The sequence below is a fragment of the Paenibacillus silagei genome (assembly GCF_017874735.1).
GTDB lineage: Bacteria > Bacillota > Bacilli > Paenibacillales > Paenibacillaceae > Paenibacillus_AQ > Paenibacillus_AQ silagei.
Map to the genome: position 1 here is coordinate 1 of NZ_JAGGLV010000015.1, position 57,671 is coordinate 57,671.

At 45.8% G+C, this 57,671-nt stretch carries 49 protein-coding genes, 4 tRNA genes and 1 pseudogene (1 of these 54 running past the window's edge); 42 read left to right on the forward strand and 12 right to left on the reverse strand.

The window, feature by feature from the left end:
* Window positions 1-111 (forward strand): zinc ribbon domain-containing protein (locus J2Z70_RS20670; RefSeq protein WP_209876620.1); only part of this gene is annotated, 111 nt, incomplete at its 5' end.
* A 480-nt stretch (window positions 112-591) separates the two neighbouring features.
* Window positions 592-1,395, forward strand: coding sequence for a hypothetical protein (locus tag J2Z70_RS20675; protein ID WP_209876367.1), 804 nt, complete (start codon window positions 592-594; stop codon window positions 1,393-1,395).
* A gap of 33 nt (window positions 1,396-1,428) precedes the next feature.
* On the opposite strand, the gene pyk is transcribed toward J2Z70_RS20675, so the two are convergent.
* Complete coding sequence (gene pyk, locus J2Z70_RS20680; RefSeq protein ID WP_209876369.1) at window positions 1,429-2,859, reverse strand: pyruvate kinase; 1,431 nt, start codon at window positions 2,857-2,859, stop codon at window positions 1,429-1,431.
* A 139-nt stretch (window positions 2,860-2,998) separates the two neighbouring features.
* On the opposite strand from pyk, the gene J2Z70_RS20685 reads away from it, so the two are divergent.
* From J2Z70_RS20685 to J2Z70_RS20715, 8 genes and pseudogenes are all read left to right on the forward strand, one after another.
* Entirely contained in the window at window positions 2,999-3,877 is an 879-nt protein-coding gene (locus J2Z70_RS20685; protein ID WP_209876371.1) for a LysR family transcriptional regulator, read from the forward strand.
* A gap of 568 nt (window positions 3,878-4,445) precedes the next feature.
* The gene (locus J2Z70_RS20690) at window positions 4,446-5,108 is read left to right on the forward strand and encodes a Type 1 glutamine amidotransferase-like domain-containing protein (protein ID WP_209876373.1); all 663 of its coding nucleotides are present in this window, start codon (window positions 4,446-4,448) and stop codon (window positions 5,106-5,108) included.
* 127 nt (window positions 5,109-5,235) lie between these two features.
* Entirely contained in the window at window positions 5,236-5,784 is a 549-nt protein-coding gene (locus J2Z70_RS20695) for a glutathione peroxidase (RefSeq protein WP_209876376.1), read from the forward strand.
* A gap of 47 nt (window positions 5,785-5,831) precedes the next feature.
* Window positions 5,832-5,990, forward strand: a pseudogene (locus J2Z70_RS33380) (RidA family protein); the annotation flags it as partial.
* A gap of 25 nt (window positions 5,991-6,015) precedes the next feature.
* The gene (locus tag J2Z70_RS20700) at window positions 6,016-7,008 is read left to right on the forward strand and encodes an HD domain-containing protein (protein ID WP_209876378.1); all 993 of its coding nucleotides are present in this window, start codon (window positions 6,016-6,018) and stop codon (window positions 7,006-7,008) included.
* Between the two features lie 3 nt (window positions 7,009-7,011).
* Complete coding sequence (locus J2Z70_RS20705) at window positions 7,012-7,206, forward strand: hypothetical protein (RefSeq protein ID WP_245368400.1); 195 nt, start codon at window positions 7,012-7,014, stop codon at window positions 7,204-7,206.
* Window positions 7,207-7,381: 175 nt separating this feature from the next.
* Window positions 7,382-7,852, forward strand: coding sequence for a GNAT family N-acetyltransferase (locus tag J2Z70_RS20710; RefSeq protein WP_209876380.1), 471 nt, complete (start codon window positions 7,382-7,384; stop codon window positions 7,850-7,852).
* Window positions 7,849-8,397: an HAD-IIIA family hydrolase gene (locus J2Z70_RS20715; protein WP_209876382.1), complete on the forward strand. Its 549-nt coding sequence runs from the start codon at window positions 7,849-7,851 to the stop codon at window positions 8,395-8,397. Before J2Z70_RS20710 ends, J2Z70_RS20715 begins: the two co-directional genes overlap by 4 nt.
* 33 nt (window positions 8,398-8,430) lie before the next feature.
* Here J2Z70_RS20715 and J2Z70_RS20720 read toward each other — a convergent pair whose 3' ends face one another.
* Window positions 8,431-9,348, reverse strand: a complete 918-nt coding sequence (locus tag J2Z70_RS20720; protein ID WP_209876384.1) for a stalk domain-containing protein — start codon at window positions 9,346-9,348, stop codon at window positions 8,431-8,433.
* A gap of 157 nt (window positions 9,349-9,505) precedes the next feature.
* Here J2Z70_RS20720 and J2Z70_RS20725 point away from each other — a divergent pair, with 157 nt between their 5' ends.
* On the forward strand, window positions 9,506-10,174 hold the full coding sequence (locus J2Z70_RS20725; protein ID WP_209876386.1) for a hypothetical protein: 669 nt from the start codon (window positions 9,506-9,508) through the stop codon (window positions 10,172-10,174).
* A 7-nt stretch (window positions 10,175-10,181) separates the two neighbouring features.
* Here the strand turns inward: J2Z70_RS20725 and J2Z70_RS20730 are convergent, their stop codons facing one another.
* The 3 genes from J2Z70_RS20730 to J2Z70_RS20740 form a co-directional block, all read right to left on the reverse strand.
* A complete protein-coding gene (locus tag J2Z70_RS20730) occupies window positions 10,182-10,889 on the reverse strand; it encodes a hypothetical protein (RefSeq protein WP_209876387.1) in 708 nt (235 codons plus the stop codon).
* 994 nt (window positions 10,890-11,883) lie between these two features.
* On the reverse strand, window positions 11,884-12,117 hold the full coding sequence (locus J2Z70_RS20735; protein ID WP_209876390.1) for a helix-turn-helix domain-containing protein: 234 nt from the start codon (window positions 12,115-12,117) through the stop codon (window positions 11,884-11,886).
* 68 nt (window positions 12,118-12,185) lie between these two features.
* Window positions 12,186-12,542: a hypothetical protein gene (locus J2Z70_RS20740; protein ID WP_209876391.1), complete on the reverse strand. Its 357-nt coding sequence runs from the start codon at window positions 12,540-12,542 to the stop codon at window positions 12,186-12,188.
* 338 nt (window positions 12,543-12,880) lie between these two features.
* Here J2Z70_RS20740 and J2Z70_RS20745 point away from each other — a divergent pair, with 338 nt between their 5' ends.
* Window positions 12,881-13,987, forward strand: coding sequence for a GGDEF domain-containing protein (locus tag J2Z70_RS20745; RefSeq protein ID WP_209876393.1), 1,107 nt, complete (start codon window positions 12,881-12,883; stop codon window positions 13,985-13,987).
* A 1-nt stretch (window position 13,988) separates the two neighbouring features.
* On the opposite strand, the gene J2Z70_RS20750 is transcribed toward J2Z70_RS20745, so the two are convergent.
* Window positions 13,989-14,561 carry a CGNR zinc finger domain-containing protein gene (locus J2Z70_RS20750; RefSeq protein ID WP_209876396.1) on the reverse strand — a complete coding sequence of 191 codons (573 nt, stop codon included), beginning with the start codon at window positions 14,559-14,561 and terminating at the stop codon, window positions 13,989-13,991.
* A 172-nt stretch (window positions 14,562-14,733) separates the two neighbouring features.
* On the opposite strand from J2Z70_RS20750, the gene J2Z70_RS20755 reads away from it, so the two are divergent.
* Complete coding sequence (locus J2Z70_RS20755) at window positions 14,734-15,228, forward strand: DinB family protein (protein ID WP_209876398.1); 495 nt, start codon at window positions 14,734-14,736, stop codon at window positions 15,226-15,228.
* A 110-nt stretch (window positions 15,229-15,338) separates the two neighbouring features.
* Entirely contained in the window at window positions 15,339-15,509 is a 171-nt protein-coding gene (locus tag J2Z70_RS20760; protein WP_209876399.1) for a hypothetical protein, read from the forward strand.
* A gap of 87 nt (window positions 15,510-15,596) precedes the next feature.
* On the opposite strand, the gene cmpA is transcribed toward J2Z70_RS20760, so the two are convergent.
* Window positions 15,597-15,734: a cortex morphogenetic protein CmpA gene (gene cmpA, locus J2Z70_RS20765; protein WP_143803736.1), complete on the reverse strand. Its 138-nt coding sequence runs from the start codon at window positions 15,732-15,734 to the stop codon at window positions 15,597-15,599.
* Between the two features lie 119 nt (window positions 15,735-15,853).
* Window positions 15,854-16,213, reverse strand: coding sequence for a hypothetical protein (locus J2Z70_RS20770; protein ID WP_036697237.1), 360 nt, complete (start codon window positions 16,211-16,213; stop codon window positions 15,854-15,856).
* A 119-nt stretch (window positions 16,214-16,332) separates the two neighbouring features.
* Here J2Z70_RS20770 and J2Z70_RS20775 point away from each other — a divergent pair, with 119 nt between their 5' ends.
* Complete coding sequence (locus tag J2Z70_RS20775) at window positions 16,333-16,818, forward strand: SprT family protein (RefSeq protein WP_051477864.1); 486 nt, start codon at window positions 16,333-16,335, stop codon at window positions 16,816-16,818.
* On the opposite strand, the gene J2Z70_RS20780 is transcribed toward J2Z70_RS20775, so the two are convergent.
* Together J2Z70_RS20780 and J2Z70_RS20785 are read right to left on the reverse strand one after the other, a co-directional pair.
* A complete protein-coding gene (locus tag J2Z70_RS20780; protein ID WP_209876401.1) occupies window positions 16,815-17,456 on the reverse strand; it encodes a pentapeptide repeat-containing protein in 642 nt (213 codons plus the stop codon). The genes J2Z70_RS20775 and J2Z70_RS20780 overlap by 4 nt on opposite strands.
* Window positions 17,457-17,488: 32 nt before the next feature.
* Window positions 17,489-17,917 carry an Lrp/AsnC family transcriptional regulator gene (locus tag J2Z70_RS20785; RefSeq protein WP_209876403.1) on the reverse strand — a complete coding sequence of 143 codons (429 nt, stop codon included), beginning with the start codon at window positions 17,915-17,917 and terminating at the stop codon, window positions 17,489-17,491.
* 138 nt (window positions 17,918-18,055) lie between these two features.
* Here J2Z70_RS20785 and J2Z70_RS20790 point away from each other — a divergent pair, with 138 nt between their 5' ends.
* From J2Z70_RS20790 to J2Z70_RS20800, 3 genes are all read left to right on the forward strand, one after another.
* Window positions 18,056-18,808 (forward strand): MBL fold metallo-hydrolase, encoded by a 753-nt coding sequence (locus J2Z70_RS20790; protein ID WP_209876623.1) that lies wholly within the window; start codon window positions 18,056-18,058, stop codon window positions 18,806-18,808.
* 125 nt (window positions 18,809-18,933) lie between these two features.
* Window positions 18,934-19,009: transfer RNA gene (locus J2Z70_RS20795), tRNA-Asn, on the forward strand.
* 6 nt (window positions 19,010-19,015) lie between these two features.
* Window positions 19,016-19,104, forward strand: a tRNA-Ser gene (locus tag J2Z70_RS20800).
* A 55-nt stretch (window positions 19,105-19,159) separates the two neighbouring features.
* Here the strand turns inward: J2Z70_RS20800 and J2Z70_RS20805 are convergent.
* Window positions 19,160-19,447 carry a hypothetical protein gene (locus J2Z70_RS20805; RefSeq protein WP_209876405.1) on the reverse strand — a complete coding sequence of 96 codons (288 nt, stop codon included), beginning with the start codon at window positions 19,445-19,447 and terminating at the stop codon, window positions 19,160-19,162.
* Window positions 19,448-19,838: 391 nt separating this feature from the next.
* Between J2Z70_RS20805 and J2Z70_RS20810 the strand changes: the two genes are divergently transcribed.
* Genes J2Z70_RS20810 through J2Z70_RS20820 form a run of 3 tightly spaced genes read left to right on the forward strand, consistent with a single transcriptional unit; the run spans window position 19,839 to window position 22,905 of the window.
* Window positions 19,839-20,843 (forward strand): Gfo/Idh/MocA family protein, encoded by a 1,005-nt coding sequence (locus J2Z70_RS20810; RefSeq protein ID WP_209876407.1) that lies wholly within the window; start codon window positions 19,839-19,841, stop codon window positions 20,841-20,843.
* 42 nt (window positions 20,844-20,885) lie between these two features.
* Window positions 20,886-21,809, forward strand: a complete 924-nt coding sequence (locus J2Z70_RS20815; protein WP_209876409.1) for a helix-turn-helix domain-containing protein — start codon at window positions 20,886-20,888, stop codon at window positions 21,807-21,809.
* 13 nt (window positions 21,810-21,822) lie between these two features.
* On the forward strand, window positions 21,823-22,905 hold the full coding sequence (locus J2Z70_RS20820) for a Gfo/Idh/MocA family protein (protein ID WP_209876625.1): 1,083 nt from the start codon (window positions 21,823-21,825) through the stop codon (window positions 22,903-22,905).
* Between the two features lie 202 nt (window positions 22,906-23,107).
* Here J2Z70_RS20820 and J2Z70_RS20825 read toward each other — a convergent pair whose 3' ends face one another.
* Complete coding sequence (locus J2Z70_RS20825) at window positions 23,108-23,938, reverse strand: type II CAAX endopeptidase family protein (protein WP_209876411.1); 831 nt, start codon at window positions 23,936-23,938, stop codon at window positions 23,108-23,110.
* 547 nt (window positions 23,939-24,485) lie between these two features.
* Here J2Z70_RS20825 and J2Z70_RS20830 point away from each other — a divergent pair.
* From J2Z70_RS20830 to J2Z70_RS20930, 21 genes are all read left to right on the forward strand, one after another.
* Window positions 24,486-25,391, forward strand: coding sequence for a branched-chain amino acid ABC transporter permease (locus J2Z70_RS20830; RefSeq protein WP_209876413.1), 906 nt, complete (start codon window positions 24,486-24,488; stop codon window positions 25,389-25,391).
* A gap of 12 nt (window positions 25,392-25,403) precedes the next feature.
* Window positions 25,404-26,372 carry a branched-chain amino acid ABC transporter permease gene (locus tag J2Z70_RS20835; protein WP_342593038.1) on the forward strand — a complete coding sequence of 323 codons (969 nt, stop codon included), beginning with the start codon at window positions 25,404-25,406 and terminating at the stop codon, window positions 26,370-26,372.
* On the forward strand, window positions 26,341-27,123 hold the full coding sequence (locus J2Z70_RS20840; RefSeq protein ID WP_036723347.1) for an ABC transporter ATP-binding protein: 783 nt from the start codon (window positions 26,341-26,343) through the stop codon (window positions 27,121-27,123). The genes J2Z70_RS20835 and J2Z70_RS20840 overlap by 32 nt, the downstream gene beginning before the upstream one ends.
* 4 nt (window positions 27,124-27,127) lie before the next feature.
* Window positions 27,128-27,829, forward strand: a complete 702-nt coding sequence (locus tag J2Z70_RS20845; RefSeq protein ID WP_036723349.1) for an ABC transporter ATP-binding protein — start codon at window positions 27,128-27,130, stop codon at window positions 27,827-27,829.
* Between the two features lie 74 nt (window positions 27,830-27,903).
* Window positions 27,904-29,100 carry an ABC transporter substrate-binding protein gene (locus J2Z70_RS20850; protein WP_036723351.1) on the forward strand — a complete coding sequence of 399 codons (1,197 nt, stop codon included), beginning with the start codon at window positions 27,904-27,906 and terminating at the stop codon, window positions 29,098-29,100.
* A 240-nt stretch (window positions 29,101-29,340) separates the two neighbouring features.
* Window positions 29,341-30,474, forward strand: coding sequence for an alanine dehydrogenase (gene ald, locus J2Z70_RS20855; RefSeq protein ID WP_209876415.1), 1,134 nt, complete (start codon window positions 29,341-29,343; stop codon window positions 30,472-30,474).
* 142 nt (window positions 30,475-30,616) lie between these two features.
* Window positions 30,617-30,691: transfer RNA gene (locus J2Z70_RS20860), tRNA-Glu, on the forward strand.
* 117 nt (window positions 30,692-30,808) lie between these two features.
* A tRNA-Leu gene (locus J2Z70_RS20865) sits at window positions 30,809-30,891 on the forward strand.
* 533 nt (window positions 30,892-31,424) lie between these two features.
* Window positions 31,425-32,375, forward strand: coding sequence for a helix-turn-helix transcriptional regulator (locus tag J2Z70_RS20870; RefSeq protein WP_209876417.1), 951 nt, complete (start codon window positions 31,425-31,427; stop codon window positions 32,373-32,375).
* A 37-nt stretch (window positions 32,376-32,412) separates the two neighbouring features.
* Window positions 32,413-33,516 (forward strand): hypothetical protein, encoded by a 1,104-nt coding sequence (locus tag J2Z70_RS20875; RefSeq protein ID WP_209876419.1) that lies wholly within the window; start codon window positions 32,413-32,415, stop codon window positions 33,514-33,516.
* Between the two features lie 88 nt (window positions 33,517-33,604).
* Complete coding sequence (locus tag J2Z70_RS20880; protein WP_209876421.1) at window positions 33,605-36,514, forward strand: PD-(D/E)XK nuclease family protein; 2,910 nt, start codon at window positions 33,605-33,607, stop codon at window positions 36,512-36,514.
* The gene (locus tag J2Z70_RS20885) at window positions 36,507-39,746 is read left to right on the forward strand and encodes a UvrD-helicase domain-containing protein (protein WP_209876423.1); all 3,240 of its coding nucleotides are present in this window, start codon (window positions 36,507-36,509) and stop codon (window positions 39,744-39,746) included. The genes J2Z70_RS20880 and J2Z70_RS20885 overlap by 8 nt, the downstream gene beginning before the upstream one ends.
* A 166-nt stretch (window positions 39,747-39,912) precedes the next feature.
* A complete protein-coding gene (gene brxF / locus J2Z70_RS20890; protein WP_209876425.1) occupies window positions 39,913-40,371 on the forward strand; it encodes a BREX-3 system P-loop-containing protein BrxF in 459 nt (152 codons plus the stop codon).
* Between the two features lie 28 nt (window positions 40,372-40,399).
* A complete protein-coding gene (locus J2Z70_RS20895; RefSeq protein WP_209876427.1) occupies window positions 40,400-44,080 on the forward strand; it encodes a DUF6079 family protein in 3,681 nt (1,226 codons plus the stop codon).
* On the forward strand, window positions 44,073-46,964 hold the full coding sequence (locus tag J2Z70_RS20900) for a DNA methyltransferase (RefSeq protein ID WP_209876429.1): 2,892 nt from the start codon (window positions 44,073-44,075) through the stop codon (window positions 46,962-46,964). The genes J2Z70_RS20895 and J2Z70_RS20900 overlap by 8 nt, the downstream gene beginning before the upstream one ends.
* Before the next feature lie 14 nt (window positions 46,965-46,978).
* On the forward strand, window positions 46,979-48,859 hold the full coding sequence (pglZ, locus tag J2Z70_RS20905; RefSeq protein WP_209876431.1) for a BREX-3 system phosphatase PglZ: 1,881 nt from the start codon (window positions 46,979-46,981) through the stop codon (window positions 48,857-48,859).
* Between the two features lie 12 nt (window positions 48,860-48,871).
* Window positions 48,872-49,582: a hypothetical protein gene (locus tag J2Z70_RS20910; RefSeq protein ID WP_209876432.1), complete on the forward strand. Its 711-nt coding sequence runs from the start codon at window positions 48,872-48,874 to the stop codon at window positions 49,580-49,582.
* A 50-nt stretch (window positions 49,583-49,632) separates the two neighbouring features.
* The gene (locus J2Z70_RS20915) at window positions 49,633-52,842 is read left to right on the forward strand and encodes a DEAD/DEAH box helicase (RefSeq protein WP_209876433.1); all 3,210 of its coding nucleotides are present in this window, start codon (window positions 49,633-49,635) and stop codon (window positions 52,840-52,842) included.
* 147 nt (window positions 52,843-52,989) lie between these two features.
* On the forward strand, window positions 52,990-54,186 hold the full coding sequence (locus tag J2Z70_RS20920; RefSeq protein ID WP_209876435.1) for an exonuclease SbcCD subunit D: 1,197 nt from the start codon (window positions 52,990-52,992) through the stop codon (window positions 54,184-54,186).
* Entirely contained in the window at window positions 54,143-57,235 is a 3,093-nt protein-coding gene (locus J2Z70_RS20925) for an AAA family ATPase (protein ID WP_209876437.1), read from the forward strand. Before J2Z70_RS20920 ends, J2Z70_RS20925 begins: the two co-directional genes overlap by 44 nt.
* A 275-nt stretch (window positions 57,236-57,510) precedes the next feature.
* Window positions 57,511-57,671 carry the 5' end (the start) of a hypothetical protein gene (locus J2Z70_RS20930; protein WP_209876439.1) on the forward strand. Its footprint extends 1,390 nt past the window's final position, so 161 of the gene's 1,551 nt are visible here — the first part of the coding sequence; the start codon lies at window positions 57,511-57,513; its stop codon lies beyond the right edge, outside the window.

The window sequence follows — 57,671 nt, forward strand, 5'->3', positions numbered from 1 at the left end:
AACGCAGAGGTGAAGAATCTCGCCTTGCGAGAGTGGACTTGTCCAGAATGTAACGTGCATCATGATCGCGATGTAAACGCTGCTCAAAACCTACTCAAACTAGCCATGTGATATGGCAATGATTGGGCTAGGGACTAGCCTTTGAGCTTGGGTAAACTTGGAGCAGTAGCTTCATTGACCAAGAAGCCGCCACCTCTTAGGTGGATGGTAGTTCACTGAGAGTAGATTTCAAGAACACATAGAAACTGACCATAGAGAAACTGAAAAAATCATTGAAATAATTTTAAGAAAAACAGTCTAGACTCTCATTCTGCATTTCAGGCTAATGCTACAAGTCGTATGAATTATGCACTGGCGTGACCTCCAGGCACAACCTTCTCACAGAAAATCTGACTGATCTTCATGACAAGGTTGTCCCCGTCAAAAACAACATTGGATATACTGAGGGTCACTTCACCTTGTATCTCTGACGTCCTTTATAACTTATCATCTCTACAATTCTAGCTCCTTTCCTATATACCTATACAACACCACCTAGAAGCCATTTCGTGACATGAATTCACAACTCTTGTCTTAATGGGGGGCCGCATTATGAATTTTTGGCCGATGAAATTCATTTCAGTTCTAATTTGTTTTGCAATGACGGTATGCGGATGTGCTGGCTTGAACAGCAAGAGCACGGAGCATGTTAGGGCAAGTGATTTCATTATTCCCTTGAACGTTAGCGAAGTGTTGAAGCGTCCAGAGACTGGGGTTATTGAATATTTTGAAAACCGTCGTGAAGATTTTGAAATTCTAGGCCGTTATCTGTTAGAGAATGAAAAAGTGTTCCAGACTCGGCCTGTCATACTTCAACAAGATTATTCCATCGAGAACATCCAGGACCCTGAAATTCAACAAATCGCTCAAACATTGTTTCGAGAAGGTATTGTAAAGAGGATATCCTCCTTAAATGATGCCCCTAGTAAAAGTATTGACTTTTTGTTTGATGCCGAAGACAACTTGTATCAACAAGGCATAACCTACCTCAGCCTACCAGAGATGGCCAAAGGGGATCCTTCGAAATTCAGCTATGTGAATGACTATAAGAATCTGGGCGGCGGCTGGTACTATTATGTCTTCCACTATGACAAACTTAAAAATGAAGATGAATTTCGGAATCTAGCTTGGGCCCAAATCTCAGACAAGGAAAGAAGCACTTTAACCACGCCGAAAGAGAAAGCCAAAGTGATCCTAGAGTCTGGAAAAAACGTTGGCTATTGGATGGATGACAGAAAGTTAGATGTTGTTGTATCCGTTCAATTTGATACGGAGATGAACGGCCTACTGGGACCGATTACAATGTTTTTTGATCCAATGACCAAAGATTTGATCGGGGGCAATCTGCGTTTCTAATAGGCTGGAGTAAAATGCGAACTCCGTTTTTATTTAAATCCCTTCCCCAACTCGGTGAACCCGCAGAAGGTTAGTGGTTCCGGCGCAGCCTACAGGGACACCGGCGGTGATGAGCACCAAGTCGCCATTTTGTACGTATCCGGCAGACCTCGCCAGTTCAACGGCAGCTTCTACGGCTGCATCAGTGCTGGAAGCAGATTCGTCGCGGAGCAGCGGAATTACACCCCAGGTCAAGGAAAGGGCATGCAGCACGTTCTTCTTTGTGGATACGGCGATGACAGGTGCAGCGGGCTTATGCTTGGCGATCATCCGGGCGGTAAAGCCGCTTTCGGTCAGGGCGAGAATAGCCTTGGCGGAGAGTGCGAGGGCAGTGCGAACAACGGATTCGCCAATGGCGCTGGTCACGTTGGTGCCAGTCTCGTTACTCTTGCAGTTGGAGCGGCCGTAGCTCCCCAGGACGGACTCAGCGCGGGCGGCGATGTGGGCCATGGTCTCGACGGACTCCAGCGGGTATTTACCTGCGGCAGATTCACCAGACAGCATGACAGAATCGGTGCCATCAAAAATAGCGTTGGCGACGTCACTTGCTTCTGCACGGGTCGGACGCGGGTGCATCTGCATGGACTCCAGCATGTGAGTGGCGGTGATAACCGGTTTTCCGGCCAGGTTACACTTCTTGATCATGTCTTTTTGAACCAGCGGCACTTCCTCCACCGGCAAGTCCACGCCCAGATCTCCGCGCGCAACCATCAGGCCGTCGGCTACGCCCAGGATGGCATCCAGGTTCTCCAGGCCCTCGTCATTTTCAATTTTGGCGATGACTTGGATATGGCCGGCCTTGTGTTTGCTCAGAATATGCTTAATCTCAAGAATGTCCTCAGCTTTGCGGACGAAGGATTGAGCGATGATGTCGATGTTCTGCTCAATACCGAATTTGATGTGCCGGATGTCCTTCTCGGTTACGCCGGGAAGACTGGTTCTGATGCCGGGAACGTTGACGCCCTTGCGTGGTTTCAGCTTGCCGCCGTTTTTGATAAGGCAGGTAATCTCGGTGCCTTCGGAAATTACGACTTCCAAACGTACTAGACCGTCATCGATCAGGATGCTGCTGCCGGGCTTCACATCTTGGGGTAACTGCTTATAGGTGACTTGGATGCGGTCCTTCGTGCCGAGCACTTCCTCTGTGGTCAGAATCACAGTTTCACCTGGTACCAATTCCACGTACTCCGAGGCCATTTTGCCGATACGAATTTCCGGACCCTTGATATCGAGCAGGACGGCCACATATTGGTTTAGTTCCTTGGCTGCTTCCCGGATGTGGCGGATGCGCTCTGCGTGCTCCTCCAGCTCACCGTGGGCTAAGTTCAGGCGCGCGACATTCATACCGGCTTGGATCAGCTTACGGAGCATTTCGGGGCTTTCGCTGGAGGGGCCGATGGTACAGACGATTTTAGTTTTACTCATGGAATTCTCTCCTTCATTGATAAATTATTTAACCTTGTGAAAATTTTCCCTTTTCCTTACAATAAAGCATAACGATTCATCAGAAAAATATATATAATTTCGTTCTTCATCAATTTTGATGTAGGAGGCAGGTCATCTTATGAATCTTCATGCCCTTAAAATATTTCACACCATTTCTGAAAAAGGCGGAGTCACCCGCGCTGCGGAGGAATTGCGGATCAGTCAGCCTGCGGTTACGGCCCAGGTCCGTAATCTGGAAAAGGAATTAGGCATACAGCTGTTAGCCCCCAAGGGGCGTGGTATCTTAGTGACCGATGCGGGTCAGATGCTGGCCAGCCATGCCAAACGATTGTTTGCATTGGAACGTGAGCTGGATGAGGCAGTGCGTGAATACAAGGCCGGGTTCAGCGGCATCTTGCGGATTGTAGCAACCTATCTGCCCGCTAATCTGCTGCTGCCGGAATGGCTGGCCCTCTACAAGCAAGAGCATCCTTCCGTAGAGGTGGTCTTGAATACTGCAAATTCTCGGGAAGCGGTGGAGGGGCTGCTACAGTACGATGCCGAGGTAGCCGTATACGGAGGCGGCTGGGAGGAGCAACCAGGCATTGAATGGGAGGAACTCCTGGAGGACGAGCTCTGGTTCATCGTCCCGAGAAACCATCCATACGGCGGACAGGAAATTACTTTAGCGGAGATGATGAAGGTTCCCTTCATTCTGCGTGAAGAGGGAAGTTCTACCCGGGAGCGTCTCTTCTCTTTATGCCGGGCTTTGAACGTGAGTCCTCCCAAGGTCGGTCTACAATTTAATGGGGTGAACGAGATGGTTCGGGCCGTCATCGCGGGCTACGGAGCCATCTTCATCTCCTCTCTGGCGGTTAGGGATAATGTGGAACGCGGGGAAGTGGAGCGTGTGATGGTTAACGGCACTTCGCTGCTGAATCCGATTGCCGTCTGTACGGAAAAAGCATGGGTTATGCTGTTTTCCGCTGTCGCACTCCGTGTGGAGTGCGTGGATTGAAATTACACCGACCCAGAGGTAAGGCAGCTGCAGGATAAGTCGCACTCCGTATAGAGTGCGTGGATTGAAATGCCTCTATGCCTGTCGCATTGACCAGGATACCCTTGTCGCACTCCGTATAGAGTGCGTGGATTGAAATTATAGTATCAAGATAAGGAAAGAACACGATTGACCGTCGCACTCCGTGTAAGCGTGTACTGAAATGCGGCCAGATAATTTACAATCGGCAGGACCGCATGTCGCACTCCGTGTGAGTGCGTGGATTGAAATAGCATGGAGCAAGAGATTAAGTAGTACCTCGGTTTGTCGCACTCCGTGTGGAGTGCGTGGATTGGAATAACAATGGAATGAGATGTTTCGGATCGTCATGGCTGGCTACATTGCTATTTTTCTCTTAAAGTAGTCGCTGCTTCTCTACTACCTGGATGAGCTGATCCATTGTATGGAAAGCGATATTGCGGGGTATGAATGACAGAAAAAATCTTACTCTTACCAGCGCCATGCTGACAGCTGAAGCTAAATTAAACTGCTTTAACGAGACAAATCATACATATGGAGGTAATGAAGCTTGAGTACTCACTACTATTTCAGTTGGTTTAATGATTTTTTCCCAGATAAGCTGGTTCAATGGTTGCAGGAGGATCTGCAAGACAGACATTCGCTTGTTATGATTAGCGCTCAACCGTCTAATTATGAAGACGGGCAGATTAACTTTGAGGATATAATGGAATGGACATGGCTCCATCAGGCTAATCTTATGTTTGATGAGTATCATTTCATCGATTACCGCATGCCGAAGGAAGAGGCCCGGCAATGGATTCAGAACGCTTCGGTCATTTTTTTATGCGGCGGAGATCCTGTTCAGCAGAACAACTTTTTGGCGGAATATGAATTAACGGATGTATTTAAGAACAGCAATGCCGTTATCTTGGGGGCCAGCGCCGGTGCGTTGAACATGTCTGCCAAATGGGTAACCTCGCGTAACGCCGCTCATACAGTTGAAATAGATACAATTCATGATGGGTTGGGCTTTGATCCTTTTGCCTATGAATCACACTCGCAACGCGACTACACCTCGTTCGTTCAAGGCTACCTGTCCCCCTTGTCTGAGGAGATGGATGTATATGCGGCAGAACAGGAGAGCGCGATTCGTGTAAAAGACGGCAAAATCGAAATATTGGGTCCAGTATATTTAATATCCCGCTCGAAGATTCAGAAAATAAGCGTATGACCACGAATTAGTATTCGTTTGCGTATGGTATATTGATTCTTCCTATAAATATAATAGCATCTATATATTAGACCAATAAGAGATAACAACCTATGATGTGTTTATCATAACGAAGGGGAATGATCTGATGTCTATATATGATTTTCAGGTAACCAAGATTAGCGGGCAGACCATTGATTTATCAATATACCTTGGAAAAGTACTCCTTATTGTAAACACAGCCAGTAAGTGCAGTTATTCTCGCCAATTCGCTGATCTTCAGAAGCTTTATGACAATCACAGAGAGCAGGGTTTTGAAATCCTCGGTTTTCCTTGTAACCAGTTCAATGAGAAAGAGCCAGGGAACAACTCAGAAGTGCAGGAATACTGTGAGGGACACTTTGGAGTGACATTTCCGTTATTTGAGAAGGTGGAGGTTAGGGGGCAGAACCCGCATCCATTATTTGGATTTTTAACGAAGCAAGCGCCATTTCAAGGCTTCGATACCCAGACTGTGAACGGTAAATGGATGCAGAATTTCCTGCAAGAAAAGTATCCTGGCCTATACACTGGGCATGGGATCAAGTGGAATTTCACAAAATTTCTAATCGACCGGAACGGACAAATACAGGATAGATACGAAACAACGACGGAGCCATTTGAAATACAGTCAGCGATTGAAGCATTGCTAGAGTGATTGTTGATCCTTACCTCATAGGGTAGTATAATCATTGAAATTTTGCTAATTTTGAAGAACATCATAAAGTGTTAAATGGCTGTTCTGATCTTATGCTGGATGTTTTCGGAGAAAAGGGTGTCCATGCACGATCAGTGTTTGGAGCTGTTTCGGTTAGAGACAATCTTCCAATCATCATTGATTCAATATTTGAGGTTGAAGAATAAAGAGAACCCAGGAGGAAACCTTGGAATGGACTTTCGGTTAAGACTTGATGGTGCTTTAGATGAAATTTATGAACCTCTATGGAAGTTACAGATTCAGCTCACCGATGAAGAAAAAGCGCTGCTCCGAAGCAAGAAGGTGCGGCGGCTTCATTACATTCGGCATGGCGGAGCTTCTTTCATCAATACCCACCATACCTACAGCCGTTTACAGCATACGTTGGGTGTATTTGCACTTACAGCGCATTTTGAGCCGGATAATCGTACGTTGCGGGCAGCTGCATTGCTGCATGATATCGGGCATGCGCCTTTTAGTCATACACTAGAAGCCCTTCCAGGCGTGGATCATCATGAATGGACGCGGGAGGCCGTGTTTTCACAGGAGATCGTTGACATCCTAGCTCGTGCAAATATTCGTACAACTGATGTTATGGACTATATAGATGGATCAAAGCGTAGCCTATTGAGGAACAAGGACGGAATTCTTCATGCAGATCACCTGGACTCCTGGGTCAGAAGTGCATTTGTCGGCGGTTATCTGACTATTTCGACTGGGGAACTTTTAGAAGCGATGAGCTATAGAAATGAAAATCTCCAGTTCACACTGGAAGCCGGCAAGCAGGTCACTGAGCTTATTTGGGTAGAAGCCCGTATGCACGCTTCCCCGGCTAATATCGGCGTAAACGCGATCATGAGGAAATTGGCTGGCCGCTTAATACATAAGGATGAATTCGAAGCAGCTAAGTTGCCGATCATGACAGATACGCATATTGAGCAGTTGCTTTGTAGTAATCCAGACACACGGGAAGAGTATGAACAGTTACTCATGGAGTCATGGCGAATTCGCGTGTCGCGGGCAAAGCCTGCTTTTCCAGTGGAAACGGCAGTATTGAGTAAGCTCTATCTCGCAATGCCGCTCATTCAAGGTGTTGTGATCACTGAATATTCACAAGACTGCCTCGCCACGGTCAACCAACTTACAGAGCTGCTAGGCACCTACTACGTTTGGTGGGAGTGTTAATATATGATGAATCACGAGAATTTAACTTGCAAAGCGTGTGGAGGTACTACCTTTGTAAAAGGTGAAGTGAAAGCAGTGGATGCTAGAGTGATGCCGATCGGTAAAACTTTTTCTTTTGGCTCCCCGGTTATCTATACATTTTGTAAAAAGTGCGGAGAAGTAGCCTCCATTAGAATTAAAAATCCGGATAAATTTTGAACATAACATTTCGTAATCAAATTTAATGAAGAGTGAATTTATATTGATATTCTTTAAATTAAAGCCCCCAAGTTCGGGCAGTTTAGTTTAGTTTTATTCAACTTCCACCTGGTTTTTAAAGATGCCTGTTTGTATAATTATTCCATACACGGCTAGCCAAGAGGAGAAGTGAATTATGCACATACAGACAGAACGCCTTAGCATTGCTGCTTTTAACCAAGAAAACTACATAAAAGTATCAGAAACCTATTCTATTAGAAATCATATCATTAACTATTTGGATAAGCTTAAAGGGGACCCTGAATTATTAGGCTGGGGTGCGTGGTTTGTGACCTTAACGGATAATCATCAAATTATCGGTGACATTGGATTCAAGGGAAAGCCCGATCATCAAGGAATTGTAGAAGTTGGATTTGGCCTTATTCCTGAGATGCATAATAAGGGGATAGCCACTGAGTCGGTAGGAGCTATTATAGAATGGGCCTTATCTTCAAAAAAAGTCCAAAAAATTGTGGCTGAATGTCTTATCGATAACATTTCATCTATCAGAGTTCTGGAGAAATTGAATTTTACACGAACTGGAATAGAGAACGGGATGATTAACTGGGAATTAGTAAATGATCAATTTAGAGGTGATTCCGCGTGACCCTTCAAGCTGTATTTGTGGATCGAGATGGGACCTTGGGCGGGAACGGCCATTTCATTCACCCCCGGAATTTTGAATTATACCCATACTCATTAGAAGCATTGCAATTACTCAAAGAACATGGAATTCCTATTATCGCCCTTACAAATCAGCACAATATATCGAAGGGGCGGGCTACAGAATTAGACTTTAGGAATGAATTTGACAGTTACGGATTTGACGCCGCATACATATGTCCGCATGAACCCGAAGACGGCTGTGTATGCCATAAACCGCAACCTGGAATGCTTCAGCAAGCGGCCACTGATCTTGGATTAGATTTAACCCGGTGTGCGGTGATTGGCGATGTGGGTTCGACTGATATGCTTGCAGCGGCAGCAGTGGGAGCCAGAAGAATTCTGGTAGAGACAGGCTGGGGGATGCAGTCTTTGGATAAATACCGTCACCTGTGGTATGAACAGGCAGAACCAGATTACATCGCGAAGGACCTTCTGGATGCGGCAAAATGGTTGGTTAGCATAAAAAAGCGGACAACACCTGAATAGAGCTGCGTTGTCCGCTTTTTTCGGAGCAATAGCTTAGGATTTCACCTCTCCCGGAATCTCAAAAAACACCTCTGACTCCATACCCTTCATTCCCAAAGTAGTCTTTTTGCCGTCAAGCTCAATGAATCCGTAACCCGATTCTCCAATATGGCCCATGTAATGGTAGAATACGACGCGGCCCGTTAGTTTGGGGAGAGTGCCGTCCTGGTTGGTAATTTGGTAAGGGAGAAAGAACAGACCGCTTGCGGCTTTAACCTTCCAATCGAAGGTGGCGGTCCACTTGACTTCGCTATGGTCCCCCACAATCTCATAGTAGGAGATACTGTTACCCCCGGATAGGAAAAATTTGTCGGCCCTTCCCTCCGGGAAATAGTAGTCGAAATTGCCTCCCTCTACGCCGCCCACTTCAAATTGTTCAAGCGCGCTAACTCTGGGTAGTTTCAGGGCTGCGGTCCGGGCTTCAGCCAGATGGGAGGAGGCTAATTGCTGTTTAAGCTCTTCAATAGGCTTGGAGGCTACGAAGACGATCCGTTGTTTGGGATTCCACAAGACATAAGCCCCGGTGGATTCAGCCATGAAGCGCAATGGAACCATCACCCGCCCTTTTCGGATGGCCGAAGCCGCTTCGAGTTTCACTTCCTGATTACCGATCTTTGCTGTTCGTTGGCCTGCCACTAAGGTGACGGTCTGTCCGTCCCGGGTAAGCGTGACTGTCTTCGAGACGTTGTTCCATTGGATGGAACTACCGGGTATTTTTTGGGCCAACTGCAGTGGAACCATCGTAGTGCCATTCGTGATATACGGAACTACATCCGTATCTACAAACGAGTTGTTCATCAAGATCTGAATAGCAGATGAAGCGGCCGAAGCCGTTCCCGTTAAGGCATTTCCAGTGAATAGCAGTGACGCGATAAGCCATCCGGCAACGCCTCTTTTCAATCTTGTGTTCACTTTTGCATTCCCTCCTTAATCCAACTTATGTTTTATTTTTCCTTAAAATTTAGACGCACGAGAGAGGAGAAGGTTGCTATAAGTTAAGCTTGTGAGCTAATCTATATCGCAGTTTGCGCAAACGTAATACGCTGTATCATTATAGGGAGGGCTTACAGTGGAAGTAAACAATCGTATTATCAAGCATTACCTGAAAAACGTTCTGTTTATAAATGGAACAGCCTATGCTGGAAAATCAACGATGGTAAAAATGCTGGCCGATAAATATGGGTTAATTCATTGCGGTGAAAATTACGATTGTGTACCCGTAGGCATACCCACTCCAGAACAATATCCAAACTTATGTTATTTTCAAACGATGAAAGACTGGCAAGAATTTATCAACAGAACACCAGAGGAATATGATAATTGGATTAAGGGGTGTACGCGAGAGATCGTAGAGTTTGAGATAGCGTATCTTATGCACATATCCCATTCGCAAAAGGTTATCGTCGATACTAATATCCCGTTTGATATATTACGAGAGATAGCAGATTATAATCAAATTGCGATCATGCTGTCCCCGCAGTCCATGTCAGTTGAACATTTTTTTGACCGTGATGATTCGGATAAAATGTTCATCAAGGAACAAATAATGAAAGCTGATCATCCGGAAAAAACAATGGCGAACTACCTTGCCTGTATGGCTAAAATGAATAGCAAAGAGCATTATGACCAATGGGCTAATAGCGGCTTATTTACAATCGTGCGAAAAGACACAACAACTGACACAAAGTTGGAAGTGCTTGAAGTCCTTGCGAATCACTTTGGATTAACGGTCCTCTAACCACTTGCTATAAATTTTCGGAGTTGAACTCCTTTAGCCGGATTAATTTCTGTTTGCCGCGATTTCCTTTTTTCGTTGTGAGATGTCCCTGGTCGTCCGTTCTCCGCTGGATGTATTGTCCAGTCAGATAGTTAATGTCGTCCTCGTCCGACTGATCCATGGTTGTGGCTCCAGTAAAGTAGCTTCCCCGGGTGGAACCAATCAAAAACCAGTCATGATCCTGATACCGAAATCTGTACTTGTTGTACCATCTCCAGTTACTGCCCCCATAATCACTAACCAGGACAGAACCACGGTCAACGGTCAAGCTCTCAAAAGGATCGCCCCAAACTCCGCCTTCATCCGATCGCAAAACAACATTTTTGGCGATGATGGAGAGGGTGTATGTATTATTTTTGCCTCCAAAAGCGATTAAGATTGACCGCGGAGACGCCTCGTCCGTAACCATATCCTTCTCAATGACCGCTGCGAGATCTGAGATCCCGTCTTTATTCAAATCACCTTTGGCGATGGCCTTCTCTCCCAGGACAGGCTCTAAAATGTGCCACCCGGCCGGAATTAGTGCGTTGATGTTATCTGCTTTGGCTACTGGATTTGGGGTCTGGGTTGAAGCTGCTTTTGCCTCAGCAGTTTGAATATGAGAAGGATCAGTACACCCCACTATGTAGCTTAAAAGGGCAACAATACCTACGGACCTTACTATTAGTTTTTTCATCGAGTCTACTTCCTTCCCATGTTCTACGAGGATTCTTCCCTCATGATGCTTACATTCCTACCCAGTATATCGAATAGTCTCTTAATTTAAAACGCAGTGGATAAGACAAAAAAACTACAAAATTGAAAGAAGTTATAGTTATACAGAACCTATCAAATGGGTTAAAATAGAAGGAGAGGGCTCGGTGCGAATGCCAAGCTCCCATGAAATCTCCGGGGGTTTCGCACCTCAGAATTTGTCGAAAGTTTATAAATAAGAGGATAGTCTTTAAAAGCCAAGGGTGGTTGTATATCTTTTCAAGATTAGAATAAGCGGACAGATGGTGAATTAATGCGGGAAAAGCATGGGTTACACTTTTTTCGCTGTCGCACTCTACACGAGTGCGTGGATTGAAATATGCAATGGGCCACATTCACCAGAAAATCATCATGGTCGCACTCTACACGAGTGCGTGGATTGAAATTATACGGCGATAGAGCGAGGGACTGAAGGAGAAAGGGTCGCACTCTACACGAGTGCGTGGATTGAAATAAGGATTACCTGATAACATTCACTACTATCACCTGTCGTACTCTACTTGATTGCGTGGATTGAAATGATTGAATTCGTGGTCTATGGAAAATGCGCATTGTCGCACTCTGTATGATTGCGTGGATTGAAATATCTTTGGGATCTCCTCTATAGGAGGGATCTCCTCTTATACAACATCACAAACACACTTCATTTATCATTTTTATGTGCGAATACCAACCTGGGACTTTAAAAAAATACGAAAGGAGACTCAATTTCCTAATTGGATTTTTTGTAAATCAATGTCCACTAGCAAAGAGGGGTGCCGAAGCAGATTTTAACTTCTCCAGATAGCCATGATATTGCAAAAGTGACTGAAGATTATTCTGCGAATGAACTAACAGTTACTCAAGGGGAAATATTGTGGGGGTTAAAGCACTTAAACGAACGCAGCCGCAGGACTCAGTGCTTTTTTAATCCTATTCTATTTCTTCAGGCGTATCTCAAATAAATCGTTAGGACTAACTTCAAAATAGAGACACAACTTCATGATCAACTCTGCGGATATTTTCTTTTTATCCATGTTGGTGTTGTGCACCAATTCCATAATGGTAGTTCTTCGATGCCCTATCTCATTAGACAGTTTAAGTACTGAGATATTGTGAACTTTTAAAATTTGGTCGAGTTTAAAGTGCAATGTATATTTATCAAATTCCATAGGGGTCCTCCTACATGAAAAAAATACACTTCTAAAGTGCACATTGAATAATGTTGATACCCATTCCCTTAATGTAAATGGTACAAAGAATAGATATCTAAAATGTTATCCAAGCCATCCAACAGCTCCCTAACCACTGGGTCTTTCGCCGAATCACCAATACTGGAGTAAGCATAGGTTGGTTGAACTGAAGGGAGAGAAGTGATGAAATAGTCTTCGGGTAACTCATAGGTATGGTTAATATTTGTGAGTTGTAAGTTGTACTGCTTAGGGCTTGGAGTTTCGCCGCTGATGATTTGGTCGATGGTAAGGCGGGGTATCCCTGTCTGTTTTGATAAAGACAGTTTAGAGATCCCTCTCAACCGCAAGAAGATCACCATGTTATTAGAAATTATCTCCCTGTGCTCAAAAAAATTGATACTCACTTTTTACACCCCATTGTACTTAATATACTTTATATTATAAAGGAACATTGAGAATATACGGGAGTACATACACAAAAAAGAAGTTAGTTTCAGACTACTTTGAATCCACGCATCCATTGGAGCGGCTAAGCGCTATTTATAAATTATCCCATATTTCCTGAGCTGAAAATAGAAGTGTGGGAATCACTCCCCCACACCCTCCCCACTCCCCCCGTACATATCCCACAAGTGAGTATCCGACCCGGACCCTGGCATGTTAAAATAGGAGAAATGTGTACATCTAATGTGTGAATTTAATCGGGGGGCAACAGGTGAGAGCGTTGAGATTGAGAGATTACATGGGCCCTTCGGAGACTTCTGCGCACCGGCAGGCGAAGTGGGTCAAGCGGTTTCTGTATACGTATTGGCTGGTGATTGCTCTGCATTTCTTGGCCCAGCTGGGGTCTTTTGTATGTTTGCCGTATCCCATGGGAGCGCATGAATTCTACTATGATGTGCTGCTTTATCCGACGCTGCTGATGAGTGCGGTGGTCGGGTTGACACAGCTGGTGGATGTTGCGGCACCGAGGTATTCCTTCGTGCTGCTGTTTGTGGCGGGGACGATTATCGCGATGATGATTATTCATCTGAATATGGATATCCGGATTATCGGGGCGCTGATGCTGCTGCCGATTATAGCGTCGGCGATCTTTTTTCGGCTGGATCTGACCTTGTTTACGTCTGCCCTCCAGGCGGCCGCATTCTTCATTCTGTATCGCTGGGATTACTGGTTCAAGTATTATCTGACGGATTTCGACCTGATTGCGATCCCGCTCTTCCTGCTGGTCGGCACGCTGGTGGCGGGGATTATCATCATTAACGGGCGTGAGCTGGCGAGCGATCTGGAAGCTACCTTAACGGCCAAGCAGGATCTGATGATCGAGAATGCGGTGATCCGCAAGCTGTCTACCACCGATGCGCTGACGGGACTGTATAACCATATTTCTTTTCACGAATTCTATGAAAAAGCGCTGGAATACGGCAGCCAGGGTGCCCCGTTCCATCTTGCGCTGGTGGATATCGATAATTTCAAGCAAATTAACGATAAGTATGGACACCGTACCGGAGATATGGTGCTGGCGCGGGTCGCCCAGATCATTAAGGACCACATCTCGCCCGCAGATATTGCGGCCCGCTATGGCGGGGAGGAGTTCGCGATCCTGCTGTTTGAGAAAAGCTTCGAGGAAGCCTACGCGCTGATTGAACAAGTCCGCCAGGAGCTGTCGCATACGTCCCATGAAGAGATGGAGCGCGGGGCGGTGACCGTCAGCATTGGCCTCAAGAGCTATGACGAAGGCACCACCAAAGAAAAGCTCTTCGAAGAAGTCGATAATCTCCTCTATACGGCCAAGCACTCCGGCAAAAATACTACGCTGACCCCGATGACCCAGCGGAACGCTGTGTAGATTACTCCTTTGAAGCTTCACCCTCCGCTGCTTTTTTGCGTGCCCGGAACCGCCGGACCTTCATCAGATTCCCGCACAGCTTGTCGTCGCAGTACCGCTTCGAGCGGTTGCGGGTATCGTCGTAATAGACCCAGAGACAGTCAGGATTCCCGCAAATGCGGAAGCGAGAAGGTTCCTTCTCCAGCAGCGCAGCCGCAAAAGAAGCGGCAATCTCCGCCATAATCTGCCCCCAGTCCGCACCCTGCGGCTGGAGTGAGATCTCTGCGTCACCTGCGGGCGTCCAGACCACACGGCGAACAACCGGCCCGTTGCCCATGTAAGTATTCAACTGCGCAAGCAGTTCTGTAGACGGAGACTCTCCCGCGACCAGCCGCTGCAGCTCGTCCCACAACAAGCCGCGCAGGTCTTTGAGCTGCTCCAACTCCTCCGGCCGGGGAGGAGCTGCCGCTGGCAGCTTGTGCTCCGCCAGCCACTCCGCCAGCCACTTGGGGTCCTCCAGCCGGTCCTGGTCCGTGCTCCGGTCACTAGTCCGCCAATTCCGCCAATAGCTGTTCATGAAATTTACCCACAGCAAGCTTCATCTGTCCTTTCGCGTTACCTTTCCCTTAATTGTAACAGTTAAAAATAAGTTATGCTAGTTACTTGAACCGCTCCGGCAAATATGTTACATTGCTCATGTAACTTTTATTCGGGTTGTTTGGTCGTTACCGAAGCATGTACACCCACAAATTACAGGAGGGATACAGGTGAAAAACAAAATTAGCGATGTGCTGATCGAGAACTGGGATTATGTGATGGATATTGAGGATTGGGCACCGCCGCTTAGCGCTGCACTTGAAGGTGTGAACAGTGAGCAGGCCGTCTGGAAGCCGGAGGGAGCTGCGGGCAATTCGATCTGGGAGAACGTTAACCATCTGACATATTATAAGGAGCGTCTGCTGCGTAAGCTCAAGGGAATGGAGAAATTGCCTGATCTGGAGAGCAATGATGCTACATTCACTGTAACAGGAAGCGGGGAAGAGGACTGGAAGCAGGCGGTAGACAAGTTGAAGTCCATTCATGCCTCGCTGCGCGAGATTATTGTAGCTTTGGAAGAAGGCGCATATGAATGGGGCGGCTCCGGACATGCGCCGGGCGAAGAGGTCATGAGCCTGATTCTGCATGATGCCTATCATACGGGACAGATTGTACTGGTCCGCAAGCTGCAGGGCTCCTGGCCAAGCACCCGCCGTTTCGATTAAGACGACAGTCATATTTTACAAGCAGTCTGCGTCTCTATACTACTGTTTCAGCTCCAAATCCCCGGGTTAATGGTTGACATGCAGCTAAACCCCGAGAGGAGAGATTGAAGATGGAGCCGAATTACAAGGACAGAAGTGTTGAGGTTGAACGGACAGAGGTGCACCGCAAATCGGATTCCAGTCTGGTCGCATCCACGTTCATTAAATATGCAGCCTACATTATAATCACCTTCGGAGTTCTGTTTTTCCTGGTGAACTACGTATTCCCGATGTTTAAATAAGCCGGCTGCCAAGCGCAGATTTGGCCTGATTCACGCCAAAAAGCCACGATACCCCTCAGGGGATCGCGGCTTTTTGTTACATAACCGTTATACGTTCTTCTGGATCATCTCGTGGGAATCGGCGGTATTCCGGTAAAAGAACCAGCATTCATTCAGCAGTCTAATCTGACGGCAGTCCTTCTTGAAATAGGCCTTCATGAGCTGTTGGCGAAGCCATTGTGGCAAGGGTACCCCTCCTCTGCATGCTTCCTGTGTATAGATAGCATATGGGGGAATACGCCCAAAGGTGCACGGTTAGTTTCAGGTAGCCAAGCCGAATTTCACAAGGCCGCCCGGAACCAGCGTTACTGCACCCGTTCTTCTTCCTCTTCATACCATTGTTCCAACTGGGCCTGGAGCGCCCGGATTTCGGTCAATAGAGAGATCAGCGGGTAATGCTCCTCCTTAATGGAGGCAAAAGCCTGCTCCAGCCGGTTAATATACGCCAGCCCCGACTCCAAGTGATGCTCTTCGCGCAGCAGCTCCAGCGCCTCGCATTCGGCCACCGCCCGCGGCAGTCCGGGTACATTCTCGGCTGTTAGCTTGTCGATTTCTTTGTTCAGGCGAAGATTGAGGGCGCTTAGCTGGTAAGCATATTCCTCCGGCATCTCCACGAATAGCAATTCCTGATCCTGCTGCATAATTACGTAACGCATTCTAGGCATCTTTCATTCTCCCTCCGGACTTGTCTTCCTTCTTGACAGTGTAGCGTATGGGCAAGTTACAATTCAAGTAGTGATCTAATTTCAGGTGGAGAGGACCGTGAAGGAGCGCTATGACCAGTATGAGCAACGAAGAGCTGCAGCAATGGATTGAGCAGGTGTCACTGAAGAGCTTTGGCGTGCCTTTCCGGCATACGGCGAGCTTTAACAGCAGACTTACGACAACCGGCGGACGATATTTTACCAAGAGCCATAATATAGAGATTAACCCCCAGCAGCTGGCGATGTACGGACGGGAGGAGACGGAGAAGATCATCAAGCACGAACTCTGCCACTACCACCTGCATCTTGCGAAGCGGGGATATATGCACCGGGATGCTGATTTCAAAACACTGCTGGCCCGCGTCGGCGGCAGCCGGTATTGTCAGACCCTGCCGGGCGCCAAGGCCCGTAAGCCGCAGCCTTACCGGTATAAGCTGGTATGCATCGTCTGTGCCACTGAATATCTGCGTAAGCGCCGGGCCGATCCTGGGCGGTACCGATGCGGTAAATGCTCCGGCAAGCTGAAGCTGATTACGCTAGAAGCCGGCGCGGGTCCGGCTACTTAATTTTTGATAACCAGACCTAGTAGTCCGGCAAAAGAAGCCGCCTGCTCCGCAGAGATGATACAGCCCTCCAAATCCTGGAGATCCACTAGAAGGCCGGTGAACTCGCAGTCGCTCAGGTCAACGCCCTTCAGCTTGCATCCTGCCAGCGTGGCCTGCTCCAGATTACATTCCGAGAAATACAGGTCTTTCAGGGTGGACTGGTAATAATCTGCGCTGGCCAGCGAGCTGCGCTCGAAGGAAGCCCCTTTGAAGTTGGCAAAACGGAAGACCGCGAATTCCCCGATACATCCGGTAATGGATACATTTTGAAACCGTGCTCTGGTGAAATCTGTGCCGGTCAAACGGCAATCCCTGAACTCGGTCCGGTGTATGAAGGCGTCGCTGAAATCCACATTGGACAGGTCGCAATGATCGAAGACCACATCGGTAAGCTCAATGCGCTGCAGCGAGGATTCCGTGATGGTGACGTTTTTGAAAATAGTCTTGTCGAAAGCTACCCTCGTAGCCTCCTGATATTCAATGAGCGCTCCTTCAATGAGGCAGCGGCTGAATTCGTCTTTGGAAGCAAGGGTGTGAACGTCCTGCGGCATAAGTTGCCCGGGATCTGGGATTCTGGGTGGTTCAATCTTGTTACTCATGTCGGCCTCCTTGGCAGTTCTTATATTTAATGCTATTTAATCTGGCCCATGTCCAGGTTGATCCGGTAATTCCCATAGTTCAGTAATTCGTCTAAAAAAGCGGTCAGCGCCTCCTGATCCACCGTACGCACCCGCATCCAGTAACAGCCCTCCCCGCTGATGCGGTACAGCTCGGTCACACTCTCATGGGCCTTCGCAAAAGCCTGAAAAGGCAGATGATCCTTGTTGCTGCTGAGAAAAACCGTTATAAAGGCGTGAATATTCTGACCGATCCGCAGCGGGTTCCACCGGATGGTGTAGCCTTCAATGATGCCAAGCTCCCGCATTCTGCGGACACGTGCGCCTACAGCCTGGCCGGTCAGATGGACCATCGCCCCGATATCCTTATGGCTTAAGGTGGAATCATCGATAAGGAGCTGGAGGATGCGGTAATCGGTATTGTCGATGAGGTAAGAGGTCATTTCCTTGAATTCCTTTCCGGCTGAAAGCAGAACGTAAGAATCTCTTTCGCGGCGCAATGTCTTCTATTCTTGCCCTGATTTATACTTATTGTATCAGAAATTGATCTTAAGTAAGACATCCGGGAAGAGGTGCATATGATGAAAATTAAGCTGATCCGCCACGCCACTCTATGGCTGGAATACGGCGGTGCGACGTTTCTGATCGATCCCATGCTGAGTGCGCAGGGCGTGAATCCGCCGATTATGAATTCGGGCGATGACCGCCGGAATCCGCTGGTGCCTCTGCCGGGGCCTGTCCAGCAGTGGCTGGAGCCGGATGCTGTACTGGTCACGCATCTGCACCAGGATCACTGGGATGCTGCAGCAGTAGAGCAGTTGTCCAAGGAGTTGCCGGTGTATTGCCAGGAAGGCGACGGGGAGCGAATTGCTGCCCAGGGCTTTGGGCGTGTTACAGAAATTATGGATACCGGCTCTGTGTCCGTCGGCGGTGTGACCCTGACACGTACAGGCGGGCATCACGGGACAGGGGAGATCGGGGAATTAATGGGTAAGGTCTCCGGCTTCGTCTTCCGGGCGGAAGGCGAACCTGTGTTGTACCTGGCGGGAGATACCATCTGGTGCGAAGAGGTTCAGCAGGTGATAGCGGCGCAGACACCGGAGGTCATTATAGTCAATGCCGGAGGTGCCAGCTTTCTGAGCGGAGGCCCCATTACCATGAACGAACAGGATGTGGTGGAGGTATGCCATGCCGCTCCGGCTGCTTCGATAATTGCTGTGCATATGGATACGATTAACCACTGCCATGTGACGAGGGAACTATTGAAGCAACGCCTTGAACAGGAGGGCTTACTGAGCCGCGTGGCTGTTCCGCTGGATGGAGAGTGGGTCTGACATAAGCGACACCTATAGGGATACCCTACAGATAGGTGGAGTTTGTAAACGATCTCATAATCTCTCGCTACCCGCTTGACTAACCCGTAGAATCATGATAAATTAATCCTTGTTCATGTTAATGTTCCCTGATAGCTCAGTTGGTAGAGCACTCGACTGTTAATCGAGTTGTCACAGGTTCGAGTCCTGTTCGGGGAGCCATTACTTGGAGAGATACCCAAGTGGCTATAAGGGGACCCTCTGCTAAGGGGTTAGACTGCGTAAGCGGTGCGAGGGTTCGAATCCCTCTCTCTCCGTTATAAAAGGAGCTCATATTGAGCTCCTTTTTTGATTGTTTAGGAAATTATGATTTTAGTCCGATGTGGATTCACCGAACACAATGGGCAGCGCGTGGTCATCTGGGCTGGAGACGGATGTAGTCGAAAAACCGTCCACATTCGTAGCGGCAAAGGCGTGTGTGCGGGATGTGGTCGAAAAACCGACCACATTCGGTGCGGCAGAGGCGTGTGTGCGGGATGGGGTCGAAAAACCGACCACATTCGGTGCGGCAGAGGCGTGTGTGCGGGATGTGGTCGAAAAACCGACCACATTCGTCGCGGCAGAGGCGTGTGTGCGGGATGGGGTCGAAAAACCGACCACATTCGGTGCGGCGGAGGCGTGTGTGCGGGATGTGGTCGAAAAACCGACCACAATGGCTATGCCGCAGGCATTTTGTTCAAATATAAGAGTATATATGTTTCACACGATAATTTATCCTTCTATTTCTCGCTGAAACGGTAACGTCCTTTAAAAGGACGGCAAAGCCGTTTCCACTTGTTCGAAAGAATTTAGGGCCCCTGCAAAGTACCCACTTTGTGGGGTTGTTTTGCGTTCATCCGGCGGAAGCGGGCGGAATCTCTGAACGATATGATTTCCCTGTGTGATGTCGTAATTCCATATAGTCGATGTCGCATTTATCTACTAAAAATCCTGCTTATTATATGATACTTTATAGGTGATGTCAGAATAATGTATATGGAGGTGCAGGCGGGTGAGTATTAGGATTGGCAAGATCAGCTTTTGGCATGTACATGCCTGGGATTATACGAAGCAGGCTCAGGAGCATAGCGATACGGAAATTGCTGCGGTATGGGACGAGGACGGGGAGCGGGGCAGGAAGGCGGCAGAGAGCTTGAATGTCCCGTTTTATGATTCTCTGGAAGACATGCTTGCCCGGAAGGATATCGATGCCGTGATTGTCGACGCACCAACCCAGATGCACCGGGAGGTCATAATTGCGGCGGCCAGAGCAGGCAAACACATTTTCACCGAAAAGGTTGTAGCTGCATCGCTGAATGAGGTTAACGAAATCCTCTCCGAGGTCGCGGAGCATGGAGTGAAGCTGACCGTGTCTCTGCCGCGGCTAAATGACGGTTACACGTTATCGGTTACAGACATTCTAAGCCAGGGACTGCTTGGGGAGATCACTTATGTCAGAGTCCGTTTATCCCATAACGGCGCAACGGCCAACTGGCTTCCCGAGCATTTCTATAGTCTCGAGCAATGCCAGGGCGGTGCCTTGATTGATCTGGGATGTCATCCCATGTACCTGACCAGACTGTTTCTGGGTCAAGAGGTGACCGGAGTAAGCGCGAGCTTCGGATATGTTACGGGCAAGGAAGTGGAAGACAACGCAGTAGCGACGCTCTATACCGGTTCGGGAGCGATAGGTGTGGTGGAAGCCGGCTTCGTGAACAGCTACTCCCCTTTTACCATAGAAGTGCATGGAACGGAAGGAACTCTGCTCTATGGAACGCCTGAAGCGAAGCTGCTCGTCAGAAGCACCAAAGTGGCAGATCAAGGGGCTGCCTGGAACGAAACGCCTGTGCTGGCCAACCGTGACAGCGCTTTTGAGCAGTGGGTTGCCCACATCCAGAACAACACGCTTGCTTCTGACAATATTCAAGCGGCAACGGAGCTTACCCGGTTAATGGAGGCGGCGAATCTCTCGGCGAAGGCAGGACGGGTGGTCCGGTTAGCCGAACTGAAGTCTTGATCACTTACCTGATACCTGACGTAGCTTAAGCAGGAGGTTAACATGAGCCCTTTTCCTTTCGAGATTATGTTTGAGAAGATGGATCTGCTGGAAAGACTGGATATTTCCATCCTGTGGGGACATTATGAAATTTCTGTTCTCCGGTTTCATTTGACCTCTTTTCCGCCGGGGAAGGTCATTGATTTCCATAACCATGCTGAATTTGAATTTCATTTCATACCGCGGGGCAAGGGAACGGTCATTCTTGGCGATCAGCAGTATCCTTTATCGGAGGGAATGCTCTATTTGACCGGACCGGGTGTTATGCATCGTCAGGAAGCAGATGCGGAAGAGTCGATGGAGGAGTTATGTCTGCATATCCATATTGCGGAGAAGCAGAGGGACGATGCAGACCCATGGGAGGTTGCGGAAGCGGAGGAATGTGTGGAGAAGCTGAGGAGGCTGCCGCTTATCCCTGCGCAGGATTATCACAGGGCGATGAAGTGTTTTCTGGAAGCCTATGAAGCCTGTGACGGCAAGCTTGCGGGATATTACACATCCATCAAGCATCTCGTGATCAGTATCTTGCTCAAGGTAACCAGAGCTTATGATACAGGCGGGATGGGAGCTGAGGCACCCGTACGGGATATGTTGACCTACCGCTATCAATATGCTGTTCAGTACATGGAAGCGAATTATTCAGCAGCCGTGACGCTGGAGAATGTTGCGGAGAAGCTGAATATCAGCCCGAGGCAGCTACAGCGGATATTTAAGCAGGTTGATCCGGATCAACCCTTCAGCCGGATTCTTGAAGAGATCCGGCTCCAGGCAGTGTGCAGCAAGCTTGAAGCCAGCAGCCTGTCGATCGAACATATCGCGGAGTCCGAGGGGTTCACCAATGCGACCTATCTGCATTCGGTATTCCGCAAGCGGCTGGGCATGACCCCGGCTGCCTACCGCAAGGCCCGAAAAATACATGAACAGTGAGGATGAGATGGCGATGAGCAAAGTGTATCGTGTTGGAGTGATCGGCTGTGGAGGAATTGCGAACGGGAAGCATTTGCCTGCCTTAAGCAGACAGGATAAGGTTCAAGTGGTAGCTTTTTGCGATATTATCAAGGAACGGGCTGAGGCTGCTGCTGAACAATACGGCAGTGCGGATGCTGCTGTCTATACGGATTACCAGGAATTATTGAAGGATGCTTCCATTGATATTGTTCATGTGCTTACTCCCAATGATGCGCATGCGGAAATATCTATTGCGGCTTTGGAAGCGGGCAAGCATGTGATGTGTGAGAAGCCAATGGCCAAAACAGCAGCAGACGCCAAACGTATGGCTGAATCAGCGAAACGTACAGGGAAGAAGCTGACCATAGGGTATGACAACCGGTTCCGGCAAGACAGCTTGTATCTGAAAAAAGTCTGTGAAGCAGGCGAGCTCGGCCATATCTATTATGCGAAAGCACATGCCATCCGGCGCAGAGCGGTCCCTACCTGGGGCGTATTCCTGGATGAGGAGAAGCAGGGAGGCGGCCCGCTGATTGATATCGGAACTCATGCGCTCGATCTGACGCTCTGGATGATGGATAACTACAAACCGAAGGTTGTGCTGGGAACGAAATACCACGAGCTCTCCCAAAAAGAAGACGCTGCCAACGCCTGGGGACCCTGGGACCCGAAGAAATTCACCGTGGAAGACTCTGCGTTCGGGATGATTGTGATGGAGAACGGCGCAACGATTACGCTGGAAGCCAGCTGGGCGCTGAATTCGCTGGATGTGGATGAAGCTAAGTGCAGCTTAAGCGGAACCGAAGCGGGTGCGGACATGAAGGACGGTCTCCGGATTAACGGGGAGAAGCATAGCAAGCTATACACGAATAAAATTGAACTTGGTGCCGGGGGAGTAGCCTTCTATGACGGCAAAGAAGAGAAATCTACGGATATCGAATTAAGAAAGTGGATCGAAGCGATCGAACAGGATAAAGATCCGGTCGTGACTCCTGAACAGGCTTACGTGGTCTCCCGGATTCTGGAGGCAATCTATGAATCGGCCCAGACGGGGAAGGCGGTATATTTGGACTAGACTACCAATGTTAAAAAAGCGGCGATTCTCTCGTTATTGGAGAATCGCTGCTTTCTGTTTTTGGTCCATTGCAGCTTGTTTTAATAGAACTCCATTTTACCAAACCACTTAAACAACGGTTCGTTCACGCAGCGTCCACCCAAGTACTCACGTTGATCCTGCTCAAAAAAAGGGGCTGTCTGTTTTTTTGCCGTAATGCCATTTACAACCGGACATCTGTTACGAACGCAGATCGCCTGTAGAAGATCCACGCTGCAATCACGAGTGTAACAGCCACCAGTATCCCCGACTCACCCGTCCAGAGATAGGCATTCTTCCCGCTGGTGTACCGGTCGAAAGCGTCCTGAATAATAGCATTCCATGAGGCGTGGAGCAGAACCGCCGGCCATATGCTCCCCGTGCTTAAGCGCAATAGACTAATAATGATGTTAAATGAGCTGATGGTTACCATAAACAATACGATCGATAAGGCCAGAGAAGGGCCGGAATAGTAGCTGCCGATTAGAATCGCCGGGATATGCCACATGCCCCAGATCAGTCCGCTCATGAGAATAGGCTTCGGGACACGGGCCTCAATGAGCCGGGTCAGCATATAACCTCTCCAACCTAACTCTTCTCCGGCACTGCTGATGATTCCCGTCGCGGTTCCGATGGACATTTGAATCAGGATAGCCCCGACCAGCGAACCGGCAATATTGCCATTGTGGCCTGTATACTCCGTCAGTCCTGTGATCCAGGCGGTTCCGTAGGCCACCAGGCCAACCGCCACCGGCAACAACAAGATGAATGGAATGGCCTTCAACGTGCGCCGTCCCCCGAGCCTCAGGGAGATGTCCGCGAAGCCCTCACGCAGCAAGATACGGGTGAGTATGGAGGAGATCCCGGGCGCCCACATCAGCAGCAAGCCATATACAGGCGTTACAATAAGAGCCAGTATGTAACTAATAGCCGTAAGAGGAATGAGTATCAGGAAGAATACTAGCAACCCTCTCCTGGCAGATTGGACGGTCTCCTCTTTTTCGATGGTGCTCATTTCAATTTCACTCCTTTGAATGTGTGTAATGCTTGGTAGAGTATAGCAACGAACGGGGAAGTGAGGAACAACCCGGAGCCCAGCAGGCCGCCCGGACCTTGGCCCAGTCATCAATGAGACTGTAGACGCAGGGGGACTTTTATACGCTTAATCCTGACCTCTACCACCGCACACTGCCGGTTCAATCCGTTACCCCTTTAATTAATTGAAGGAATGATGCTGTAAAGAGACAAATGTTATATTAATTCCGCAGAAAAAAAGTATTGTATAAGAAAAGGAAACAACTTCTAAAACGTTCCTGCTTAAAAATCCTCTGTTTTTCTCCTGTTTTCTGCGCATTTTTCGTAAACCTACAATAACCTACCGAATCCTACATATATCATGTTATGTAATATAACACCAACTATTGAATTTTGTATTAATTCCCACAAAAATTAGTGACGATTCTCTGACCTTGTGTTAATATAAATGACATCATAATCCAAGAAAAGAGAAGCAGCACAGAGAAAGGGGTATACAAGATGAATATGGGGAGAAGGGGATGGCGATGGAGTACTTCATTCAGCAACTAATAAACGGAATATCCGTAGGCAGCATTTACGCTCTGATCGCCCTTGGTTACACAATGGTGTACGGTATCATCAAGCTGATTAATTTTGCGCATGGCGATGTATTCATGGTAGGATCGTTCATCGGTCTGTACAGTGCCAAATACCTGGCGAATGCGGGATTGCCGCCTATCGTTGTACTGCTCTTGTCGCTGATGATCTCGATGACGATCAGTGCGCTGCTAGGGATCACTATTGAACGTCTGGCGTATAAGCCGTTGCGTAAGTCCACTCGAATAGCGGCGCTGATTACAGCGATTGGCGTATCCTTCCTGCTCGAATATACCGGAGTCTTGATCCTCGGGCCGCAGGCCAAGGGCTTCCCGGATATTATGGATAAGAAGCAGTATCATCTCTTCGGGTCTTCCATCCAGGTCGAATCCAATCAGATAATGATTCTTCTAACAACGATAATTCTTATGCTAGTGCTGCAATATATCGTCAGGTACACCCGAACGGGCAAAGCCATGCGGGCCGTATCCTTCGATGTAGAAGCGGCTCGGCTGATGGGCATCAACGTAGACCGCACCATTTCAGCCACCTTCGCCATCGGTTCGGCGCTGGCCGCTGCGGCGGGCGTGATTTTCGGCATGACGTACAATTCGGTTGATCCTCTCATGGGCGTAATGCCCGGGCTTAAGGCTTTTGTCGCGGCAGTGCTTGGAGGAATTGGCAGTATACCGGGTGCGCTTGTCGGCGGATTACTGCTGGGAACGGTTGAGACAGAGATTTCTTCGCTCGGGTTCTCCTCCTGGCGTGACGGTGTAGCCTTTGCGGTACTGATTCTAATCCTTATCTTCAAACCATCCGGGCTGTTCGGCAAGAATGTCCGGGAGAAAGTGTAGGGGGAAGCTGCCGTGAAAAAGATAAATAAAAAATTCTGGCTGGGCATTCTTATGGCCCTTGCGTTCTATGGAATCGTAAAAGTTCTTCTAACAACAGGAATCCTTAGTGATGTGAATCAGTCTATGCTGCTGCTCATCGGGGTTAATATCATGCTGGCCGTGTCGCTGAATCTGATTACCGGGATTACCGGGCAGTTCTCCATTGGTCATGCCGGGTTCATGTCGGTGGGTGCGTATACCTCGGCGATTCTTACCCTTGACTACAATGTGCCGTTCATTCCTGCGATTCTTGCGGGCGGACTGCTGGCAGCGGTATTCGGTGTATTGATCGGGATGCCTACGCTCCGGCTTAACGGGGACTATCTGGCTATTGCGACGCTGGGCTTCGGTGAGATTATCCGCATTATTATGCTGAATACGGAATATGTCGGCGGTGCTTCAGGGCTCAGCGGTATTCCGGCCAAGACGACCTGGACCATGCTCTTCTTCTTCACTCTGATCTCAGTCGTACTGATTAATAACTTCATTAGATCTACTCACGGCCGGGCCTGCATTGCGATCCGTGAGAATGAGATTGCCGCTGAGGCGATGGGGATTAATACGACACGCTACAAAATCATCGCCTTCACCATCGGGGCACTGTTTGCCGGTATGGCGGGCGGCCTGTCGGCCCATACGTTCTATGTCATTACGCCGGGCAGCTTCAACTTCCTGAAGTCTTTTGAAATTATCGTCATGGTGGTTCTTGGGGGGCTGGGCAGTACGGCGGGTTCTATCGTGGGTGCGGTGTTCGTTACCCTGCTGTACACCTACTTACGTGAATTCCCGGAATGGCGCATGATTATTTACTCGATTGTGCTCATTCTGATGATGATCTTCCGTCCAAGTGGCCTGCTTGGCGTAAGCAAATTCTCGCTCGGCAAGTTCGGCAAAAAGGAGGCGAAGGCAAATGACGCAATCGAGAGCAGCGGTACTCCTTGATGTAAAAGCGGCCAGCCGGGCCTTCGGAGGACTGAAGGCGGTCAGTGAGGTATCCCTTCATATTGATAAAGGCGAGCTGATCGGCCTGATCGGACCCAATGGTGCCGGTAAAACAACACTGTTCAACCTGTTGACCGGAGTGTACCCGCCTTCGTCGGGCAGCATTCTTTTGAACAATGAGTCTATCGGCGGGATGAAGCCTTACAAGATCAATCATAAAGGCGCTGCGCGTACGTTCCAGAATATCCGCCTATTTACGGCTATGACCGTGCTGGAGAACGTCAAGATTGCCTTCCATCAGCATGCGAAGCACTCGTTGTTCTCTTCGATGCTACGTCTGCCGAAGCATTTCCAGGGCGAAGAGGAGATTACCCGGAAGGCGATGGATATTCTCAAAATCTTCAATCTGGCTGACCAGAGTGAAGAGGTGGCGAGCAACCTGAGCTATGGGAATCAGCGGCGTCTGGAGATTGCCCGGGCGCTTGCGGCCGGACCGAAGCTGCTGCTGCTCGATGAGCCGGCAGCCGGGATGAATCCGAATGAGACACGTGACCTGATGAATCTGATCGCCTGGATCCGGGAGGAGTTCGACCTGACCATTCTGCTGATCGAGCATGATATGTCACTGGTTATGGGGGTCTGTAACCGCATCTACGTGCTGGACCGCGGAATCCTTATTGCTGACGGAACACCGGCGGAGATCCGCAACAATCCGAAGGTCATCGAAGCGTATTTGGGACAGGAGGCGTAACGCTATGCTTACAGTACAAGGGATTAATGTCTATTACGGAGCGATTCATGCCTTGAAGGAGCTAAGCATCACCGTGAAGCAGGGAGAGATCGTGACCTTGATCGGTGCCAACGGCGCCGGCAAGTCAACGCTGCTCAAGACGCTCTCGGGGCTGCTGAAGCCCAAGACAGGAAGTATCGAATTCCTGAATAAATCCATAGCGAATCAAAGCGTTCAGGCGATTGTCAAAGAAGGGCTGATCCATTGTCCCGAAGGACGGCGCGTATTCGCCAATATGTCTGTCGAGGAGAATCTCGAATTAGGCGCTTACCTGCAGGATGGAAGCAGCCTGGCTGCTGACTTCGAGAAGGTGTACAACACCTTCCCGCGTTTGCTTGAACGCAAGAAGCAGCAGGCCGGAACCTTATCCGGCGGGGAGCAGCAGATGCTGGCAATGGGCCGGGCTATTATGGGCCACCCGAAGCTGCTGCTGCTGGATGAACCGTCGATGGGGCTGGCGCCGCTGCTGGTCCAGGATATTTTCCGGATTATCAAGGAAGTCAACGATGCCGGAACCACTGTCCTGCTGGTTGAGCAGAATGCCCACCAGGCGCTCAAAATCGCCGACCGTGCCTATGTCCTGGAGACAGGCCGGGTAGTGCTTGAAGGGGATGCCAAGGAAATGGCCGATTCCGATGAGATCAAAATGGCTTATCTCGGGCACTAGCAGGCAATCCATACTACAGCAGCATCACAGAAACAACATATATAAACTAAATAATCAGGAGGCTGGGAGAAACTATGAAGAAAATTGGGGCCATTATCTTGTCGACAGTATTGACTGCGGTATTAGCATCCGGCTGCGGCAACAACACAGAGAACAGCGGTAACTCTGCAAGCGGCGGGAACAGTGCCGGAGGCACGATCAAAATCGGGGCTGACCTGGAGCTTACCGGCGGCCAGGCTTCTTTCGGCGACTCGGCCTCCAAGGGCGCGAAGCTGGCGGTGGACCAGATCAACGCCGCAGGCGGTGTACTCGGCAAGCAGCTGGAGCTGGTAGTTGCAGACAATGCATCGAAGTCGGAGGAAGCTACACAAGCGGCGCAGAAGCTGATCACCAATGACAAGGTCGTGACCATTATCGGCGCATCCACATCGACCAACACACTTGGGATCGTTCCGGTAGCTACGGAGAAGAAGATCCCGCTGGTCTCGGTAGGCGCTACGAATCCGAAGGTAACCGTGGATGAGCGCAGCGGCAATGTGAATGAATATGTGTTCCGCGCCGCATTCATCGATCCGTTCCAGGGTGAGGTTATGGCTAACTTTGCGCTCGATTCCCTGAAGGCCAAGACAGCAGTTATCTATACTGATACGTCCTCCGACTATTCCAAGGGTCTGCAGAAGTTCTTCGAAGAGACCTTCAAGGCCAAAGGCGGCGAAGTGTTGAGCCAGGAGTCTTACCAGCAGAAGGATTCTGACTTCAAAGCAGTTCTGACCCGCATCAAAGCAGCGAACCCGGATGTCATCTACCTGCCTGGTTATTATGAAGAAGTAGGTAAAATTGTGAAGCAGGCCCGTGAGATGGGCATTACCGTTCCGTTCCTCGGCGGCGACGGCTGGGATTCCCCGCAGCTGGCGGAAATCGCCGGTGCCAAAGCGCTGGAGAATACGTTCATGTCCAATCACTACTCGCCTGAAGATACAGCTCCTGAAGTAACCAGCTTCGTAGACGCCTACAAAGCGGCTAACGGAGGAGCGGTTCCCGATGGTATGGCGGCCCTGGGCTATGATGCCCTGAAGCTGGTGGCTGATGCGATTACCCGTGCGGGTGAAGCTGATCCGGCCAAGATTACAGAAGCACTGGCAGCGACTAAGGATCTGCAGCTCGCTACAGGTAAAATCACCCTGAACGACAAGCATGACCCGGTCAAAGCCGCAGTTGTGCTGAAATTCGTGGACGGGAAGCAAACCTTTGAAACCAAGGTTAATCCTTAAGCTGCGAAATTGCATATACTAAGGTGAAGGAACGGGGAGCCGGTCCGCAGGAGGCCAGGGTGTCTCTTGCCTCACCTTAACCGTGAAGAGGAAGGCCCCGAATGGGAGCCTTTCTTTTCGCATCTCACAGGGATAGAATGTTGACTATACTTACACAACTAAGCAGATGCTTCCGAAGCGAGTTGTGGCGGTGAGATATCAAGGAAGACTATGCTAACACAACTTTGAGGGGGAATCGGCATGATTATTGGCGTACCCGCAGAAATCAAGAATAACGAGAACCGCGTCGCCATCACCCCGGCCGGGGTGGAAGCGCTCCGGAAGGCAGGTCATGAAGTGTATATTCAAGCTTCTGCCGGCATAGGCAGCGGTTTCAGCGACAAGGAATATTCGGATAAAGGCGCTGTGATTCTGGATACGGCCGCTGAGGTCTGGAGCAAGGCGGAGATGATTATCAAAGTGAAGGAGCCACTACCGGAGGAGTACGGTTATTTCCGCAAAGGGCTGATCCTCTTCACCTATCTGCACTTGGCACCTGAAGCAGAGCTGACCAAAGCACTGGTGGATAGCGGTGTGACCGCTGTGGGCTATGAGACCATTCAGCTTGAAGACGGCTCGCTGCCGCTGCTGATTCCGATGAGTGAGGTCGCCGGACGGATGGCGGTGCAGATCGGCGCCGGTCTGCTGGAGAAGCCGCATGGCGGCAAGGGCGTTCTGCTGGGCGGTGTGCCTGGCGTGCATCCGGGAGAGGTCGTCATTGTCGGTGGCGGAATCGTTGGCACCAATGCGGCGAAGATCGCGCTGGGCATGGGGGCACGTGTCACCGTGCTGGATCTGAATGCGGGCCGCCTGCGCGCGCTGGATGATATTTTTGGCGGGCGGCTGGTGACCGTGATGTCGGATTCCTATCATCTGGAGCAGGCTGTGCGCCGGGCGGATCTGCTGATCGGAGCGGTGCTGATTCCCGGTGCCCGTGCCCCCAAGCTGGTCAAAGAGTATATGGTGCAGCAGATGGAAGAGGGCTCTGTAATTGTGGACGTTGCGATTGATCAGGGCGGGTCGATCGAGACGATTGACCGGATCACCACCCATGAGAACCCGACGTATGTGAAGCATGGCGTGGTCCATTACGCCGTAGCCAATATGCCTGGAGCGGTCGCCAGGACCTCGACACTGGCGCTGACCAATGTGACGATTCCTTATGCGCTGCAGATTGCCAATCTGGGCATTCATGCGGCGGCAGTCCAGAGTGCGGCGCTTGCGCGCGGCCTGAATGTAGTGGCAGGACAAGTGACCAATGCTGCGGTGGCCGGGAGTCTGGGGTATGAATATACGGATGGAATCCAGGTGCTGGCTGCTGGCGGGGATAGCTGATCTTAAGAGGGGAGAAGCAGAGGCTGCACACTGCAGTTCTCCCCGTATTTTCCGGGAAATGCGACCTTCAAAAAAAGGCTTGTCAAATCCGCCGACGTTTGATATAATCATTTTTGTTGTCACAAAGAAAAACTTTAAATTTGGCTCGTTGGTCAAGGGGTTAAGACACCTCCCTTTCACGGAGGTAACATGGGTTCGAATCCCATACGAGTCACCATTTCTTCTTCGAATGTATGGGATGAGAATCCTTGGGTTCGTTGGAGCATAGGCATCGTTAGGAATACTTCGCAATCTCGTAACGGAGTGGAGAGTATCCCATACGAGTCACCAATATGCGGTAGTGGTGGAATGGCAGACACGCTATCTTGAGGGGGTAGTGGGTGTATACCCGTGGAGGTTCGAGTCCTCTCTACCGCATAACATGCAAAAAGCAGGAAAACCTTGATGATTCAAGGTTTTCCTGCTTTTTTTGTTTTTTATTAAGTATCTGATGCTAACAGTTCTGTTTTGGCTTTGTTGACGAATTGTTGACGGGATTTTAATGAAGGTAAGATGAAATCTCAATTGCCATGGGTTTCGAATAAAGACAATTCTTCTTCTGCGTTTCCCGCTTTCAGAAACTTATTCAAGTTCTTTATTGTCGACTTCGGGACAAAAAGACGTTTTGATTCGGTTGAATCATGTACAATATGCGAAACCGGGGATATGGTTTGGAAACATTATTATCGAATAAATGGGTCATACCTAACTATTCATAATTAATTGAACCTTACAGCGTACATAGCGCGGAGGATTCGGTTTTTTTTGCGTTGTAGCTCCAAGTTATATGAAGGGGGAAATTTAACAAACGTACGTTCCCTGACAACTATTGGTAACAATGATCAGGTATACTGGAGTTAAGATTAAATTTTCACATCCGGTGCTCATTACTATAATAAGGGAGAATAACCATGGCTGAGAAAATTATACGTATATTTAATATCATTAACGCGATCCAGTCGAATCCTGGTATATCTGCAGCAGATTTAGCTTTTAAGTGCGATGTAGATGTAAGAACGATATACCGGGATCTTCGGCTGTTAGATACGATTGCTCCTATAACGAATACAGGTAAAGGAACGGGCTATCGCTTTATGGGCAAGTTCTTTTTGTATCCCCTTAATTTTTCTGAACAGGAAGCGCTCGTATTCTCACTGCTACCCTCTATGATAGATGAAGATAAGCTACCTCCCGGATTCCACACGGCATATGATAAGGTCATGTCTACACATCACAAAGAAAAGTCAAAGCAAAACAGTATCATTGAAGACATTACTAATATTATTCAGATGGGTACACCTGCATATCGTCAAGAGAGTCCCAATTTTTTGCAACCGATTATTCAGGCGATTTTAGACCAGAAGACAATACAAACCACTTATCATACCCAGTATCGAAATGAAACTACCGAGCGGAAGATTGATCCGTACTACCTCGTGCCGCGTGATCAGCGCTTCTATTTAATCGGTTTCTGCCATACAAAGCAGGATATTCGGACGTTTCGAATCAGTCGTTTCCTTAAGGTGGATTCCACGACCGAAACGTTCGATAAAAGTGACTTCAATATTAAAAAGTATCTCAAGAACACGTGGTCCATTGAACAAGGCGAGAAAAATATAACCTTTAAAGTACGGTTTAATGCTGAGGTCGCCAGGTACATTAAAGAGGAAGAATTATTCGTTCATCCGCGTATGACAGACAACAAAGACGGTAGTATGATTTTTGAGGCAACGGTTAACAACGAAAAAGAGTTTATACGATGGATTCTGCAGTATGGGCCAGCCGCTGAAATTTTAGAGCCGGCCTCAGTGCGTGAAACTTTGAAAGCTCAATTGGCTCAGTGGACTGAGATGTATAAATAGATTTATAACTGTTTTAGTTAGAAGGGGGAATGTAAACATGAAAGGAAACCTATTTACATCTTACTACAGCCAATTGGAAAACCAGATCACAGAGGCTTTTTTAAAGGTGATGATGTATTCAACCTCTGACTTGACTGATAGTTTCCTGAACTTTATTGGTCTCAAAGGGGAATATGGCGTTTTCAGCTACGATTTCCAATTTGGGAATGATATACAAATGAATGTTCAACGAGCGGTGCTGATTGGTATTGCGGAGACTAGAACTGTGGTAGGTTTAGATAAACCTGTTAAACAAGAGGACGTAGAAGGGGAAGGGCGAGACGGTATTCCTGATGGTTATATTTATGCAGGCAAGGGTACTTTAGCCCTTTTGTTTGAGATGAAACGTGGAGGCGGGAAACTCTATAGGAGTCAACTTAATGCTCATAAACAGCGATTTCAAGGTATTGATATGGATTGCGTTGAAGAAGTTATTCTTACATGGAAGCAGGTTCTTAGCTTTTTCGAGGAACAGAGGATGATCTATTCTACTGAGCATCGCAATTATCTGTTAATCGAGGGCTTTTTGTCGTTCTGTGAGTTTCATTTCGTTGGAGAAGTTAATACGGCAGTGTCACCAGAGCGTATCATTGCTCGCTATGATATGAACGGTTATCTAAAATCCTTACATGAATATTGTATTGGACTAAGCCCTAACTCAGCTAAAAGTATGCGTGACTCTATAAATTATTATGTAAAGGGGAGGTCATCTGCTTTTTTTACTGTATGGTATGGAAGGGGCTATCTTGTGCTTAAGCCTCAAGAAATAGTAGGTCTTCAATTCGACTTACTTGTTGCACAACAGTTCGGTATATGTTGTTCTACGCCTTATGACTATAAAACACAAGAGACGTTTATTAGGATAGACTGGATTCAAACTCCAGAGCAGCTGGAACAAGTGAAGTTGATGATCAAATTAGCGTATGACAGCAAAATAAACAAGCAAACATTTGAAATCCAACAGTTTATTCAAGAATATGGGATTACAATTAATGACTTTAGCCAGTCACGACTTGCTAAGAAAGGAATTAGCTACTTTGAACCTAAAACTGCTAAGGTAGAGGAGTTACGTAAAGGAATTTTAAGTGTGCTTCAAGGATAGTTTTGCTGGACTGAAATGTATAAATAAGACTTAGCAGGAACTGCTGTATGTTCCTCGAAATATACAAGGTAGGAAGGATGTGGGTCTCATGAACCATGATTGGTTTGCGGATTTGTGTGAAATATGCAATAACGATCCTTTTCGTAGAAAGATCCTCCTTGTGGATCATTATGATCAGGGTGAGCGGTGGCTGAATCGGATAACAAAGGAACACGGCCCTCTTCTAGGTGTGGAAACAGAAACGTTAAGGTCTCTCGTAGCGAAACGAACCAAAGCGGAACTGGTGAAACGAGGGCTTCATCTTTTAAATCGAAAACAGACGTTCTGGGTTGTCCAGAATCTTATGGTTAATATGGCGGAGCATCAAGATAAATACATACCAGCCGAGATGATTACCCCAGGTATCGTTCAAAGCTTTCACCACGCGATTGAGGAACTCCGAGGGGCGGGGATTTTCGCTTCAGGTCTTTCTATTTCTGTTTTTGAACATGAGCAAAAAGGTCTCTATATCACTGAACTGCTCTCTGCATATGAACAATGGCTGGAACAGAATCAATTTACTGATTTTGCAGGTCTGCTTGATTACATACCAGAAATTGATAGATCAGCGGATAACCATCTCTTCATCCATAGAGATATGGAGCGGTTCTCTTCCGTGGAGAAAGAAATGCTGAGACGCATCGCTGGAGATAGACTGCTCATTCTTCCGCAAACGGGAGCTTTCCCGTCATCCCTACAGAATGGTGATCATGTTGCTGTTCAGCTGTACCATGCCACAGGAGCTTTAGCTGAGATCCGCGAAGCATTCCGACGTGTATGCAATACGAGTTCTTCCTTCGATCAAGCAGAGATCGTTGTTTCTAATTATGAGGCTTATTGTTCAACGATATATACGCTCAGTCAAACTCTCGATATTCCTTGTACCTTTTCCCAAGGGCTCCCCGTTACTTATACAAATGTCGGAAAGGCTGCGCTAGTTTATCTCGAATGGCTGGAATGCAACTACGATGTAGAGTGCTTACTTAAGGCTCTTCGACACGATTATATATCATTTCATCAACTTGGAGAATCCGTGGATCAGGCTGATCTCATCCTTGCTTTGGAGCAAAGCGGAATTGGTTGGGGAAGACAACGGTATTCCATGTTAGAGGCCGCAGATAATACTGAGTTAAAGGGGCGACACGCTGAAGCGATCAGGTTGTTAAACCGGGCGTTTAGTGGATTGTTTCAAAAACTGCCTGATACGCATCAAGTAACGTGGACTCCTATGGTGATTTTGCATGCATTAATAGATTTTCTTCAAAAGCACACCGTTTCGTCCAGTGAAGCAGACTCGCATGTTATCACTGAACTAATTGACCAAGCGAAGCTGCTGGAGGTTGTCTCTCCTCGTACATTGTCCAGCGAGATCGCGTTGCGTTATGTAAAAGAATTGGTGGAGGGTATTCGTATCTGTGGAAGCGGACCATCTTGCGGAAAGCTGCACATCTCTTCGCTTCAAGATGGCGGCATATCGGGAAGAACTCAGACGTACATCCTGGGCATGAGTAATGAGGCTTGGTCCTTGCAGCTCCGACAGGATCCTGTATTACTGGATATGGAACGCAGGAGTCTGGAGGGGCTACTCTTATCTACTGAGCGAACTGATCATATTATTCGTGAACGCGAGACCCGATTAGGATTGCTGTCAGGACAAGTTACGCTGGGCTATTCCAGCTATGATCCGGCAGAGCAGAAGGAAGTCATTCCGGCTTTTGCGTTATTACAGGCTGCTAGAATAGTGACGGACGATCCCCAGATGGATCTGACTGGACTAGGACAGGTACTGGGTAGACCGGTTGGATATATGTCGATTCACCCGAATGGAGAGCATTTGTTGGATGGGACGGATCGCTGGCTTGGACGGTTCCACACTGAGGGGAAACTTCAAGATGGCCTTTCATCACTACGTCAATCCTTTCCATTCGCCGCTAAGTTGGAACAAGCAGAGATGCGAATTAGCGAAGGAGCCCTGTCAGAATATGAGGGAATGCTCTTGACGGATACCTTTGCGGTTCGTTATCTAAACAATCCTGAGACGTATCTTAGTGTGACTCAGCTCGAACGATATGCGGAATGCCCCAAGAGGTTTTTCTTTTCTCAAGTACTGAAGCTCAGGGCAAAGGAGACTGCTGAATTCGATCGTTCCAAATGGCTGGATGCAGCTAGCAGAGGCAGCTTGCTTCACAGTATCTTTTACCACTATCTGAAAGAAATGTCCGCAGGTTCTATAAATGAGAATAGGCTTAAGCATGATGAACACAGGCTTCAGGAAATCACAGAGCAGGTCATCCGTGAGTATGAAGCGAAGGTGCCGCCGCCAACTCCCCATATCTTTCAAAAAGAATGCGATTCGCTGCGGCGTGATGTCGGCATTTTTTATCAGATGGAGCAAAAAGCCGAGGGACGGCCACGTTTTTTTGAGCTCGAATTGACATTAGACGGACAACCCATGAGCGTCAGGCTGGATAATGGTCTTGTCATTAGAATGAAGGGATTTGTGGACAGGGTTGATGAGATCGGGCCGCACAAGTACAAGATCTATGATTACAAAACAGGCAGTCCGGCGAAGTATGACGAGAATGAGTATTTCTCACAGGGAACGCAACTGCAGCATGCGCTGTATGCTGTTGCGGTTGAACAGTGGCTTAAGCATACCGGTATGGATCCGGAGGCACGGGTGGTAGAGTCAGCCTATTACTTCCCAACGGAACGAGGCAAAGGCGATGAGGTATGCCGGGTTCAAAATAAGACGGCTGAGCTTTCGGAGTTAGTGGGACATTTATTAGCTTCGATGGAGTCAGGAACATTTACCGCGACAACAGAGTTGAAACGATGTTCCTATTGCGATTATGGAGCGGTGTGCAAGAATGAATCAGAACGTACGAAGGCAAAATGGAATTTAGAACCCAATACTCCATTGCTTCACCATATCAAGGAGGTAGAGCATTTTGGTTGATGATCAGACGGCCAGAGAGCGAATTGCAGGAGTATTAGACCGAACGTTGATGGTGGAAGCAGGAGCAGGGTCGGGGAAGACGACATCACTCGTGGGCCGAATGATTGCTCTGATTGAGTCAGGGAGCGCCGTGGCCGAGCAGATTGCAGCCATTACCTTCACACGGAAAGCAGCGGATGAGCTGAAAAGCAGGTTCAGACTGGAGCTGGAGCGGCGGATCCGTAAGGCGATTGAGCCGCAGAAGGCTCTGCTGCAGCGGGCTTTACAGGAGATCGATCGGTGCTATATTGGCACGATTCATTCTTTTTGCGGCAGACTGCTTAGGGAGAGACCGATTGAGGCAAGACTGGACCCTATGTTCCGTGAGATTGAAGAAGATGAAGCGAGCTTATTACAGGACCAATGCTGGGATGAGTATCTGGTGAGCTTGATCGAGAACGGTAAGGGAGATAGAATGACTGACCTTGCGTCTCTGCAAGTAAACGTGGAGGATCTGCGCCAGGTATATAAACGGGTATGCGGCTATACCGATGTACACATTGAGACGGTTGCCTCTTCTAGACCTAACTTTGACCTTATTCGCTTATCTCTGCCTCAGATGATAGCAGAAGCTGGGCGTTACATTCCAACACAGAAACCAGCACAAGGCTGGGATGCGCTGCAGGCAATGGTTCGTGACGGAAAGAGACTGCTTATACTACACGGACTTGATGATGATATGCGTATACTGCAGCTCGCATTGATATTTGAGCGAAAAATCAATGTTACCTTAAACAGGTGGACAGACAGTGCTATGGCAAAGGAATACAAAGTTATGTTCCTGGAATGGCAAATCCGCGTTTTGTTTCCCTTCCTTGGTGCTTGGCGCGAGTATCTATATCCGCAGTTGATTGATTTTGTCAGTCCGGCTGTTGATTATGGCGCACACAAGCGAAACGAACTAGGCGTTCTAGACTTTCAGGATCTGCTGATGCGGGCAACAGCATTACTCCGTGAGCATGAGCATGTACGGCGGTTTTTTGCAGCCCGTTATACGCGATTGTTCGTAGATGAATTTCAGGACACCGATCCCATTCAGGCCGAGCTTATGTTTCTTCTAACAGGTGATGACCCAAGGGAAGCGGATTGGAGAAGGATCACTCCCAAACCAGGTTCTTTATTTATTGTTGGAGATCCGAAACAATCGATTTACCGGTTTAGACGTGCGGATATTTCAACCTATAATTGGGTCAAAAACAAGATCAGTTCTTGTGGTGAGGTCCTGCAGCTAAGTGCGAACTTTCGCTCAATTCACCATCTTGGGCAATTTACAAATGATGAATTTAATGCACGGTTTCCACAGGCTGAATCTGAACATCAGGCGGCTTTTGTACATATGGATACACGGACGACTAATCCGGAGAACGGTGTACAGCATGGGGTCTATACAATGACTCATGCGAAAATGGCTGGAGGCCAGGCGGCGATTGCCGAAGCAGATGCATCCCGGGCTGCTCGTTATATTGCCTGGGCTTGCAGTGGTCAACTGAAGATTCAGGAGAAGCAGCCGGGAAGTAACGGTGGTTTCCTTGTAAGGGATGCAACTCCAAGTGATTTCCTGGTACTACTGAAACGAAAAGATTTTCTGCACCTGTACGCTGCAAAGTTAGAACAGTATGGAGTACCCTCTGTTACGACTGGAAGTTCGGCGATTTACGAAGAGATCGATGCGATTGCTGTGCTGGCAAGTTGTCTAAACGACCCTGGAGATCCGGTGGCACTGCTTGCTGTACTTAAGGGGATGTTATTTAGTGTCAGTGATAATGCACTTTTCCATTATAAGATGCAAGGTTTTCCGATCACATATACTACTTTACCGAATCAAGCAGAAGTAGGGGAAATAGCTTCACCAGTATATGAAGCACTGGTACGACTCGCTGAATACGCGGAGATGATTCGGAAGTTACCGGCATTATCTGCACTGTTATCTATCATAGAGGATATGGGGATGATTTCGCTCGCAGCAGTTCGTCAGACCGGTAGGGCGCGTGCTGGAACATTGATCAAACTCCTGCATCTGCTACATAAGGACAGTCTAGTAGCAGCAAGCTGGCCGGAACTGAGCGAATATCTAATGCGGGTCGTAAAAGAAGCGAAGCTAGAGTGCGGAGATCTGTTCGCGGGAGAGCAGGATGCCGTTCGCATCATGAACCTGCATAAGGCCAAAGGTCTTGAGGCACCAGTTGTACTGCTGGCTTGTCCTTGCGGAGAGTCTGATCATGATGCCGGAGAGCATGTGGATCGGATGGGAGATTCCGCACGCGGTTACTTCAGTATTACGCGGCGAAGAGGATATCAAGAGGATGTGATTGCTCATCCACCAGGCTGGCAAGAACTCGCTGAGCGGGAGCGATTGTACATGAATGCGGAGAAGGAACGGTTGCTATATGTCGCCGCTACCCGCGCCAAGCAGCTTATGATTATCAGCCGATATCCGGACCGGCCAGCGATTGATCCCTGGAGCAGCTTTGAATGCGGGATTCTGGAAGGTAGAGAGCTGAATGATCCTGAGGTTATATCTGAGGTGCCTTCGCGTTACGAAGGGGCGCATGATGAAACAGCAGATGAAAATAATAGCCGTCAGTGGCGAAGCCGGCTGGCACAGCCGACGTATCAGACGGCCTCGGTAACGAAACTGGCGAAGTCCGGAGCCGTTCAGCCACCCAGGCCGCTTGCGGGCAGAGGCATGGCATTCGGTAGCGTGGTTCATCGCTGCATCGAGCTGCTTGGGACCGGCGCGGAATCCGAGCAGATGGAGCTGCACATCAGGATGATCGCCGAAGAAGAGGGGATGGATGAAGCGCTGATTCCGGACGTGCAAACAATACTAGATGATGTGGTGAATCATCCGCTGTGGCGACGTGCGCTGGCGGCGAAGCGGCGGATTCATGAGTTACCGCTACGTACTGTGAGGGCGGATATTGAACTGTTTGGAGAAGATTCCATAGTAGGCTCCGAAGCAAAGACCCTGTATTTGAAAGGCGTTATTGACTTCCTCTTTGAAGAGGAGGAGGGTTGGGTAGTTGTCGATTTTAAGACGGATGTGTATGAAGAAGGGCAGCAGGCGGCGTTTGTGGAGTTTTATCGGCCGCAGGTTGTGGCTTATAGAAGAGAGTTGGAAATAGCGTTTGGAATGAAGGTGCAAGAAGCGGTGATGTATTTCTTGCATAGGAATGAGTATGTTTCACTATGAATGAATTGCGAGGTACAGAATATCAAGAGTAGGTAATGTGATGGAATAGCACTAATTTGACGATTGTTTTAGTAGTTAAAAGGGCGGAATGTTCATATGAATCTCGAAATATAGTTCTTGAGATTCATTTATTTTCATTGGATGATATAATGATCGGAGTGGACGTATGACGGATTTGCAGGAGTTACTTGCATCAGAAATTGATGCTTTACGAAGTAAGCGTAATAAAATGTTATTTGTTGTTGCCAATCGTTATTCACTAGAAGATCTGCGACGTAATATCCTTCAAATGGAAGTTCCGATACTTAACGTGAATTTATTATTGTCTGAACAATTACGAGAGCTTCCGCCAGAGAGAAGGCCCTTTGAAGTAGGGAGAATCCTTAGATCTGTGGTCATGCAAGAAAATAAACAAATAATCTTCCTAGATAACATCGAGTATTTGTTTGATCGGGAATTAAAACAAAACCCCATTCGGCTGGTTGAGAGTCTGAGTGGAAACAGGACCATTATTATCTGTTGGCCAGGTGTATTCGAGAACGGTACTCTAAAATATGCTACACCTGAACATCATGAATTTTACCAAAGTGATAATTCGTATGCAAGTTATGTGATCGAAATATAAATAGAACGAAAAGGAGTATTAGCACATTATGAAGTATCGTGAGCTAGTTCAGTTTGAACCTATTCGATCTATCATTGAATTAAGAATTGCAGATGATAGTATCATTGATAATTATGTAATATCTACTCGTATGGCAGAAGTGTTGAATGACATCATAATAGAGCAATTACAATTTGATCGCCCTATAGACCATAAAGGGATTATGGTTGTCGGAAATTATGGAACAGGTAAATCGCATCTTATGAGTGTAATAGCTGCTTTAGCCGAACATCCAGGTACAAGTGATCGTCTACAAAATCAGGCGGTTGCTACTAAAGCCAAAGAAATTGAAGGCAAGTTTAAAGTACTACGGATAGAATTTGATGGTATTGATATGCCATTCCGTGAAGTGCTGTTTAGAGAGATGACAGCTTACTTACAGAAGATCGACGTTGATTATGAAATGCCAGAGCTTTCTCAGGTTCTTAGTAACAAAGATGAGCTAGTCAAGTTAATGTCTGCTTTCCATGAGACTTATCCAGAGCAAGGGTTTATTCTAATTATTGACGAATTGTTGGACTACTTGCGCAGTCGGAAAGAACAAGAACTCATGCTCGATCTCAATTTTCTAAGAGCAATGGGTGAAATTACACAATCAACTCGTTTTCGTTTCATGACAGGCGTACAAGAAATGTTGTTTGATAATCCACGGTTCGCCTTTGTTGCCGAGCAATTAAGAAGGGTTAAAGAGCGCACTGTTCAGGCAATTATAGCTCGTGAGGATATTGAATATGTTGTTTCCCAACGACTGCTTAAAAAGAATGATAAGCAGAAAGCATATATCCGGGAGCATCTACAAAAATTTGCGCCATTGTATGATAAGTTAGGAGACCAGCTTGAAAAGCACGTTGAATTGTTTCCCATTCATCCAGCCTATATATCTTCATTCCAGAAAGTCAAGATTGCTGAGAAGCGTGTTGCCCTTACGACAGTTAGTGATGAGATAGATAAGCTTCTTGACCAAGAAGTTCCTGTGGATAGTCCAGGAGTTGTCTCCTATGATAACTATTGGACTTACATTCAATCGGATAGTACGCTGCGTTCAGATCCAGATGTTCGTGAAGTGATGGAGAAAGCGGATGTCTTGTTGGATCGGATCGAATTTTCATTCCCTAAACCGAGCTACAAGCCGATGGCTAAACGGATCGTTCAAGCGCTATCTGTTTTTCGGCTTACTACGGACGACCTACGTGTACGAATCGGGATGACGCCTAACGAAATGCGTGATCAACTTTTCTTGTTCGATATGAATTGTGATATGGATGTAGAATTTCTAGATGCTACCGTTGAGTCTACACTGAAGGAAATATTAAAGTCTGTAAGCTATCAGTTCATATCTTCAAACCAAGAAAATGGTCAGTATTATCTTGATTTAGATAAGGACGTTCCCGTAGATGATCATATTGCAAGTAAAGCAGAAACGCTAGGGGGAGAACAATTAGACCGTTATTATTTTCAAGTATTGGAACGGGTGCTCGAGTGTTCACCCTCTACTTATTTAACTGGTTATCGGATCTGGCAACATGAGCTTGATTGGTACAATCACAAAGCTACGAGGCCAGGCTATCTTTTCTTTGGTGCACCTAACGAACGTTCAACGGCACAGCCAGAGAGGGATTTTTATATTTATTTCCTACAAGCATTCGAAGTTCCTAAGTTTAAGGACGAGAAGAAACTGGATGAAGTATTCTTTGTGCTTGATACCAAGGATCAAGCACTCTATCATAATCTGAAGCAGTATGCTGGAGCAAAAGAAATGGCATTAACCGCTTCGACTGCAACGAAGAATTTATATGAAGAGAAGGCAAATTATTTTATTAAGGAATTAACGACATGGTTTAAAGTGAACATGCCTACCTCGTATAAAATGAGTTATAAAGGGATTACGAAAAAGTTGGCAGATTGGAGCTTTTCAGCACCGGCCCAAGCGTCCGTTCGTGAAATTGTGGATACCGCGGCAGACGATTGTTTAACACAATGGTTCGAAGAGAAATACCCGGATTACCCTGTGTTTCGAACAGATAAGACTTGTATCAAGTGGGATGTCATGAAAACCACCTATATCCCCGAAGCATTAAGCTCTATTAACTTATCAAATAAAACAAAAACAGCAAGGGCATTGCTTGAAGGTCTTGTGTTGTTGGATGGTGATAAGCTGAATGTGCAAAAATCGGGATATGCCACATGGATCTTGAAACTTGTAAATGATAAAGATCATAACCAGGTGGTCAATGCATCCGAAATTCTACACATTGAACGAATTGCGGGTGGAATGGAAGTTAGAAGAACGGTAGAGTATAGACTAGAGCCGGAACTATTAGCTGTACTATTAGTAGCACTCGTGTACAGTGGAGATATTGTTATTACAATTAACGGAAATACTTATGACTCTATGAAGCTAGATGAATTAATTCGTCTGAAGGCAGAAGGGATCATGGAATTTAGTCATATTAAGAAACCATCTGATTTACCGCTAGCAGAACTGCGAGCATTATTCGACCTTTTCAACATTAGTCATGGTCTGCTTCAGCCACAATCTCAAACAATCGGGGTTGCACAGTTGCAAGTGGAAGTTGATAAGCTGCTGAAAGAGATTGTAAAGTTGGAACAGGACATCAAGTCAGGAATTCCAACGTGGGATTCTCCTCTTCTGTCTGAGGCTGATATTAAAGAGAATCAACAGAAATTAAGGAAGCTTAACGAGTTCCTGCAAAGTTTGAATGTATATAACACGCCCGCCAAATTGAAAAATTTCAAATACTCCACTGCTGATATTGAGGACATGCAAGAACATATCCAATTGGCTAAACAGTTGAGGAAATTAGAGCAAAAGGCAATCGACGTAGCGCAAAAGGCACAGTATATCGTGAATGCACTTAATCATGTTCAAGTGAAACATGAGTGGTATGTTAAGGTGGAAGCTGCTCTGGAAGATATTCTCCATGCTTTGAAAGCAGGAGAAGATTGCCAAAAGGAAATTCAAAGTCTGCAGAAACTCAAGGATCAATATATCGATTTATATTATGCTATGCATAGTAGTGCACGGCTTGGAATTACGGATGAGAATAAGAAAGATCAACTTTTGCAAGATGGAAGGTATGCAACATTACGCCAATTAACGAGCATATCTATATTGCCTTCAAGACAGTTGGAGGAATGGAAATCAAAGCTTGAAAAGCTTAAGTTCTGCTGGAACCTTAAGAAAGATGACTTGGGGCATGCTGTAATCTGTCCACATTGCCGATATCGTCCGAAGGATGAACCATACGTCAAACAAGCTAGTATTGATAAATTAGACGAAGAACTTGAGGAATTAATAACATCGTGGACGGATACAGTAATTAACACATTGAATGATGCCGAGATTAAAGAGAGCATAATGTTGCTAAGTGCTGATCAGAGACAATTACTCAATCAATTCATACAAGTTGGAAAGTTCTCATCACCTATTGAATTGAAATTAGTGCAGACCTTAAAAGAATTATTTGAAGGGATTCATAAGGTCGAGCTTTCCGCGGATCAATTATTCCAGATGGCTGGAAATGGTCATCCGCTGACTGTGGATGAATTGCGAAATCGTTTTGAAGCACTAGTCAGAGATTATGTAGGGTCGGGGCATGGCAATAGAGTTAGGGTTTTGTTGCAGAAAGGTGATAAGCAGAATGACTGATAAAGTAGAACAACTAGAGTTCCAAAGTGAAGATCAATCGCCCCAAACAGGTCCTGTGACCTGCTTGGGTATGACTTTTGAAAATGACGAGGCACGTCGAGCATACTTTACAGAAGAATTGCGAAAGAAGTTGCCAGGGCTTAGAAAGATAGAAGGCTTTCCGATCGGTGAGGATGAGGATATATTGGCCTTGTCGGAACCTCCGTATTATACGGCATGTCCGAATCCATGGATTAATGATTTTATTGAAGAATGGGAAAAAGAAAAGGTTACAAAATATGGTCGTGATTTGAATGAGGAATATCATCGTGAGCCTTTTGCTACAGATATTAGTGAAGGTAAAAATAATACAATTTATAATGCTCACAGCTACCATACTAAAGTTCCATACAAAGCTATTATGAGATATATATTACACTATACCAAACCTGGAGATATTATTTTTGATGGTTTTTCTGGTTCTGGTATGACTGGTTTAGCAAGCGAAATGTGTTCTTCTATAAAAGAAATACAAGAGCTTGGTCTTATTGTTGATGAATATGGAAACATTTCTGATTCTAGTGATGGCTCAATAAAAATCAAATCAGAAATTGGATATAGAAGAGCAATATTAACAGATCTATCACCGGCTGCTAGTTTTATAGCACATAATTATAATAAAAAAGCAGATAAAAAGAAAAGTGAACAGGTTTTAAGAAAGATTCTCAGTGAAGTTAATGACGAATGTGGATGGGCTTATTTAACTTTTGACAAAATTCCGGATGAGAAAATTATAAGTACTGAAATACAAAAAATCTCAAATATTGATGAAATGAAATTGTTTTGTAAAAAATACGAAAAACATCTCTATCCTGTAAATTACTATCTTTGGAGTGAACTATATACTTGTAGTTCATGTCAATCAGAGGTGAATTATTGGGATGCAATAGTAAATTCGGATGAACAATCCGTGAAGAAAGATATGCTTTGTCCTAAATGCGATGCAATAATGGAAAAAAAGTATACAGAAAAAGTGTTTGAAACTAGTTTTGATCAAATTTCTAAAGAAGTAGTAAATAGACCTAAAATAACACCTAAAAAAGTAAGTTATACTGTAGGCACCAAAAGATTCGATAAAAATATAGATATATTTGATTTTAAGATTATTGAAATTATACAAAAAATTGAAAATTTAAATAATATTCTAGACTTAGCTTTAATCAAAGGTGATAAAACTATATCTCCGATAAAATTAGGCTATGATAAGGTTCATAGTTTTTATAATATACGAACTCTTTATATGATTAATAGTTACTTAGGAAAAATTAAATCTCATGATGCAATCAATGATGCACAGTTCCTTCTCGGAAGTGCTTTGCCTAAATTAACAAAAATGAATCGTTATATGCCACAATATGCAAGCAAAGAAATGGGCTTTAGAGCTCTTGTTGGTCCTATGGCTAACACGTTATATTTTCCATCATTATTTGTTGAAAATAACTTTATTCCTCAGGTGCAATTTCAATTAAATAAAATAATTAATGCTTGGAACGAATTACATGGAAATGTCATTTCTACACAAAGTAGTGATTCTCTAAATATCAAAAGTAATTCAATAGACTATATATTTATAGATCCTCCATTTGGGGCAAATATTATGTACTCTGAGTTAAGCTTTGCAAGAGAAGCTTGGTTAAAAGTTATGACTAATACGAGTAATGAAGCTATTGAAAATAAAAGTCAAAATAAAACGCTTCAAGATTATACTAGGTTAATTACAGATTGTCTTAAAGAAGCATATAGAATTTTAAAGCCTAGTAAATGGATAACTGTTGAGTTTTCAAATACTAGAGCAAGTGTATGGAATGCAATTCAATATGCAATACAAGAATCAGGATTTGTTATTGCAAGTGTTGATGCTTTAAATAAACAACGTGGAGGATTCCACGCTATGATAACAACAACTGCAGTAAATCAAGATTTAGTTATCTCAGCTTATAAACCTTCAGAAGAAAATATTAATAGAATACGTGAACAGACTAATACTCCTGGATCTACTTGGGCTTTTATAAACCAACATTTAGAACAGCTACCCCAATTCTTTGGTTCTAAAGGAGAAGCTTCAATTATTTCTGAACGTACACCACGTATTTTATTTGACCGAATGGTAGCTTATCATGTTCAAAATGGATTACCTGTATCATTATCATCTGCTGAATTCCAAGTAGGTATTACTCAACGATTCCCAATGCGTGACGGTATGGCTTTCTTAGAATCACAAGTAGCAGAGTATGATAAGAAACGCACACTCGTAAAAGAGTTTACTCAACTCAGCCTATTTGTTTCTGATGAAAACAGTGCCATCGAATGGCTTCGCCAGCAGCTAATGAAGAAACCACAAACGCGGCAGGATCTACATCCAATTTTCATGAAGGAAATTCAACATATTTCCAAACATGAAATGTTGCCAGAATTAGATGTACTTCTTGAGCAGAATTTCCTAAAGTATGAAGGCGATGGAGAAGTGCCAAGTCAGCTTCATACTTATTTAAGTACAGATTATAAGGACTTGCGTAATTTGTCTAAAAATGATTCGAAGTTGATTGAGAAAGCGCAAGATCGATGGTATGTACCAGATCCGAGCAAGCAGGTAGATTTGGAAAAGCTACGCAATAAGTCACTGCTGAGAGAATTTAATCAATATATTGAGGAACTAACTAATAGCAAAAAGAAGTTGAAGCAGTTCCGTACGGAAGCAATTCGAGTTGGTTTTTATAAGGCATGGAGCGAGAAAAACTATCAGACTATTGTCGAGATTGGAAACCGTCTGCCAGAAACTATATTACAGGAAGACGAGAAACTTCTTCGTTACTTCGATAATGCGCAAACAAAGCTTGGGCTATAAGGAAGTGGAAAATATTGAACTTTTGGCGTCAAAAGGTGCTTGATTATTTTCAAGCTCCTTTCTCCCAAATAACGTTGGTAAGTGACCCGGATCAACTACTTGACGATGAAATGATAATCTCTAATTTAAAGGAACAAGGGCTTGAGATAATAAAGTTTCAGGATCGTGCTTCTTTTCGCTATGAATACGAAAGCCAATATAATATATCAAATCGTCAGATCAATTTAATCGTTGTTAGCAGGTTAGATTATTTAGAGGATGTTCCTTTTGATCTATGGAGCAGATCTCAGAAGGTCGAGTTGCGGAAAAGTAGTTTATTTTCTAGGCTTGCTTGTAACGTTGTTCGTGAGCTTGATACCCGAACATTGGATATATTGTCCGAATTGTCTATGGGCGGGAATTTAACTTCTGAACGAGCAACGATCGACTTTATCTTACGACACGTTTACGGAATATCCTATGATACTGTTTTTTCGTTTAAAGATTGTCTATTGTTAATCATGAACTGGCATCAGCTTCAATGTGAAGTTCCGGAGGTTATTAAACAATATTTGATTGAATCTCTGCAACATCGAATAGCCGATATTCCGATTCAAGAATGGCTGACCTCATATCATGTATTCACCCATTATTTACAACAAGAATGGCACCGCTTTGTAGAAGATAAATTTCCAGAATCGCATTTTTTCTGGGATTCCAATGTACGCTCAGTTTTAGGCTTGTTCTTTCTTGAAGGTATACTGTCACCGGTTTCTATAGAACAAGATTCTTTTCCGAAGGTTTTCTCCTGGGGAGTCACTCATGATAGTAAGCTGCAGAGAAAGGAAACAGTGAAAGGGTTACAGCAACAGTTGGAGCTTTTACTCTCTACCACCATAGATCGCCGTACTTGGATACAGATTGCTCGACTTTCTGGGAAGGCTAAATGTATCTCTTTAGAATTACAATCGCAGGGCGATGATAGTTGTTTTTCAATGGCAATGGAGAAGGAAATTGAATTAAGATTTGAACAATGGTTGGGGGATCACTATGGTGCATTAGCAACATTGACAGATCGTAATGCGCCGGTCATGGTACATAAAACGGTAGAGGTGCTTCGACTCAAGGAACAAGAAAAGATAGCGCTTATCGTGTGCGACGGAATGAGTTTTGTTCAATGGGCTCAAATTGAGCAAGTCTTGGCGAATGATTTTCAAGCAGAAGTCTATGGTTCTTATGCTTGGATTCCGACACTAACCACTGTATCCAGACAGTCTATTTTCTCTGGTGAAATCCCAAGATTCTTCTATGATTCCATTAACACAACTGCCAAAGAGGAAAAGGCCTGGAAATCGGTCTGGGAAAGAAATGGTGTTTCTTCTGTAAATGTTTCATATGAACGTGGATTGGGGCAAGGAGATTATGGACGATCGAATATTGCTGCACTTTTCAAGTCCAAAACGAAAATTGCGGGGCTCGTGGTCGATACGATTGATCAACTTACTCACCATACCATACAAGGTCAGTTAGGCATGTATGCAGCGATTGATGTTTGGTTGAAACAAGGATACTTGAAGTCACTTCTAAGTGATTTGTTAGAAGCCGGATACGATGTTTATCTAACGTCTGATCATGGGAATAAGGAAAGTATGGGGGTTGGGAGTACAAACGATGGCACGTTGCCAGAAACTCGTGGGGAGCGCGTAAGAGTTTATCGGGATGTTGTCCTAAGAGACCAAGCTGCTGTGCAATATTCTAGTAGGCAATGGTCAGGTACAGGATTACCTGATGATTATCATGTTCTCATCGCTCATTCCGGAGAAGCATTCGTCCGAGAAGGTGAGATCGTGGTTAGTCATGGCGGCGCAAGCTTGGAAGAGGTTATTGTTCCATTTGTTCACATTCAAAAAAGATAGTGTAGGTGTACGATGAAAAAAACAGTCGGTTTTGATCAAAAAATTCAACTTCATCAACTTGATTTTATAGCAAATGAAATCCCTAGAATGTCCTCTAGGGATGCCTTATATCAATTGGTTGATGAACGGCTTATGGCAGACATTGGCGGAGCTAAGTCGCGTGTAAATGCCCGTACGATCTTGTTTAAAATATGGCTCTCAGTCTCAGATGAACATATTGAGCTTCGTGACCGAGCATTGGATATGTTTCAGAGAGCAACCACAGAAGAAAAGCTCGTCTTTCACTGGGGCATGAGTCTTCTTGCCTACCCATTCTTCAAGGATACGGCTGAACAATTAGGTTACTTGTTTCATTTGCAGGATGAAGTGACTAGCGAACAGATCGGCCGGAAGATGAAGGGGCTGTATGGTGAACGACGACGGGTTGAAGTGTCTGTGAATGCAGTACTTAGTTCTCTTCGCTCCTGGGGAGTCCTTGAAATGGGGAAGCGTAATACCCATACTATCGCTGCGAAGATCGACATAATATCGGCGGAAACAAAGAAATGGCTGGTTCAAGTCTTGCTTATCGTAACAAATAAGGTTGTAATAGAGTTGAATCATATTGCTGGAGAGCCATGTGTTTTTCCGTTTAAATTGAGTGTACTGGAATCTGAACTTTCAGGTAATGAATTGGAAATCACTCGTCAAGGCGTTGGACGATTAATGGTGGGGCTCAAATAAACTCTGTTGCGTGCGCCGCGGCAGAGTCTTTTTGTAAGGTGGGTGGAGAAATGTTAACTAAAGGTGATATTGTTCGTGCTCCACAGTTTCCAGAAACGGTGGAAATCAACTGTGTAGAGATGGTAGACGAGTATTTTGTTAATATATCGGCAGTGGGTAGAGAATCAAATCAGTATTATGAGTTGATGATCGAACGGCATGATATTGAAAGGTTTATAAAGCTAAATGATAACAATGTACAAGAAGTATTAAACGCTCAAGAATTGCAGATGTATCTACAGTATTATGCTTTCTTAATGGATACAAGGTATTCTTCTAAAAGAGCATTGGGGAATAGCAAGTTGATTCCACTTCCCCATCAGATTGAAGCGGTATATAGTCGTATGCTTCAGACTCCACAAGTTCGATTTCTACTAGCGGATGACCCCGGGGCGGGAAAAACGATAATGTCCGGCATGCTCATTAAAGAAATGAAGGCTCGAGATAGCATCCAAAGAGTTCTTATTCTAGTCCCACCACTTGTATTAAAGCAGTGGCAAGAGGAACTTAGCGAAAAGTTCAGTGAGCGGTTTTTTATTATTAATCGTTCAATTGTTAAACAATATGCATCCAAAAACCCTTTTCTAGAGCATGACTTATGTTTAGCTTCAGTTTATTGGGCAGCAAGAGAAGATGTGAAAGGTATGTTAAGCGAAGCAGACTTTGATCTTGTTATTGTAGATGAGGCCCATAAAATGGCTGCATATACCCACGGTACGATTAATAAAAAGACATCTAAAACCAAGCTGTATCAACTTGGTGAAATGTTGCTACGTCGTAGCGAACATTGTATCCTACTTACTGCAACCCCACATAAGGGGGATGTGGAAAACTTCCGTCATTTGATGAAACTAGTTGATGGAGATATATTCTCTAGTATCTCTGTCAATGAAACACTGAGAGAGAAAGCTAATCCTTTTATTATTCGAAGATTGAAAGAGAACATAAAGAATTTTGACGGAACTCCATTATTTCCAAAGCGCACAGTGAAAACGGTTCAATACGAACTTTCCGAGCCCGAGCTTCAATTATATGAGGATGTAACGGAATATGTTCGACATCATTTTAATCGAGCTATCAATTCAGGAAGCAATAGTACTGCATTTGCTATGATGCTGCTTCAACGTCGTCTGAGCTCGTCTATTGCTGCAATTGATTTGTCTTTACGTCGTCGTAGGAAACGATTACAGCACCTATTAGAGCTTACTGTAAAGGAGCGTAAGAAACTCATCGAGAAAACAAGAGCAATTAACCTCGATGAATATTCCGAAGAAGCGCTTGATTTACAAGAAAAGATAGAACAGCAACTCGAATATGCTGTGGATCTAGTTGACCCGGAAGAGCTTCAAATAGAGATTGATCAACTTCACCGATTAGTTAAGCAGACAACCCATTTGAAGAAAAATGAAAACGAACGGAAATACGATGAATTGGAGCGAACATTATTTGGATTGAAGGGATTACTTAATCAAGGAGAAAAGCTTCTCTTGTTTACGGAATCTGCAGATACATTGGAATTCTTGGAAAAAAGGTTATTGGAAAGACTGCCGAATGTAGCGAAGATCGTTGGTGAATTTTCGATGGATGAGCGAAGAAAGCAAGTGGAGCTATTTCGTAATGAATGCCAGGTTATGGTTGCAACCGATGCTGGTGGTGAATCTATTAATCTACAATTCTGTAATCAGATGATTAATTACGACATTCCATGGAATCCTAACAGATTAGAGCAGCGCATGGGTAGAATTCATCGTATCGGTCAGAAGAATGATGTTGCTGTTTTTAATCTTGTTGCGTCTAATACGCGAGAAGGTGATGTTATGATTCGGTTACTGGATAAGATGGATCGTATGCGAAGCGACCTTGGCTCGGACCTAGTATATGATTTTATCGGTGAAATATTCAACGGCGAAGATCATGATCTCCCTTCACTTATGCAAGCAGCAATCCTTGAACGTGAAAATTTAGATGATTTGTTGGCATCAATGGAAAGAACGATATCGGAAGAACACAAAAGATTATTAGAGTTCGTCAAGCAAGAGCGCTTAGCCGAAGATTCATTTGATTTGCCAAAAATGAGACGTGAGCAGTATGACCTGGCTGTATCCAAACTGTCTCATCGCAGCTATGCGGAGTATACTGAGCAAACATTAACAAAGAACAACGTTCGAATATACTCTTCGAATCAGGACAAAGTAAAGCGGATTGATAGAATGCCTAAGTATATAAGAGACTTATGCAGAAGCCACAGTCTTCCTTATAGTCAAATGAATGAGGGGATTCGATTTACACCATATTCAGAGTATATCGTTGAAAATATAATGTTGCTTTCTGACGATCATCCTTTATTTCGACTAAGTATGTTATTAGCACAAAAGGATCAGGATAAACTGACAGCTCAGAGGTTCATGGTTTCTTATCCTATTCAGGAGACGATGACAGTTGATGTATATTTGGTCAATGTCGCAGATGGAACAGGTAAAGAATTGGATGGCGAAGTCATCTTTGTGGCCAGAAGAGAAGATGGTTCGGTAATAAGACTTGATAATTACTGGCTCTTTGAGCAAAAGTTTATCGGAGAACCTATAGTATTGGATGTCATTGATAACAAGTCTATGCGGTCCGCGGTAATTCAAAAAGCTATAGTGATCAGGGATCGAGCGAAGTCTAAGCGCGAACGGTACTTAAATCGAGTCCTTCAGTATCTAGATCAAACATTCATGAAGCAAATGAATGAGCTTATGGATCGGAGAGCGGAGTATCAACGAGAAAATCATGATAACCGAAATAGTGCACTGATCAATCAACTAGATGCAAGTTTAATTGATATTGAATTGCGTAAAGAAAGCCGAATTACGCAGGTCGAACGTCAGAAAAACATAACGATGAGGCCACCAAAACGAATCATGCAGCTAGAAGTTGTTCCTAAAGGAAGCGCAGAAAGAGTCCTGTCTGTGGATTATAAAGATATCGTTGAAGCCTACGAACGTCAACATGGCCGAAGCAATGTGAAAATGTTCGATTCATTAGCGAGAGTTGATTTCTATAGCGAGCGATTCAACGGCGAACAGCGGTATATTATTCTGACAGAAAATAAAGACTTCTATCCGTCAGAAGCGTATCTTGAGGATTTGACGGATATTGCTGAGCATACGTTTGTCTATCATGTACAGGAAAGCGTGGTAGTGGGAGAACAAAAACTAGCTCGGCGTATACTAGTCTGAGGTGAGCTGCATATAATTGATTATAAGAACAAAAGTTCGCTGACAACTCTCTGTCAGTGAACTTTTTTATAATAGAGTTACGTAATAACAAGGAACACATGTGGCGTATTAAGTATAGTAAAAGACAATCCGAAAGGACGGAAAACCATGAAAATATTCCACACTGCAGACTGGCATCTCGGCAAGTTGGTACAAGGCATTTATATGACAGAGGACCAGCAATATATCCTTGAACAGTTTATCAAGGATATTGAGTCAGAGCAGCCCGATGCCATTATTATTGCAGGCGATCTATACGATCGTGCGGTTCCACCTACGGAAGCAGTGCAGTTGCTTGATCGGGTGCTGCAGAAGATTATATTGCAGTTGAAAATTCCTGTACTGGCGGTGGCGGGTAATCATGACAGTCCAAGCCGTCTTGACTTCGGCAGCACCATTATGAGAGCCTCGGGGCTACATATAGCTGGAGAACTTACTACTTCTATGGAGCCAGTGATATTGAATGATGAGCATGGCGAAGTTCACTTCCATCTCATTCCTTATGCGGAGCCTGGGAAAGTACGATTTTTACTCGCTGATGAGGATATTAGAACACATAACGATGCCATGCAGAAGATTACGGAGGATATTAAAAGAAGGATGGACCCGAACGCCCGCCATATTTTTGTGGGACATGCTTTTGTAACACCTGGCGGTGAAGCACAGGATAATACCAGTGATTCCGAACGGCCGCTGTCGATCGGTGGGGCTGAACATGTAAATTCCGAATTTTTTGACGGATTCCATTACACCGCATTAGGTCACTTGCATCAGGCACATCATGTTGGAAACGAAACGGTTCGATATGCTGGCTCACCGCTGAAGTATTCCATTTCGGAAGAACTTCATAACAAGGGATATTTAATTGTCCATCTGGATGAACGCGGAGAAACAACGATTGAGCGGAGACTGCTGACACCACGACGCGACATGCGGACCGTAGAAGGCTTGATAGCAGATATTGAGCGACATGTTATCAATGAGGATTATGTGTTCGTCCGCTTGCTGGATGATGTGTTGGTCTCATCGCCAATGGAACGAGTACGCTCGGTCTATCCAAACGCAATGCATGTAGAACGTAAAATGAGGATCCCGGGGTTGATTGGTGAGTCACAGGCTGTTGATGGACGAGCAAAGATGGATGGGCTGTCGCTGTTCAAAGCCTTTTATAAAGACGTAAGAGGAACAGAGCTATCGCCAGAAACAGAGAAGTTGTTTATCGAAACGCTGCAGGAGATCCTGGAGAAAGAAGGTGAGCGTTATGAGACCATTGAAGCTGACAATGACGGCGTTCGGGCCGTATAAGGATACAGAGGTTATTGATTTCTCTGAGCTTAAAGAGCACCGCTTATTTGTGGTATCAGGGAATACGGGGGCCGGAAAAACATCTATTTTTGACGCGATCTGTTTCGCTCTGTATGGAGATGCAAGCGGTGAGGACAGAAATGATAACAAGATGCTCCGCAGCCATTTCGCCGATGACCAGGTCCACACTTCAGTTGAATTGGAATTTGAGCTGAAAGGCCGGACGTATCGAGTATTTCGGCAGTTGGCTCATGTGAAGGCTGGTAATAAAGGTGCCACGGGAGAAAGTTATGAACTGCATGAAATCGGCAGTGGACAGGCTATCCCCATTGTCGATCGCTTTATCGTGTCGCAGGTGGATGAGAAAATTCGCGGACTTATTGGACTTACCAAGGAGCAATTTAGTCAGATCGTTATGCTGCCACAGGGTGAATTCCGCAAGCTGCTCACCTCAGAGACAGAGAACAAGGAAGAGATCTTGCGCCGGATTTTTAAGACAGGGTTATATAAACAGGTCGCGGACCATTTGAATGAACAACGCAAGGAAATGCAGCAAATTTGCTCAGAGCAAGCGAAGATGCTGGGATATCATATCGGTAATGTGAAAGGTGCTCTAGGCGGGCGTGAAGTCTCTGACTTATACAAGGTTTTTGAGCAGGAGAACTACAATACTTATCAAGTGCTTGAAGCATTGGATAAAGAGATTCAATATTATACTGTGCAACTGAAAGAAAAGAAGCTGCTGCTGCAAGCTGAAATGGCCAAATACCAAGAACTTACGGCTGTTTATCATAAAGCACAAGCGGTGAATGGACAATTTGATCTGTTAGATAAGAAATCTGAAGTAAAGCAACAGCTATTAGCGAAAGAGGATGTTATCAAGCAGCAAATAGTTCAGCTGTCTCTGGCGGAGCAAGCGGTTCACCTTCAGGTCTATGAACAACATAATCTTGAAATGACAGATGAACTAAGTCGTAAAAGCGAGTTGCTCGAAGCTGCGCTTACTGAATGCCTACAGGCTGAAGCTGCCCTCAATACGGCTACTGCTCTCTATAAGCAGGAAGAGGGAAAGGAAGAATTACGGAATCAATCTTTACGTGAACTGGATCGGCTTCAAGGATATCTCCCAGCGGTAAAAGAGATTGATCAGAGACAGCAACGAGTCACGAAGCTTACGGTAGAAGTGGAGACCTTGTCTAAGCAGCTGAACGGCTCAATTGATGAGCTGGAGATGAAGCGAAACGATCGACTCTCTAAGGCAGTGCAAGTTAAGGAACTGGAAGATAGGGTTATTCATTTGCCGGCAAAGACTGAGAAACTTAACCAGTTAAGACAGCAGGCTGTAACTATGAAAGAATATCTCGGTCTTTTAGACAAACTTGCAATAGAACATGCTGAAGAAAGAGGGAATAAGGAGTCATTTGAACAAGCGGATCAAGCGTATTCTGCAATTGAGGAACGCTGGATTGAAGGACAAGCAGGATTGCTTGCAAGTCATCTTCATGATGGTGAGTTATGTCCGGTCTGCGGAAGTCTGGATCATCCCCAAAAAGCATCAGCAACTGGCGATATTCCTACCAAAGAAGAGCTTGAGCGAATGCGTAAAGAGAAATCTTTATTTGAGAAAAAGCACCTCGAAGCAAAAGCCAAACTTACTACTACGGAACAACAGATTCAAGAGAAGCAGCAACAGTTGCTTGAACTGGGATATCCGTTAGAAGGGATTCAGAGTGTTTATGCTGATCTGCAAATAGAGGGAAAGGCACTGGTTGAAGAGGAGAAGCAACTGAAGGAAGATAATTCTATGTTGGCTCCACTCAAGCAAGCACTAGATACATTGGATATGAAGTTGGAGGAGTTACGCAAACAAAAGGAACATACGCTGAATTTGTTCAATAGCAAAAATACAGAGTATGTAACTGAGAAAGCATTATTTGATCAATCGTTATCCAGCTTGCCAGAAGAAGTACGTAGTCTTGGGAAATTAGAACAGCATATCAAGAGTGCAGAGGTTAACAATAGACAACTTGAGGGCGCGTGGAAGCAAGCACAGGGCCAATACCAGGAAGCGAACGAACGGAATATCAAGGCATCTGCAAGCCGAGTCAATGCAGAGAATGGGAAAAGTGAAGCGACTAGCAATAAGGACAAGGCTCTTCGAAGCTACCTCGGAGCGTTAGAACAGGCTGGGTTCACTTCAGAAGAAAGCTATAAAGCAGCGAAGATGAGCAATAGTGCTCAAGCTGAGCTGAAGAGTCAGATTGAAATGTACAAGGCCTCATTGGCATCGGTAACCAAGCAAATTGAGGAATTAATCTTCACGCTGGCAGGTAAAGAACGTCAAGATCTTGCCATCTTGCAGAAGCTTCTAGATGATCTGGAGAAATCTATTGATATCGTTCGCGCGGAGTCTATCCAAGCTGGGAATAACTTTGATAAAGGCTCGGAATTTAAGGCGAATATTCTTGAAGCTGAGCGTAGCTGCCAAGAGGCTGAACGTGAGTACCAAGTGGTGAAAGATTTGTATGATGTTGTGCGCGGAGAAAATAGCAGTAAGATCTCCTTTGAACGCTATCTACAAATTGAGTTTTTAGATAAAATTATTCACAATGCAAACCATCGGCTACAAAAGATGTCGGGAGGACAATACTACCTTGTCCGCAGCGATCGTATGGAGAAACGTGGCAAGCAAAGTGGTCTTGGATTTGATGTGTATGACAATTACACCGGTCAGCTGAGGGATGTGAAGACATTATCCGGTGGAGAAAAATTTAATGCTTCGCTGTGTCTGGCACTAGGTATGGCGGATGTTATTCAAGCCTATGATGGCGGCGTTTCACTAGAGACCATGTTCATCGACGAGGGTTTTGGTTCACTGGACGAAGAGTCTCTTAACAAGGCCATTGATACTCTGATTGACCTGCAACAGTCCGGCCGAATGATTGGTGTGATCTCACATGTCCAGGAGTTGAAGAGCGCGATACCTGCAATCCTGGAGGTGAAGAAAACGAGAGAAGGGTATAGTTATACTAATTTTGATGTGAGTTAGAAACTATTATTTTGCGATACGTAGATTCTTCTACTACTGACGACTTCACGGTCGTCATTTTTTTATTGTATAAGGATATCAGACTGAATTTATCGAAATGATATCGATAGAGCGATACAACGAACAGAAGTTCACTGACATATGATTGCCTTGCTCATATGATCTAATTAGAGATGGGTCTTGTTGAAATGGCGTCTTTATTTTTTGAATAAAAGGTCTGATCTATAGTAATAGGTGACATATGAATAAAAGTAATAATTAAGGAGAATTCGATGATGCAACTTACGACTAAGCAATTAGACAAAATGAATGCGTATGTGGGATGTGGCCCGCACTTGGATGCAGATATACTGATCCTGGGGAACGAAGAAGGTACTGATGGGTTTCCAGAGGAAATAGCAGCTCATGCTGCTGCTAGGTTTCGTCTTTATGGAAA

Coding starts and splice junctions, on each gene's coding strand:
- J2Z70_RS20700 (WP_209876378.1), top strand. CDS start 6,016: ATGGACTTTCGGTTAAGACTTGATGGTGCTTTAGATGAAATTTATGAA.
- J2Z70_RS20840 (WP_036723347.1), top strand. CDS start 26,341: ATGACGCAATCGAGAGCAGCGGTACTCCTTGATGTAAAAGCGGCCAGC.
- J2Z70_RS20675 (WP_209876367.1), top strand. CDS start 592: ATGAATTTTTGGCCGATGAAATTCATTTCAGTTCTAATTTGTTTTGCA.
- J2Z70_RS20735 (WP_209876390.1), bottom strand. CDS start 12,117: ATGGAATTTGATAAATATACATTGCACTTTAAACTCGACCAAATTTTA.
- J2Z70_RS20825 (WP_209876411.1), bottom strand. CDS start 23,938: ATGAGCACCATCGAAAAAGAGGAGACCGTCCAATCTGCCAGGAGAGGG.
- J2Z70_RS20780 (WP_209876401.1), bottom strand. CDS start 17,456: ATGAGTAACAAGATTGAACCACCCAGAATCCCAGATCCCGGGCAACTT.
- J2Z70_RS20915 (WP_209876433.1), top strand. CDS start 49,633: ATGTTAACTAAAGGTGATATTGTTCGTGCTCCACAGTTTCCAGAAACG.
- brxF (WP_209876425.1), top strand. CDS start 39,913: ATGACGGATTTGCAGGAGTTACTTGCATCAGAAATTGATGCTTTACGA.
- J2Z70_RS20760 (WP_209876399.1), top strand. CDS start 15,339: ATGGAGCCGAATTACAAGGACAGAAGTGTTGAGGTTGAACGGACAGAG.
- J2Z70_RS20875 (WP_209876419.1), top strand. CDS start 32,413: ATGAAAGGAAACCTATTTACATCTTACTACAGCCAATTGGAAAACCAG.
- J2Z70_RS20850 (WP_036723351.1), top strand. CDS start 27,904: ATGAAGAAAATTGGGGCCATTATCTTGTCGACAGTATTGACTGCGGTA.
- J2Z70_RS20815 (WP_209876409.1), top strand. CDS start 20,886: ATGAGCCCTTTTCCTTTCGAGATTATGTTTGAGAAGATGGATCTGCTG.
- J2Z70_RS20770 (WP_036697237.1), bottom strand. CDS start 16,213: ATGCCTAGAATGCGTTACGTAATTATGCAGCAGGATCAGGAATTGCTA.
- J2Z70_RS20745 (WP_209876393.1), top strand. CDS start 12,881: ATGGGCCCTTCGGAGACTTCTGCGCACCGGCAGGCGAAGTGGGTCAAG.
- J2Z70_RS20730 (WP_209876387.1), bottom strand. CDS start 10,889: ATGAAAAAACTAATAGTAAGGTCCGTAGGTATTGTTGCCCTTTTAAGC.
- J2Z70_RS20785 (WP_209876403.1), bottom strand. CDS start 17,917: ATGACCTCTTACCTCATCGACAATACCGATTACCGCATCCTCCAGCTC.
- J2Z70_RS20870 (WP_209876417.1), top strand. CDS start 31,425: ATGGCTGAGAAAATTATACGTATATTTAATATCATTAACGCGATCCAG.
- J2Z70_RS20920 (WP_209876435.1), top strand. CDS start 52,990: ATGAAAATATTCCACACTGCAGACTGGCATCTCGGCAAGTTGGTACAA.
- pyk (WP_209876369.1), bottom strand. CDS start 2,859: ATGAGTAAAACTAAAATCGTCTGTACCATCGGCCCCTCCAGCGAAAGC.
- J2Z70_RS20820 (WP_209876625.1), top strand. CDS start 21,823: ATGAGCAAAGTGTATCGTGTTGGAGTGATCGGCTGTGGAGGAATTGCG.
- J2Z70_RS20685 (WP_209876371.1), top strand. CDS start 2,999: ATGAATCTTCATGCCCTTAAAATATTTCACACCATTTCTGAAAAAGGC.
- J2Z70_RS20910 (WP_209876432.1), top strand. CDS start 48,872: ATGAAAAAAACAGTCGGTTTTGATCAAAAAATTCAACTTCATCAACTT.
- J2Z70_RS20705 (WP_245368400.1), top strand. CDS start 7,012: ATGATGAATCACGAGAATTTAACTTGCAAAGCGTGTGGAGGTACTACC.
- J2Z70_RS20710 (WP_209876380.1), top strand. CDS start 7,382: ATGCACATACAGACAGAACGCCTTAGCATTGCTGCTTTTAACCAAGAA.
- J2Z70_RS20925 (WP_209876437.1), top strand. CDS start 54,143: ATGAGACCATTGAAGCTGACAATGACGGCGTTCGGGCCGTATAAGGAT.
- J2Z70_RS20790 (WP_209876623.1), top strand. CDS start 18,056: ATGAAAATTAAGCTGATCCGCCACGCCACTCTATGGCTGGAATACGGC.
- J2Z70_RS20895 (WP_209876427.1), top strand. CDS start 40,400: ATGAAGTATCGTGAGCTAGTTCAGTTTGAACCTATTCGATCTATCATT.
- J2Z70_RS20900 (WP_209876429.1), top strand. CDS start 44,073: ATGACTGATAAAGTAGAACAACTAGAGTTCCAAAGTGAAGATCAATCG.
- J2Z70_RS20880 (WP_209876421.1), top strand. CDS start 33,605: ATGAACCATGATTGGTTTGCGGATTTGTGTGAAATATGCAATAACGAT.
- ald (WP_209876415.1), top strand. CDS start 29,341: ATGATTATTGGCGTACCCGCAGAAATCAAGAATAACGAGAACCGCGTC.
- J2Z70_RS20830 (WP_209876413.1), top strand. CDS start 24,486: ATGGAGTACTTCATTCAGCAACTAATAAACGGAATATCCGTAGGCAGC.
- J2Z70_RS20845 (WP_036723349.1), top strand. CDS start 27,128: ATGCTTACAGTACAAGGGATTAATGTCTATTACGGAGCGATTCATGCC.
- J2Z70_RS20695 (WP_209876376.1), top strand. CDS start 5,236: ATGTCTATATATGATTTTCAGGTAACCAAGATTAGCGGGCAGACCATT.
- J2Z70_RS20775 (WP_051477864.1), top strand. CDS start 16,333: ATGAGCAACGAAGAGCTGCAGCAATGGATTGAGCAGGTGTCACTGAAG.